Origin of the sequence: Micromonospora sp. NPDC049204 (assembly GCF_040647935.1) — a bacterium.
In the GTDB taxonomy this organism is placed as follows: Bacteria; Actinomycetota; Actinomycetes; order Mycobacteriales; family Micromonosporaceae; genus Micromonospora.
Genome location: NZ_JBEZDC010000032.1, coordinates 1 through 45448, shown reverse-complemented (window position 1 = coordinate 45448; position 45448 = coordinate 1). Strand labels below are relative to the sequence as shown.

Here is a 45448-nt window from a genome sequence, read left to right as displayed (position 1 = left end):
TGGCGCCAGCTCAGGCCGAACCCGTCCCCCGCAGTCACCGTTAACCGGGGTCGGCGTAGATGCGTTTCGGTCGCTGTCTGGATCGGCCGCGGATGTCCTTGATCGGCGGGATCTTGTCGACCAGGGCAGTAGTTGGGTGACGTCGTGACGGTTGCCGCCATCAGGGACACGACGAGTGGGATGCCACCCCCGTCGGTGATGGCGTCAATAAGGAAGTCTGAGCCCGTCACCGGGTCAGGACGCCATGGCGATCTCCGGCTACGAAAATCTTGCCGGAGCCAACTTCATGCAGAGGCAGATACGCCAGATGTGCAGAGGTTCCGCCGGCCAGGCGCTGGGGACGGCACGACGACGGCGGATCGGCCACCCACGTCCGCCAACAATGAGTAACTGGTGGACGTGAGATGGCAGCACCCGGATCGCGGCTACTTGTTTCATTGACCTGCGACCGTGGCCCGGCCAGGCTTCGGTCGAGGCGCCCGGGCTGTCGCTCTCATTGCGGCTGCCCACGCTGGTCGTGTGGCTCTCATTTGGCCTGCGCAGCCCGGGCGTCGCCCCAGGGCGGGGAGAGGCTCAAGAGGGGTTTGCTCGGCTCGAAGTAGCGTTGCCCTCCCGGCTCGACAACTGCTGATCGAGCATCGGAGGACCCGTTGAGTGCCACGTCAGATCGTGTGGTCATTGGGATGGACCCGCACAAGGCCGCGCTACGGCGGTTCTCGGGCGCTGCGGTCGCGCTGATTGTGTCGGATCGGCTTTACCACGACATCGTCCGCCAGTACCAGGATCTTCGGCCTGAGCACTTCCAGCAGGTGACGGCGCGACTACCTGAGAAGCACTTCGAGGCCACGCCTGGATCTACGTTCCGGGCGAGAGTATTTCCACCACCAACGAGCCTCCTGGTCCTCCCGTTTCCGCCTCTGATCAACCGAGCGACGGTGGGAGCGTCGAACGCCGAGACGGCCGGTCTCGCCCTCAGCCGGCCGGTGGTGGGCAGGTGTTCCAGGACATCCGGTCGCGGGGAATTGGCGCGATCGGCAACGGCAATTCGATCTCCGTCTCGGGCGGCCCAGAAGACCTCGACTCGTGGGGTTTACCTCGATGAGCGACACGACCCCTGATGGAGACCCGTCGCCGCCCAGTACATCCTCCGGAGAGGTGGAGATGGGTGGACGGGGGCGTCGCGCAGCGGGTCCGGTCGATTGGCGTAGCTCGGTCCGTAAACAAGCATGGATCGACCTGTCTGACCTGACCGACGCCGAGTGGGAGATCATTGAGGCGATGCTGCCCTCGCCGCAATGGATGGGCAGACCGGAGAAGCATTCGCGCGGGGTCGTCAACGCCATCCCGTACGTGGTGCGCACCGGCCGCACGTGGCGGTACCTGCCCGTTGACTTTGCAGCGGTTTCAGGTCACCGACACCCTCGGGCTCTTGGTCACCGTCTGGGTCCTGACCGCCTCGTGGCAAGACCCAGACGGCGCAAGGGGATCGCTTCCTACCCGGCGACCACCATCCGGCACGCCTTCGCCGACTCCGGCTTCGCCGGCCACCTCGTTGACTCGGCCCGCGACCCCCTCGCACCACCCATGAAGATCGTCCGTAAGCCGGCCGACCAGCAAGGCTTCGTTGTGCACCCGCGCCGCTGGTCGTCGAACGGACCCTGGCCTGGCTTACCGACCACCGCCCCCTGGCCCACGAGACTACGAAGCCCACCGAAAACCTCAGAAGCCATGATCCGGTGGGACGCCCTCGGCGGCATGCTCCGTCGCCTTACACCGAGGCGCACCCGCCACCGGCCACCGGCCACCGGCCACCGGCCACCGGCCACCGGCCACCGGCCACCGAAATCAGACCTGAACACACCCGACTATCGCAGAAGTGCAAGGTCCTGCGGTGCTGTTGCATCTGGGCACATCCAGGCGGTCCCACTTCAGTTGGTGACGACAGCGCCAGGCGGCAGAGGCAACTGGTAGGTCCTCGTGTCCGGTAGCTGCACCCGGACCTTGATCTGCCAGGGCTGCGCCGTTTGGACCATGACGACGGTGCCGTGGGGGTCGCCTGGCGTGGCGGACGTTCGGCCTTCCGCCGTGGTTACCTCGATCTGGCGGCCGGCCGGAACGGCCACAAGGACATAGGTTCCGCGCCCCGGAAGGTGGCGGACCACCACCACCCCCAAGCCTCCGGATCGCTCGGTGCCACAGACGGCGTCCTCGGCAACGCAGGCGAAGTCGTAGGAGATGTAATCCGACTTACGGTTAAAGGCCCCAGAATTGGTGGCTACCCACAGTTCGGCCGACTTGCCGCCGGCTGCCGCCTCCTCCGGCCGTGCGGACCGCTTCACCAGCACCAGGTCTTCATCCCCCGCCCGCCCGGCAGCCAGAACCTGTTGCGCGGTCACCACCGATTCGCTGTCCCGGCTCAGCCGCCGCGCGGTCTCATCCATGTCCTGTCCAGCCGGCGCGACTGGACTCGCGGTGGGCGCGCGCAGGCCGAGATCAGTTTCAGCGACCACTAGCCCTCCGGCTGCCACCGCGAGTAGAGACAGCCCCACCACCGTTCCTTGCCTCCGCCGACGTCGTGCCCGGCTGCCCCTTACGGCCCGGGCCGCCAAGTCGCCGGGCACCTCGTGTGCCTCGACGGCACGGTCCATGAGTGACCGCAAGTCAGAGTCGTTCATGGCGCTACCCCTCCACTAGTTCCGGCGGACACGACACGGGTGTGGACAACATTCCCCGCAGCCGGTCAAGGCCTCGCGACGACTGACTCTTGACCGCTCCAATTGAGCAGCCGAGCGCCTCTGCTGTCTCCTTCTCAGACCAGCCCGCCCAGTGCCGCATGACCACAACTGCACGCATGCGGGGTGGCAGCGAGCGAAGCGCCCGCAGTAGGAGGGCGCGGTCGTCTGCGCGCGCCATCTCGTCCCCCGCTACAGCCTTGTCCGGCACCTCTGCAACGCGCCGACGGACCCAGGGCGATCGCCACCGGCTGATAACACGGTTGACGATCGCGCGGCGTACGTAACGTTCGGGATCGCCGTCGCGCAGCCGACCCCACCGCGGATAGGTCTGCTCCAAGACCGTCTGCAGGACATCTTCGGCGTCCGTCGGATCGCCACACATCAAGATGGCGAACCTGAGGAGACGTTGGCCACTGCAGTGCACGAAGTCCTCGAAGTCCTGGATGCTCAAAGGTGGCTCCATGTCCTGATAACGCTGCAGCTACAGCAAAGGTTGAGTCACTCGAGCGGCTCGGCCGATTCGCCGAGCCGCTCGGAGGCGTACCGGCCATCGCCACAGGAGAAATCTCTGGGGCGATGACCGGCTCACGCGACGAGTGCTGAGACCATGATCCCGACGCAGAACGCTGCTCCAACCCAGCAGAGCAGGTAAATCCGCTTCTTCCGAGCGGAGAAGGCGGTCGCCCAGGAAGAGGCGCTGCCCGACGCCACTGACGACCAGACCATGATCACCCGACCGAACCCAAAGCTCACACCCAGCAGAGGTGCGAGCCACCACGGGGCCGCCAGTACGGCGACTCCGACGAGGACGTATGGCAGGTGACTTGGTACGTAGGTGCGCATACCAGAGCCCATCTCGAAGCCAAACTGCAGCGCACCCGCACCATCCGCTCGAACCAGGATGTCACTTGGAACCTGCCGGCCGTTCTGGGGTAGCCGAAACGGCACAATCTTGGCATCGCAGGCGATACAGAGCAATGTCAGCGCGGCGAGCAACAGCAGCCGTGCCGTCAACGGAAGTACCGTCTGCGCCAGCGCCGCAGGGAGTAGGGCCAACATGCCGGTCCCCGTAGCGCCCAACATTAAACCATAGCTGAAATATCGAACGTTCTTTGTTCCTCGCCAGACCGACGAGGTCAGCAAAGCTGCTGAGTTGTGGCTTCAAATGGAGCCCGACGTGGAAAAGCCAGCGACGACTCCGACCGAACAGGCCGCCAGAATCGCCCCGATAATGGGCGGTAGCCCAGCGCCAACAAAAGCGACGAGGCTACAGCCGACCACGACAGCCCACGTCGCCTCGAACGGTCTACTTAGGCGACCGGCCGCAGAGGCTGATGTACTTCCACCGCGCGGCATCACAAATCAGCCACCCGACCGCTTGCACGAGGTGGTGTACCACCAGTAGTCGCCTGTCGCGGTTTCCACGTCCTTGAACTTCCCGTCCCAGCACGAGACGCGGCCGCTCCCGCCATCCCAATACCACCCCGCGTAGCCCCCACAAGCGGGATCCCAGTAATGGTATCGTCGGGTCGCGCCATCGATTTTCACGGAATCGGTCCGGTGATACCCGTCCGAGGCGCACCACGACGACCCGATGTACTGCCTTCCCCAACATGGAACGTCACCATCGATCTTGACGTTCATGCAATGGTTTGGATGGCGCGATGTCCGCGTGATGGCCGCGTAGGCGGGAATGCGGTCACCTACCCAGCCGAGCATTGTCACGGCTAATGCTCCACCTCCGACGAGCGCCATCCGCAGAAAGCCGCGTCGCTCGTACGTGCTGGGCTGACGCGCGGTTGCGGAAACTTCGGGGTCAGGGCGGTTCGAGGCGAACTGACGAGATGATCCTGATTCGGGCAGGATCACAATTTCCGGAACTCGATCGAGTAGGCCGGGCATATTCCTCTCCTTTGCTCAGTGCTGGCTAGCTGGACACCACAGTATTGCTATTCATGACCTCGTAGCACCTCTTACGCAGAGCCACGGCCGATCCGACCGGTTCAGCGGAGAGTAATTCACCATTCGAATCAATGATGAGAAGGGCTGGCTGGTATGCGAGCAGGAACGGCGAGGTCAGCTCATCAGCGGTCTTCAGCTCAGTTCCTTCGGGTACAAGCCAATCCGTCGAGCCGTCGAGGCTGATCGTGACTGGCCGGTGCCCCATGCCTTTGAGGTCTCGCGCCACGCCACGCCATTCCTCGAAGGCCTCGGCGCAGGTGGGGCATGTTTTCGTGACAGCGAGAGCGACCGTGCTGAGCGATCGCTCCGGCGCAGCTAGCTCAGGATATAGCGTCCGGCTCGGGTGTGTCCCGCGAGACTGCAGCTCACGGATCTGGACGACGAGGCCGCCGTAGCCGAGGGCGAGGAGCGCGATCGCTAGCCAAGCCGTAACGACTGCGGCTGACAAAACAGTGAACATCTAGCCCCCTAACCTCAGTTCGACCACTGAATGTCGAGGGAGTCGAGCAGGTCTTCCAACGCTGCTTCGGTTACCCGCTCGTCACGGCTCCTGTCGTCGGGAATCAGCGCAACCGCGGAGTTATTTACATGCACGAACGTCTCACCGCGCTGAACCCCGTTCACATCAAGCGACTTCTTCCACACATGTCCGGTGCCGACTCGCAGGCCGTTCCCGTCCGGCACCAAGGCGCCAGCTTCCGTCAGTGGATAGAAGGTGACCGGGCCAGCACCCGGAATGTCAGTCGTTCCGGCCATGTTCCACAGCACGACACCGCTTCCAGCCAGCGGGCGGAGGACGAGCCCGGCAGGCGCGTCAGCGATGTCGATCAGGTCGAGAAGGGCGACCACCGCCGTCATGTCCGGCCCACTGTTAGCGCCCCCGAACATCAGGTCGTGATGGCGCCCCTTCCAACCGATAAACCAGCCATCGCGTTCAGCATTTACGGCGCGCAGAAGGGTGGACGATTTGTACGTGATCCGGTCGACGACTTGAAGTTTCTGACTCTCCAAGTTCTTGTCAATATAGCCGGGGCGTCCGATAGTGACACCGACCGAAACTGTCTTGCTTGTCAAGCGCATCTGCCAAAACCAGTCGTCCCGCAGTCCGTTTACCCTGCAGGAGAACGCAACTCGACGCCCATCTGGCGCCACAGTTTTGTAGGTCTTTACCGTCATGAGATCCCTCTCTTTACTGGACGACATACGACTCGCGCCACGTGCACCTGTGGGTAGAAATTCCCCGAGCGCCGACCTAATTGGTCAGTCTGGCCAATCCACCTACAACTCCGATGGAACTGCGGGTTGACCGCTCAGAGGGGACGTCTGATTTCGCGCCGACAGAGCTGCATGTTCGCGACCAGCGGAAAGGAATCCGGCCTGGGCGACCTTCCTCGACCCACAATACTGGGCAGGTCGCGCAACAATCGGCTTCGCATCAAGTAATCCCCCGTGTAAGAGCGCTCAGATCATCACTCCACGATGGATCTTATATTAGTGGGCCCCAATGTCAACCTCGTAGTCCGGCGGCCCGAGTGTGAACTCATGTCCAAGTTAGACACGTTGGGCCACTATTGGGACTTCGAACCGATTATGTCGGTTGTCGATGAACCATTCGGTGCGTGGTACCCGTGCGTCGAGTGGCGCCCTGATTGTCGAGGTACTCCAGCAGCGGCACGGCGACGCGGCGGCTGGTGCCCCAGGCGACGCGGGCCCGGCTGACGGTGAACGGCTGCTCGATACCCTCGAGTCGGCGCATCGCCTCGGCCGGCGCGTCGGGCAGCAGGTAGACGTCGTCGGCGACACGACAGAGCAGGCCCGCCCTGACCGCGCCACCCAGGTGCTGCCGCGACAACCGGTGTCGTACGAGTTCGTCGGCGCTGGGCGCGGCGAACGGGTCCTTACGGAGCCGCGCGCAAATCTCTTCGAGTACACGGCTCACTGGTTCGGGGAAGCAGATTCTGGCCTCCCTGTGATGCACGCCGCCGCTGCCGAGGACGAGCCCCGCCTCGGTGGCGAGCGCTCCGATCAGCCGGAGATCGGTGATGCCTGCCCTGCGTGCCGCCGCCTGCGGCGCGAGACGCGTTCGCCCACCGCTGGGACAGCGGGCTTGGTTCAGCGGCAGCAGCGAAGACGCCTTCAGCTTCGCCTGCGTTGTCTACATGAACCACATCAACTTCCGACGCCACCACAAACTAGGAGCCTGCCGGCAGACCCCTGTGACTTACGACGCAAGCCCTCGGCATCCGATGTGGACCCACCTGGTCCTGCCGCGTTATTGTCCACGGCGATCAATCGAATTCAGGGTTTGCACGGGGGAAGCATGTTGGACCATCGGGCCGCGTTGCAGGCGGTATTGGACGTAGATGTTCGCCCGCACGCGGCGGACATCGATCGATCGGGGCGATACCCTCGCTCCGCGATTGCCGCTCTCGGCAACGCTGGTTTGCTGGGCCTGACGAGTGCTCGCGAAGTGGGCGGCGCCGGTCTGGGGCTGGACGCGGCCGCTGAGGTAGTTGAGGCCCTGGCCGGGGTGTGCGGATCGACCGCGATGGTGACGTTGATGCACTACGCGGCGACCGCCGCCATCGAGCAGAGCGGGCCGGAGGTTGTCCGTCGTTCGATTGCTGCCGGCCGGCACGTTAGTACGCTCGCCTTCTCCGAACAGGGCTCACGCAGCCACTTCTGGGCGCCGCAATCGACCGCAACCAGTAGCGGCGACAAGGTGCTCCTCGACGCTCGCAAGAGCTGGGTGACGTCCGCTGGCGAAGCCGACAGCTACGTTTGGTCGAGCCTGCCACTGGCCGGAGACGGGATGACCCTGTGGCTGGTCCCGTCGGCAACGGCAGGGCTGGAGGTCGCCGGGCCGTTCGATGGTGTCGGCTTGCGGGGTAACGCTTCCCGGCCGATCACCGCGACCGACGCGGTGGTACCCGCCGACGCGCTGCTCGGCACAGACGGCGCTGGCCTCGACATCGCACTGGGAGTGGTGCTGCCGGTGTTCACCGTGCTCAGCGCCGCGTTCTCACTTGGCGTGTCGGAGCGCCTGGCCACGCTGGCAGCCGAACACCTCGACCGCGCCCGCCTCGACCACCTGGGGCAGTCCCTGGCCGAGCAGCCGATCCCTCGGGCCGCGTTCGCTCGGATTCGGACGAGCGTGGACACCACCCGCGCGTTCCTGGCTGCCACTCTGGCCGCGCTGGCCGCCGCAGACCCCGCCGCACAGTTGCGGGTTTTGCAGGTCAAGGCGGTCGCCGGGGAGACAGCCGTGTCGGTCGCCGACGAGGTGATGCGCTTGGCCGGTGGTTCGGCGTTCCGCAAGGAGTTGGGCATCGAACGGCACTTCCGGGACGCGCTGGCTGCCCGGGTGATGGCGCCGACCACCGAGGCGCTGTACGACTTCACGGGCCGGGCGGTCCTCGGTCTGCCGCTGTTCGATGCTCCGGTGTCAGCATGACCGTCTTCACTATGGGCGCGGTTGCCTACGACCCGAAGGTCGTGACCATCTGGGACGGCTTCCGGGCCTGGCTCACCGCTGCCGGGCTGCCGTTCGACTACGTCCTCTACTCCCATTACGAGCGGCAGGTCGAGGATCTGATTGACGGGCGTATCAACGCGGCCTGGAACTCCCCCCTCGCCTGGATCCGTGCCCGCCGGCTCGCCGAGACGCGGGGCCTGCCAATCCGAGCGCTAGTCATGCGGGACACGGACCGCAACCTTGCCACAGCGGTGGTGGTCCGCGTCGACAGCGACATCGCCTCGCTCGACAACCTCCGGGGACGGACGGTCGCGACCGGGGCAATCGACTCACCCCAGGCGACGCTGCTGCCGCTGGAGCACCTTCGCCGTTACGGCTTGCAGCCCGGCACGGACTTCACAGTCCGCCGTTTCGACGTCGGGGTCGGCTTGCATGGCGACCACGTCGGCGGGGAACGTGACGCCGCTCGGGCACTGATCGCCGGCGAGGTCGACGCCGCCTGCGTGCTCGACGGCAACCACCTGCTCTTCACCAAGGAGGGCGTGCTGCCCGCCGGGAGCACCCGGCTGCTCACCACCACTGATCTCTACGACCACTGCAACATGACGGTCACCGGGACCGCCGACCCTTCCCTGTTGGCGCGGTTTGAGGAGCTGCTGCTGTCGATGTCGTACGCCGACCCGGCCATGCGCCCGCTGCTGGATCTGGAGGGACTTACCTCCTGGGAGCCTGGGCGTACCAACGGATACAACCTACTGGAATCGGCGGTCACCGCATCCGGCTTCTACGACGGGACGGGAAGGGTAACCGCCGACGAGTACCGGCCGTGAATTTGGACCTGGCCGGCCTGGCCTTCGACACCGGCGGCCGTCTGCTGGTACAGAAAACTCTGGCCGGTTTGCCGCCGGGTAGCACGATCACGGTCACTGGCCGCGACCCCTTCCTGACCCTGCACCTGCGGGCCTGGTGCCGGACGGCCGGCCACGGCGCGACCACCGACGACGGCCGAGTCCAAGTCGTCAAGGGCCGCCAAGACGCCGATCGCTGGGCGCGCGCCGAACGGGCCGGCGAACCCGGCACGGTAACGCGCCGCCCGCCTGGGCACTGGGGGCTGGCCGCCCGCGGCGCGCTACTCGAAGCAGGTGGGCCTGAGCCGGCCTACGACCTGGCCGACCGGGACGTCGTCTGGGCCGACTTGGCACCCCGGCTCTACGCTCACGCGGCCGCCGCGCAGTGGGACCCGGCGACCGCAGTCCCGTGGGACTCGCCGTTCACCCTGCCGGCGGACATCGAGGCTGCGGTCGTGCAGATCATGACCTACCTGGTGGAAAACGAGCAGGCGGCCCTGGTGATCCCGGCTCGGCTTCTGACCCGCATCCACCCGCACTTCCATGAGGTGGTCGGGCTGCTCGCGGTTCAGGCCGCCGACGAGGCCCGGCACGTCGACGTCTTCACCCGCCGGGCGCTGTACACCGGTGGTCGGATGGGCACCTCCTCGGCCGGCGGCCGGGCGTCCCTGGCTTCACTGTTGGCCGAGCCGGACTTCACCCTGGCCTCGTTCCTGCTGTCGGTACTTGGCGAGGGCACTTTTGTCTACCTGCTCACCTTCCTCGATCGATACGCCCCCGACCCTGTCACCCAGACGGTCACCCGATTGGCCCGCGCCGACGAGGCCCGGCACGTGGCGTTCGGGGTGGCGCACCTCGAACACCAGTCGACATCGGACCCGACAATGCTCGGCCGGCTGCGTGGCGCCATCGAACGGCGCCACGACGTGCTCATCGACACCGCCGGCCTCAATCAGGATGTGTTCGACGCCCTGCTCCTGCTCGCAGCAGGCGATTGGACCCCCGAGGCACTCACTCGCGGCCATCTCGCAGTGCAGCAGTTGCAAGCCGACATGGATACCGGGCGCAGACGCCACCTCTCCCGGCTCGGCTTCCCTGACGACGAAGCCGCCGAACTGTCCGCGCTGCATACCCGCAACTTCATGTGAGGCTCATACTGCGATGGGGTTTCTAAGGGACGTCTCGTAACTTGTCGAAGGCGTTGCCCTGTGCGGGGCTGGTGGTCAGCCTGCGATGATGACGTTGTGGAGGTTGGCGATGCCGGATGCGGCGTCGGCCAATGTCCGGGCGGCGCGACGGTAGCCCCGCAGGATTTTGAAACACTTCATCCTGGCCAGAGCATGTTCGACGCCTGCTCGGACGGTGCGGTGTTCGACGTTGAAGTCTTGCTTCCAGGCGGGCAGTTCGGTGCTGTCGGAGGGCTTGCGGTACGGCATGATCACCTGCGGGTTGCCGCGGTAGCCGCCGTCGGCCATCACCGGACGCCCGTCGAGCTTCTCGGCGATGCCGCTGGTGCGGTAGACGATCGTGTCGTTGCGGTTGCCGGGCTGCGGGTCGCCGACGGCGATGACCAGGCGGGTGCTCCGACGGTTCGCGGCCCGGGCCACCGCGTTCTGGCGCGCCGACATCGGGGTAGCGACGATGACATACGACGGGATGCTGTTCCACGCGGAGTTCGACCGGCTCCGCGGAACACGCGGCCTGTTCGCACATACCGTGGCAACGACCGATCCCACCATCACCGGCCAAGTGTTCCTGCTGCCACACGCCGGGGCACCGGTGACGCTGTCCCCATGGCTCGTCGCCGTACGCGCGCCAAGCTCCGGTGCGTACCACTGCTTCCAGTTCGACGGCTCGGACACACGCCCCAACACCAACTCGCCGCTTCGGTACGCCAACGCGGGCGACCCGTCCGACCCACCCCCGCCTCCCTCCACTGCGACCTGGCGTACGGCCGAACCATGGGTGCAGTAAGTGCCGGATCCTGCCGGCGGCTGGCGCCCGAGTCGACGCGTTGATGACGCCTTCGGGTCCGCCGAAGAGGTCTTCAGCCTGAAGGGCCTGGTCAGGGCGTTACCCGTGGGATCGGTGTCTCGAATGACGGAACTGCGGCGGACTCCAGCAAGCTCACCCGCAACGCTCCACATCGATCTGCAACACGCCTCGGACGTGGCCTTGGGCAAACCGAGACGCCGACCGGCGCCAGCCATCCCGGGAGCAGCAACGCCTGACCACTTCGGCCTCTACTGGGAGGTCACGCCACACCGCTCCACCGCATCGCCACAGGTCAAAGCCCTCGTCTCTATTCGGCGTCGGTGAGCACTTCGGCCGCAGAGACCACTTCGCCAACCTGCACCCACTCTGCTCCCAGTAGCAAGGTCGGGCCAACCAACGGCTCCTTACTGCCTTGACCTGCGCACACTCCCCCGCCAGGCGACATAGATAGTTGCCGACTGCCGCGCAGAACCGGGGAGCACTCCGGTGTGAAACAGGACGCCTCAGCGACTCTGAGCTGCGAAAACGTGGAGCCGCAGGCAGGGGTGGGTGCAGTTGCGGGCCGTCGGGTGCAATTCAATGCAGTTGAAGGCCGTTCAGTGCACCCAGATGCTCCCCACCTGCTCCCCCAGTCCCCGGCTCGTAATCGGGCTGCAGCGGTCGACCGGCGGTGGATAGTCCCGCAGTCGTTCCTCGCCAGATCGCGAACGCTGGCCCGAGGCACGGCCATCGGAGCAGCCCCCGTAGCTACGGGCCCACCGGATGGGGGAGCAGGTACAACCGGCGAGGTATACGAACTTCCCCTCCAGGGCTTGACGCACTAACCTCGCAGGCCGGCCTGCCCAACGTGCGGCGCCGGTACCGCACGTCACTGACCCAGGGATGGCAGCACCGTTCGAGCCGGGCCAGTATCCGGGGAGCCCGCTCATCGTGAGCGGGCTCCCGAAACGGCTCAGCCGAGGCCCAACAGCTCAGCTGCAGGCGCGCGGATCGCGGCAGATCAATGCGTCTCGTCGGCGCCGTTGAGGTGGAGCGGCAGGACTGCGGCGGTCGTCACGGCCAGGTCGCGGTCGAGAAGCTCATCCCGCGGGACGAACACCATCGCGCGGCCCTCGCCGACCACCACATCTTGTTGACGAGCATCGGTCCGGCCGCGGAAAACGTGACAGTCACCGTGTGCGGGAAGCCGGCCTCGTACGGGCGTGGGCCGCTCCACAACGCACGCAACTCACCCGTCCTCAGGCCCGTCTCCTTCAACAACTCCCGGTGCGCTGCCTGTTCAGGCGTCTCACCCGGCTCGACACGACCACCCGGCAGGCTCCACTGGTTCGGAGAAGCCAAAGTTATCGGTGGATTGCGGGTGCAACCCTGATCGGATGAAGGAGTTTCTGTCTGCTCTCGCCGGTGGTGTTTTCGCCTTGCTCGGCTCGTACTTTGCATCTCGCTGGCAAAGCAAGCATCAGCGATCGAACCTACTTCACGAAGCGCGCATCAACCTGTACGTGGACCTGATCGCTGAGTGCCGTCGGCGTGAGGAGTGGCTCGACGCCTTGTGTGACTCATACCAGGTGATGCAGCGGTTAGGAAAGGGCTACGAGCCCGCAGTGCCCTTGAATGCGCGGATCGAGCTGTTGGCCCTCAAGGACACCCGGACCGCTTGGGAGACGCTGGAGCCGGCGCATGAGCGACTTCGGTTGGCGGTCAATGAGAGCGGCTTCCCCACTCACGAGGAAGACTTCTTGTTGCCCCGGATGCCGGAGGTGGTGGCGTTGAGGCAGCGGCTCGCGGGGCTGCGAGACGCGATCCACCAGGACTTGTTGGAGGGGTGAACCTGCCTAATACTCCAGCCGCACTTGTCTGGTCTGGAGTATTAGTACGGCAGCCGCCTTTCGTGAGGTGACCTCGGATCCCCGCGCGGGAACGAGGACGGCCACCGCATGATCGTCCGTGTGTTGTGGACACGGCATCAGACCTTGCGATGGCCGACTGCCACAGCGTAGAGCCTGTCCGGTGGCGATTGGCCGACTGAGTGCGACCAGCCAGTTGGATCTTGATGCGGCGTCGGTACGCCACTCGCCGAAGACCGAGATCCCCAAGATCACGATTGGGAGTTGGGTCCGGCAGGGCCGTTGACCCTCCGGCGCTTCTCCCGAGTGCTGTGCGCGGGCAGCACGCCCGAACCGAGGGAGCACGACAATGGAATCCACGGTGCCGGAACCCGCGCCCGTTAGGCCGTCGGGATCACGCCGACGTCGGGGATGGATTGCGGTCGCGCTGGCCGGGCTGCTGCTCGCCGGGGCCGCCGGAGTGACGGCCTGGCGGACAAGCGCAGCCCGCTCACCGGGTTCCGCCGACGTCCCCGCCCCGGGCTCGGCCCAACGGCGCCTTCGTTTGCGTACGCGCTCAACTCGACCCGAACGAAAGCCATATCGACTGTCGGTGCCTTGTGGATCGGCTCGCTCGAGGTTCCTGGGACCAGGTCAGGGGGAGCTGCGCCATCTGCAGCCCAACCTCGTGCCGCACCCGCCCGCCGACGTTCGGGGGCCATCGCAGATACCCTGGCCCCGATCGGTCGAGATTCCGGGCAGCTGACCAGCCGGGCAGGCGAGTTCCCGAGCTCTCGAACCATCTGCTCACAAGCGGCGAGAGCCCAAAGGGTCCTACTCTGCGAATACCCTGCTGCTTGTGCCAAGAGAAGCCGTCGACTCCACTGTTCTTGCAGAGCTCGACCCTGCCGTCGCAACTCCGCCCGCTGGCTCCGATCAATCCCTTCCGGACAATAGGACCGTGCCGCTGCGGCGCGGTCTGACTCTGCGGGACGGGTATCCGCACCTGGTTGCGATGATTCACGCGGACCTCAATCCCGCACTTGACCTGGCAACCCTGTCAGCCGGCAACGGACGGAAACTGTGGTGGAAGTGCCCCGAAGGACCTGACCACGAGTGGCAGGCCGTCGTTGGGAACATGACAAGGCCGGGTGCAGGGTGCCCGTTCTGCGCCGGACAACGAGTCTCGGTGACGAACTCCCTTGCGGCCCGGTACCCAGCCGTTGCCGCCCAGTGGCATCCCACTCAGAACTGCGACCTGACGCCGGACACCGTCGTGTTCGGCAGCAATCGGACGGCTTGGTGGTGGTGCGACTTGGGGCCTGATCACGAGTGGCAGGCGCAGATCTCTTCGCGTACGACCGGGGGGAATGGCTGCCCCTTTTGTGCCAACAAACGGGTATCCGTTACGAACTCACTCGCGGCCCGCTACCCAGCTGTCGCCGCGCAGTGGCATCCCACGAAGAACGGTGAGCTGACCCCCGACACCGTCGTGTTCGGCAGCGGCACGGTGGTGTGGTGGCTGTGCGACAGGGGCCCGGACCATGAGTGGCGGGTTCGGATTGTGCAGCGCACCACCATGGGCACCAACTGCCCGTGCTGCGCTAACCAGAAGGTGTCGGTCACCAACTCCCTCGCCGTCCTGTTTCCTGACGTCGCGGCGCAGTTGGACCCGGCCCGCAACGAAGGGATTACCGCCGACCAGGTGATTGCCGGCAGCAACAAGCCGCTGTGGTGGATCTGCGGCAAGGGGCCGGACCACACCTGGCGGGTCTCGCCGAACAGCCGTACCTTCGACAAGACCGGTTGCCCCGCATGCGCGAGCAATCAGGTGTCGTCGACTAACTGCCTAGCCACGCTGTTTCCGGCGGTCGCTGCGCAGTGGCACCCCGACCGGAACGGGACGCTTTGTCCTGAGCAGGTGACCGCGCAGAGCAACAAGCTCGTGTGGTGGCAGTGCGCAGTCGACTCACGCCACGACTGGAAAGCTAGCCCCAACTCCCGCACCCGCGCTCGGACCGGTTGCCCGTACTGCGCCAACAAGAAGGTGTCCCCTACCAACTCGCTCGCTGCCCGGTTTCCGGAGATTGCGGCACAGTTCGATCCGGCGTTGAACGGCGGTCTCACCGCCGATCAAATCGTTGCTGGCAGTGCGACCCCAGCCGTCTGGCGGTGCGATGCCGGTCCCGACCATGTGTGGTCGACCCCGGTGTGCGGGCGCACCACCCGAGACGCTGGCTGCCCGGCGTGCGGTGGACGGCAGCTGTCGAAGACGAACTCGCTCGCGACCCGATACCCGGACGTCGCCGCGCAGTGGCATCCCAGTAGGAACGGCACCCGCACTCCGGCCGATGTGATCGGTACAAGCAGCGTGGTACGAGTCTGGTGGCTCTGCCGCGAAGGCCCGGACCATGAGTGGGAGACGATCATCCGAACCCGGACTGTCGCCGGTGCCGGGTGCCCATGCTGCGCGGGGCTACGCCTATCAGTGACGAACTCCCTCCAGGCCCGGCGCCCAGACATTGCCGCCCAGTGGCACCCCACCCGGAACGGTGATCGAACTCCCGATCAAATCGTCGCTGGGAGCGGTGAGGCAGTGTGGTGGAAGTGCCCGGAGGGCCCCGATCATGAGTGGAGGGTGTCGGTAGACAAACGCACGTGTGCCGGGACCGGCTGTCCGGCCTGCGCCGGGTGGCAAGTATCAATCACGAACTCGCTCGCAAGCCTCTTCCCAGGGGTCGCCGCCCAGCTCGACCCCGCCCTCAACGACGGGCTCACCGCGGAGAAAGTCGTCGGCCGCAGCAACCGTACCCTCGTCTGGCGATGCTCAGCTGGGCCGGACCACATTTGGCCCGCCAAGGTGTACTCCCGCACGATCAATGGACAGTGCTGCCCCTGCTGCGCCGGCATGCGCCTGTCGCGCACCAACTCGCTCGCCGCCCGGTTCCCCGAGGTCGCCGCCGAGCTCGACCCAGCCCTCAACGATGGCCGCACCCCTGATCAGATCCTCGCTGGCACCCACAAGCGCTTCACCTGGCGATGCCGCACCGACCCAGCCCACCTCTGGACCACCTCAGTGGCGAATCGGACAGCCGGCACCGGACATGGATGCCCCACGTGCGCCGTCACCGGGTTCCGCCCCACCCTGCCCGCGTACCTGTACCTGCTTCGCCGCACCTACGAAGGACAGCAGCAGCGGAAGATCGGGATCACGAATGTGCCGGCAGCACGGCTGAAGAAGCTACGCCGGTTCGGCTGGAAGCTGATTGAGATCAGCGACGAGATCGACGGCGGACGCGCATACGAACTGGAGCAAGCGTTCCTCCGCGGTCTCCTCAGCCGTGGGCTCCGCCGCACCCGATCATCGCTCGTGGTCCATCGGCAGGACGGGTACACCGAGGCGTGGGAATACAGCGAGCTTCCCATCGACTCGCTCGACGACGCGTTCCGCGAAATCGCGCCGTCACTGCACGAGGACCGGGCATGTGAAGATGCTGGCGCCAGAACTGGTAGCGGTGCGTAGCATCAACCGTCCTTGCGGCCTGCGCCTGCGCCGAGCAGGCAGCGTTAGTAGTACTCACGGATGTAGCCGAGGGCACGCTCGTAAACGTCGTTGTCGCGGATCTTGAACTTGGTCCAGAGCGTCTTGCGGAGGGACTGCTGGACCAGTCGGTCGCCCTCACGGGTGTCCTGCCAGCCCGTGAACCGCACCGCCCGAACGACCTCGTCGACCTCGTCGACCTCGTCGACGATCTTCTCGGCGATGATCGGGGTGCCGTTGCCCTTGAGGGACTGGAACAGCTCGGTAAGCGCCGCCTTGCCTCGGTCCTCGCGGGCACCTCGGCGGCAGCCTTCTCCGCGGCCACGGTGTCCCGCCCGAGGGCGAACAGCTCCTTGAGGAAGTCCAGGCTGGCCTGCTGGGAGTGGGCGTACTTCTCCCGCAGCGCCGTGAGCCGCTTGCCGAGTTCGATGAAGAGGGGATTGCCGAGGTGCTTGGCGATCCGGGCGGTAATCCACTATTAGACCTCGACCGGGTCGACGTCCTTCCGCCGGCCCGTCATGAGGTCTTCGATCACCTGGGCGTCCAGGACGATCATGTCGAGGTCGGTACGGGGCACCCTTAGACATAAGCGGAGCGGTCCGACTAACGACCGGGAGCAAACTGGCTGACTCTTCGGATTCGCCGAAGAGGTCACTGTTCAGGAAGCCCTACTCAAAGGGCTCGCCGGTGGGATCTGGGTCTCAGCTCGCGGGATCCGTACCGACGCCACCGCGACGACAGCCAGAGCCACGCATCGATGCGGGCTGGCCTCGTGATCGGCGCCGGCAGGCCCCAGTTCAACAGCCGGCACCAGCCAGTCGGGAGGCTGGAGGCTTGACCTCTTCGGTTTCCACTGGGAGGTCACACCGCACCGCTCGACCTCCATCACCGCAGGTCATGACCCCTCGTCTCTGTCCGGCGTCGGTGAGCACTTCGGACGCGGAGACCACTTCGCCAACCTGCACCCAATCTGCTCCCAGCTGCAAGGCCGGACCAACCAACGGCTCCTTACCGCCTTGACCTGCGCACACTCCCCTACCAGGCTACATAGAGCGCTATCGACTGACCCGCAGATCCACGGAGCACTGCGCGGTGAAACAGGACGCCGCACAGACTCTGACCTGCTGAAACGTGGAACCGCAGGCAGCGGTGGGTGCAGTTGAGCGCCGTTCGATGCTGTTGGAGGCAGTTCAAGGCCGTTCAGGTCACCCCGCTGCTCCCAATTTGCTCCCCCAAACCGGGCTCGCACCGGGCCGCCGACCGATCGTGAGCTGCCGGGCCCAGTGCTCTGGTTGGGACTAGCACTGGCCCCCGCAGCCGCATCGGTCGATCGGAAAGCACGTCCACGATCACAGGGCGTTATCAGTGTCAGATGAGTTCGCCGCTATGCCGTCGCGTTGAAGACTTGGTACAGGATCCATAGAGACTGGAGGGCATTGTGCCAGTTCGGCTAGTCGACGTCCTGCCAGCCTGACACCTCACGCTGATCAATCATCGTCCTCGTCAGCTTCGGCAAGAAGCTGTTCGGCATGGGTAGCCGCCAACAACTCGGCAGCGATGAGAGCTGCTTTGAGGTCCGGATCTGTCTCAGTGGCCGCTGCCTGCGCGGCGGCCGCGCGAGCCTTGTTGAGCTCGTCGGACACGCCGTTCGAGAAGCCCCACGAGTGGAGCGTCATTGCGCCCGAGATGTCGGCGAGCACGCGCCTTGCCAGGTTACCGTTCAACAGGCGCGCCCTGACGAGTATGTTCCTGGCCAGGTCGGAGTGGCGCAGCGGCCATGTGCCGACGTCTCGGAGCGCCGACACCGTGTCCTCGAGCGCGGCACCGTCGAGCTCATCGACGGCTGCGGCGAGATGTTGGGCCTGAGCGGTCGTCATGCCACTCCCCATGGCGATCGAGACGACTATCGATGCGTTCGCGGCTTCGCCGTGATGAGCGCAGTCGACCATCCAGTGCGCGAGCGCCTCGGCGTTTCGGTCGAAGGCGTCCGCGAAGCCATCGACGTCTGTCGGCAAGCGGCCGCCGTCGCCGTGCAGGTTTTGGAGATGGTCAAGGACCAGGCGTGGGTAAGTGAGTGCTATGCCGGCGGCGATCTGCTGGACGGTGTAGTCGTCCCAGCCTGCGTGGTTGATCAAGTTGAGGATCGCTGAGGCATCTTCGTTGCTCTGGGTCTGGCCCCAGCTGAGCCCGTCGTAGCCGCATGCGCTCTCCAGTGCATTTGTCAGCGCGTGCGGTGAAGCTTGTTCGCTGAGCAGAAGGCGGGCCGTCGCGGCGGGCGCGGTGGCGAGCAACTTGTGGCTGCCCATGATGAAACGGTTGCGTAGTTCGGGCTCGGCTTCCGCTATGCCCTCGCGGTGGATCTGCTCAAAGGGTGCCCCCCGGTCCGTCCAGGCATACGTTGCGAAGGCGTTGCCGATGGCTAGACGCACGTCGATGCGGTAGCTCGAAGCGTCAGCCAGCCAAGCGAGTAGACCGGTCGCGTCGTAGTCGGCCCAGGCATCCAGCAGCTGATGCAGACTTTGGTCGAGGACAGACGCAGGTCCGTCGGCGATCTCCCGAACCACGTAAGGGATGAGATCGGATCTCTGCTTGGCGAACTCCCGCCAGACGCCCCACAGCGTAGGTGGCCTAGGTGCGGCCAGCTCGACCTCTACCGCGGAGGTGCGGAGCGTTCGCACCAGCTCAGGGATGCTGTCGGACGTAAGCCGCGTGACGACCTGCGCGACTGCGCGCTCCTGCATCGCCGTCCGCTCCTCGATCCTGACTCGGCCCTGCTCGCTGTGATCTGCATCGATCTCGTCCTGCGGCATGCCGGCTTCACGGGTGGCTCGCGCTGCTTCCGCTGCCCGTAGCTCATCGAGCGTTGCAACCGTCGCTCCGCGCCGGGTCGCGAAGCCTCGGAACGTGCTCAGAAGGACCTCCGCCAGGTCGTCGTCCCGGTTGTCGAGCGACGTCACGAGACTCAGAGCAGCGTGGCGAACACGTACCGATCGAGCGTGCCCGGCTGTCCAACCGATCTCGTGGCGGATCAGTCGGCGGGTCACGGCGCTGCCGGTGGAAACAGCCGCCGCTTCCAGAGTCGTCAACGTGGCGAGATCGTCCTCTTCCCAACCGAGAACCTCGTCCATGGTCACTTCCCGGTTGGCCGGACCTGCCGGTTGACGGACCGCTGTGCCGAGGAGGCGAACGGCCTCCCCGGCTCGGCGCAGGTCGGTCCCGCTCGCTTGCCGGAGAAGCGTTGATCGGATCGCGTCTCGGATCGGGCGTGCCCATGTCGCCGACACGGCGTACGGGCGGAGTGAAATGCGTCGGCGGGTTTCCGCGACGGTCCGGGTGCCATCCTTCGCGAGCAGGGGACGTAGCGCGAACATCGGCGTCGCGTGCCGCGGGTCGGTCGCCTGGGCGAGCTGCTTGTCGACCCACGCCACGATCCGGGGAGGAAACGACGGGTCCAGCATGTCGCCGATGCTCGCGAGCCGGTCGTCGATGATCCGGACAGCGTGGCCCGGTTGCTGGTTCGGTGGCCGTGAGTCATCGCGGTACAGCGACCACAGCGCGTCGAGGACCGTCTCGAGCGTCTCTGGGGCGCTGGCGGCGCACTGCCCGTACAGCTCGGGCATGAGCCCGAGAACGTCCCTTGAGCTCTCAGCTCGGTAGAAGAACGGGTGCGCGGCTGCAGCATCGTCGACTGTTCGGTCATGTTCCTGCAGTCGGACCCGCAGTTCCTCGAGCACTGTAAGGAACGGACCTGGCAGGGTAGTCGCCAAGCTGCGAAGCCCACGAAGCGCTCGATGCAACTCGACGGGTTCCGCACCGCGTAGCCGGTCCGCCACCGACTCCCAAATCGGCCCGATGACCGATGGCCCGTGCCGTCGAACGAGCCGCCAGTCGAGTTCCGCGAGCGTGGTCACGAGCCGGTCGTCGGAAGGGCTACCGAAGGCCTCCCACAGCTGCTGAGCGAAGCCGGTCGCGTGGCGCCCGACCGCAGCCTCGGTCTCCAAGATCTCGTCCGCGAGCACGTCGGGGACTACGCGGGTCAGCCCGCTGCGCGTCACTAGGACACCGCGTTCTCGCAAGCTCTGACAGAGGCGCAGCAGGTCGCCCATGTTCAAGTCGACGAATCGGGCGATGTCTGTGCGCAGTGCGTCGTCGGTGTCATCAATCGGGCCGAGAGCCGCGAAGATGGCGAGTGCTCGTCGCACTTTGCGGTTCGGTACGCCTTCCAGCTCGCCGGTGGCAACCTCCTGGTACCGGGCGAGAACCTGCTGGCGAAGGGCGTCGTCGGCCTTCAGGGGCGCTGTCAACCGGCCGCTACGGATCAGGTTGACGCCGATGACCGCCACGTGCGGCGAGTCAACGGCTTGGCCGGCGAAGTACTCCTGCGCCGCCAGGGTCAGGTCGAGGCCGTCGGCGATGCTGGTGACCAGCTTGCGTGCGTCCCGCCGGCTCAGCTCCTCGACCGGGATTGTCTCGACCTGAGCCGGCGCAAACCGGGCGTTGATGATCTCGGCCTGCACGGCGGCGACGCCGGACGTCCGGGAGCCGAGGACAACCTGGGTGCCCTCCGTCAGGCGCGCGTAGGTGAGCAGCGCTGCGAGGGCGGCCGGGTCGCGGTGTGCGTCGTCCACCAGCACGACGGCCGGTGTGTGCGGGAGTTCGTCGATTGCTGTTTGGTCAAGGCTGCGTCCGGGCGAAAGGCAAACGACCGAAACTTGAGGGCTGGCCTGCTCGAACTCTGCCAATGCTTCAATGAGCAAGCGCGTCTTGCCGCGGCCTCCGGGGCCGGCAACAACGACGACCGTCGGGAAGTCCGCTGATCGGTCGAGTGCAGTCCCTAGCGCGGCGAGCTCGGCGTCGCGGCCGATGCGGGGTCCACGGTCGTTGAGCGGCGCGTCTTCCTTCATGCGATCTGCGACAAAGGTGTCGAGACTGAGAAATGCGTCGGTTCCGGGAACACCAAGAAGAAACTGACGGGTCGGCCGGTCCCACGTCGCATCAAGGACGTTCCGTCGCTTATGCAAGGGGAGATCGTCCAACAAGCGTCCGAGGGCACGCTGATCAAGTAGCTGCCACTTGGGGTGCTTCTTGATCTCCTTTCTGGCGTCGCGCGATGCCTCGCCGGAGAACACCAGGTAGTACTGGTCAGCCTGGAAGGTGCAGACGCGCACGACTTCCCGGACGTCTGCCGGCGTCAGCTTGTCGTATCGCTTGCACTGCCAAGCGGCGGTCGTTCCGTCGCTGTAGTCACCTTCGAAGTCGACGCCGTCCTGAGAGTCGCCGCGCCGGCCCCAACGCTCCACTCGTTTCACCCGACGAGCCGACCCCGGGCAGAATCTACTCGCACTGAGCAGGCGCTCGGTAAAGTCCTCGAACGCGTACTCCGAGAGGCTGGGTGTCGGGGGCAACCGCGGATTCTTCCCCGGCAGCGGGCCATCCGCGGGCATCGGCGCCCACCTCCACTTTGCGTGCATAATTCTCGGACAAGACCGCTAACTCGGGCCCCAAGCAGGATATCCCTCATCGCCAGCGCTGCGCCGCACTCGGTGGGGGCCAGGTTCTTCCGACAATCGGGCGGTCCTGGCCGCCGGGCTGGGCGGCACGGTGCTTGGCGCGGCGCTGCAATGGGCGCAGGCCGCGGGGCAGGCGCGGCGAGAGCGCAGGCGGGATTAGCAGGGCAGGACACGCGAGGACCGGCGACTCTGGGCCGAGAAGCGCCAGACGATGCACCTGGAGACGATCGACTGCGCGCTTCGGCAGCTTATGTCCCTGAAGAGCGAGACGGCCTACCCCTACTCGAACCTCCTCGGGGCGCTAGCAGACTCGCTGCCAGTCACCTCGCTCATGCGGGCATGCGCGCCCGCCTCGGACAGCCTGGAGTCGCACGCCGGGGATGCGGGCAGACTGGAATCGGCTGCTGGCCGAAGTCGAGTTCCACGGCTCCGACGAGGTTCGCGCTCATCGATCCTCGCGCTGGCCCGATGCCGGCACCCGGAGGCCCTTCGCACCACCCCTAGACCGTCCTAGGAGGATCGGTCCCAAGCTGGGGGCCAGCACTGCACCTGGCATGCCGCCCGCGCTGCTAGGCGGTGTTGCTGCGGTCCATGCGCCACCCTGAACTGATCGCTCCCGCAGTGGCCCTCAGCTCGATCGCTCCACGTCTGTTGTCTCACCCGCGGAGCCGTTCTCGGCCTGGGCCTCCATGAGCATGCCGTAGTAGGGCAGGACCACCAGCCGCAGGCACAGCCACCACGCGTAGACCGCTCCGACACTCCACGACTGGGGGTCGTTGAGCAGCCCGTGCGCCAGGTCGTTACGCAGGTTTGGGCCGAGCTGCTCGCACAGCAGGGCACGCAGTTCTAGTGTGAGATCAGGCCCCAACAGCTGAGACGACTCCGGCATCTCAAGCAGTGTGTTGAGCCCCTTCTCGGTCTCGACGCCGTTCTCGTCCACGAAGAGCGTGAAGATCCCGTGGGCCTTCAGGTAGCCGCGCACCATCTGCTCCACTTGTGGCACGAGCACGGAGATAGCCGATGGGAAGTCACCGGAAAGTCCATGCCACAACCCGCGAGCCCACAGACCGGCATGTCCCGCAGGGACGACCGGCGATTCGTAGCAGATGCCTGTGAGGAATCCGGTGTTGAAGCGGTGTTCGAGCATCAGCACCTCGAGAGCAGGGTAGATGAGTGCCTTGACCTGGAGGTCGATCCTCAACGTGAACGACCGGACCACCTCGGCGAAGACGGCCTCGTCAGGCGGCTGACCCACACCGAGTCCCGCCCGAGCAGCGACCTTGCGTGCGTCCGCGCTGAGCGTCGAGATTCCGAACAGACCGGACAGGCTCCCCTGCATGCGCTTTCGTTCGTCGGCCATCGCCTTCGTGGCATCGATCAGCGGCACGATTCCTGCGAGACTCACGAGCGCTTCGAGTGCCTCTTTCCCGGACACCACCTTGCGCGCGTCCTCCACATACTGGCTGATGTCGATCGGGTCCGACTGGATGAGCATCATCTCCTCCAGCGAAAGCTCTCGGATGTCAGCGAGCCGGTCACGCAGCTGCCGGAGTCGCCCGTCGAGACCTCGCGCCGAGCGGTACTTCCGGGGAAGACCGCGTATGGTCGCGATGGCCTTCTCGATAAATGTGCCGACAACGAGCGCGGGCCTGTCCTGCGCTAGTCGCTCGTCCGCCTCGTCGAGGTACGTCTGGCCGACACGCTCGATGCACTCATTGGCAAGGTCTGTTTCGCCCGCCCGCGAGAACCAGGTACAGGCGTGGCGCTCGTACGCGCGCCTGAGCCGATGGTTCCCCGCGACAGCAGCGGCAAGCGACACGAAGCGGTTGGCCAGATCCCGGGCGCCCGCCTGATCAACGGACCTGGCATCGCGCAGCAGGTCCGAAATCTGAGTCAGCATGAATCCCGCCGAGCCATCCTTGGCGAGCAGAAACTCGGCCAGCTCGGTCGTCATCTCCATGACGGTCTGACGGCCGGCATTGCCCCGACGCAGCGAGAGCTCAATCGCCCGTCGCCAGCCGTCACGACCTGCACGAAGCCAGGCGTCCCGCTCCAGCGGCACGGAACGGTAAGCGTTCACCGCAGCGGACAGCAGGCCCATGTTGCGCCGGTCACCGTAGGCCCATGCGATGTCAGCGACCCTGGCCTTCAGGACCGGCTCCTCGATGAGGGGCACGAGGCGGGCCAGCAGCTCGAGCTCCGGCTCGCTCAAGTCGTCGGGGACGGCCGATCGACGATTCCCGATTTGCATGGCGGGCACGTACGGGTCCGTCCAGTTGTCGGGAACCAGCATGGGGGACGCGGCCTTCGCCAGCACGTCCAGCACGCGTGTCCTGAGGCTGTCCTCTCCTGCATCTACCTGCGCTTCAGCCCTCAGGCGGGCGAGGTCGAGCGAAAGCACCTCGGGGCATTCGGTCCCGCGTGAGACGCCGTTCCCATCTACTAGTGCGGGAGCCCACCACGAGGGGTCAATTGGATCCTCCGCCGCCCCTCTATTCGAGGCTGCACTCGTCACCTGTGTCTCCTCCATGCTCTCGCCTGGGCGGGTCGCTGCGCGGCGTGCCCGAGCACGATCCTCCAGCAGCAGTGGCCATAGCCGCGCGCGACGAACCCGTGGACGGCCCGCGACGGCCCAAGGATTAGTCGACCTTGCTCTCGGGGTCGGCGATGAATGCTAGGAACTCGGTACCGAGCGGAGTGGTTGCCGGCACCCACAGTCCGTTCTCCGTCATCACCGCGGTGAGCGACTGGTTGATCAGGCCAGCGGTGGAGAGTGCCCCGGCGTACCGGTCGATCAGATCGCGACGGCCGGAAAGCTCCGGCATGCCTGCCTCGATGATGCCGATCTTCGGGCCCATGTAGATGTTCGGCCGAGCGATACCGTGGCGGTCGAACCAGCCAGGCGGATCGGAGAGCAGCTGCAGCATTCGCATGTGAGTCGGGGTGAACCGGTCGATCATGCCGAAAAAAAGCTGCTGCGTGTCGACGTCCGGCGCGTCGGGCATCACGGAGTTGACGACTGCATTGCGCAGTTTCTCGAGCTTCTCGGCCCGTGAGGTCCGGTCGGCGATCTGCGCGGCCGTGGTCAGCGCGTCCATGAACGCGTCTTCGCCGGTGAGCCGTGCGAAGTCACCAACCTGCTCCTCGAGCTCGTGCACCTTCGCGGCGAGGTCGTTCAGCCATCGCGTGCGTCGGTCGGCAAGGCGCCGGCCAGCGAGTTCGTTGAAGGCGACCTGGAGGGCGCTGCCCGCGACTGGCACGAACGAAATGGCCATCTCGGCCGACTTCGCAAGCCCTTGCTTTCGGTCGCTGTCCTCGGGGTACGGTTCCACGCTGGACATGGTGCCCCACCGCTGCAACCTTGGGTCGATAGGTGGGCGCGCTCGTTTGCCGGCCCGATGCCAGTGCCGCACGCTGGTCGATGACGCCCCGAGCGGGCGGCGGGTGACCCGCCGCCCGTTTCTGTCGGGGCCTCGCTACCCGACGGGTGAACCCGTGGTCAACGCATCGACGCCGAGAAGCTTCCCGACGATCCGCCGCACCGGCTCGTGGTGCCGACGCGTCGCGTGCACGTAGACGTTCATCGTCGTGGTCACGCTCGCGCGCCCGGCCATCGCAACGCCGCCAGGTCGACGCCTTCGGCCGCCAGCAGTGAATGCCGCAGCCCGTGCATCGTCATCCGGCGCGGCAGGCCCTTCCTCCGAGCCAGGTCGCGGATCTTCACCCACCGGTCCGTGTAGAAGTCCTCGTACCGCCAGTGGTTGCCGCGCGGCGCCACGAACACGAACTGCCGTCCCGGCTTCCGGGTGGCCGGAAGCTCAGCGCAGCAAGCCGCTGTCTCGGGTCTAGAGCAGGCCGGCCAGGACCTTCTCATAGCGTCGCTGATCCTTGTCAGACGTCTGCGCAGCTGCATACTTGAGCACTACCATCCGGCCTGGTGCACCCCGATCGCCGGTGACTCGGAATACTTCTGCGCCGCTGCCGCGTCGGGGAACACCTACACGGAAATCGCGTCGGCAGCGAGCAGCTGAGTGCAGCCGAGCGCTGCGCAGTTCCCGGAATTGTCGCGAGCGTTGAGCACGGGCAAGCTCCGCCTCGCCGAACGCTGCCACCCACCCGATCGGCAGTTGGACCCTCGGACTCAGGCTTCGCAGCTGAGCTCGCCCCAGGAGCAGTCGGAGTGGCCTGCTTTGCAGCAGGCGCCTGGGTAGCGGTTGTGTCGGAGGAGCAGCCGGCCGCGGCGAGCATGACAACGGCGGCCATGGGCAGCACCAGTGAAGATCGGATAGTCACTGCTGGCAGGGTGTACCACGCCTGCCACCAGTAGCGCAGCGGGCGGGACAAGCTGCCACAGATCGGCGTGACCTCTTCGGGCACGCCGGAGAGGTCATCAGCCTGAAGGGCCTGGCGAGGGCGGGACGTTGAAGGCTGCGTTGTTTGGCTCCGTGCGACCGGAGATGCCGGCTGGCTCAGCGCTTGCAGGTCTTCGGGCTCGCGAAGGGTGACCGCGTCTTGCATGCTGTTTGACATGCGGTCACCAGACGACCACCGCTCCCGATCGAGGATCAGACGCGACGAGCGTGGACGAATCATCACCGACTCCTGGACCCACCCTCTCCCTGTGGCGCTCCTGACCGGACTCTGTCTGTGGATTCTGCTTATGCTGGCACGTCTGACTCTCGCCGGACGTGCCGCCTCGGTAGTGACCGGCCTGCTGGCGGTGGTCGTCTACTGGGCCCTGCCCTACGCCTTTCTCGGACGAGAGCATTCCCTTCGTGAGGACAGCCACCTGGTAGGGAAGGTACGGATACATGACGCGTTGAGCGTCGGGGACGTTCCGACCCACCCGTGGTGGTGGAAGGAGAGTGGCGAGCCCGGCCGACGGATGATCCGCCTGGCCGTGCTGGCGACCGTGCCGGTGAGCATCGCATCCGTGGCCTTGCAGGGCTGGGTGATCAGCACGGTCACGATGATCCTTCCGGACCACTATCCGTATCTCCCCGTTGAAGACGGCGACCTGCCCACGCTGCTGTGGGGCGTGGGGTGGCTCGCGTCCTTCGGCGCACTGTTTTGGGCCCGCTCGACGCGGCGCAAAGCCTTCCGGGACGCCGTTGACGCCCTAGTGGAGCGGGAAAACCTCGATCCTCACCTGTCGGAACGAAACCACCTCCACCGGGAGACCACAGAGTTGAACCGCCAACGAACGGAACTCGGCAGCATCCTGGAGAGCCTGCGGGAGGACGACGACGCAGCGCGTTCCGAAGGGGTGCCGCCAGGCCTCAGAATCACCCTGGAACGTCTTGCGCGGCTCACCGAAACGGCCCTTAGCAGCACCGAGGCAATTCTGAAACGAGACCAGGAAACCATCGAACGAGCTGATGCCGAGAGGCGGCAGAGCATCCGCCGCGAGCGGTGGATGCTGGTCCTCGGAGCCCTCGCCGGTCTGCTCCTCGCTATCCTCAGCCACCAACTGGGGCTTACCTAAGGCGCGCGAACCTGCTGTGACGTAGCCGCCGGAGACCCAGAAGTAGATTTCACTGGGGATTGCTATCACTGTCGTGCAAGACCGCGCACTGGCCGAACCAGCTTCTCCGGGCGAGCGGGTTGTGTGCCTCGACGTGCAGCCGGGTCAGCTTGGTGCGCCCACGTGCTCGATCGCGCCGCCGAACAGGGCACGGGCCAGGTTGCGCTCGGATTGGGGCAGCGCGGCCGGCTCGCCGTTCAGGGCGCGCCACATGTCGTTGCACCACAGCAGGGTCCAGTCGGCGGCGAACACCGCGATGGGGAGATCACCCAGCCGCGCCGCTAGTCGGACTGCTCGGCGGTCCGGCACGCCTCGACGTACCGGGCGTGCTCGACGAAGTCCGTCACGTCGGCGGCCGTCACCTCGTGGAGCAGCCAGCACTCGCGGTCCACGGCGACGTGTCCGCCGTCCGGGGTGGGCACATTTGCGGCGATCTCCCGCCCGCACTGGTCGCAGTGGATCCGCAGCCGAAACCGGGGTGCCCGGCCGAAGACGGACACCGGCTTCGCGACGGTCCGCGTCATCGGCCGCGCGGTCATCGCCAACGTCGCCGTATCGATGGTCAGGTCGTGATAGCACCGCAGGCAGGTCCACCGGGCCTGCCGGACGCTGTCGCCGCTGGTGACGTCGAACGGCACACCGCATTGGGGGCACTCCAGCCGGCACTGCCACGGGGCGGACGTCCCGTCCCCCGCGCGGGGAGCCGGCAGGAACGGCAGGGCCGTGCCGACGCCGACGACCGACTCCGGTGGGGTGTCCGGGGTGCCGTCACCGTTGCCGTCGATGAGCCTGCGGCGGACGTTACGCCACCCCGGCTCGTCGACCGGCTGGCCGGCGAGTTGCCGCTCGGCGAGGTCCCGCAACACGGCCCGCCGCTCGTCGTCCGGATACGCGTCCCACAGTCGAACCCACAGCGGTGCGAACGCGTCGGGTGTCTCGTCCGACAGCAACGCCAGGGACACCTGCCAGCCGTGGTCATCCGGGGCGACCGACAGCAGCCTGCGCCACACGATCCGCCACCCCGGGGTGGCGTCGACGGCGGCCAGCAGCCGGCGCATCGGTCCGGCCTCGTCGGGTCGGGTCCGCAGCAGCTCCTCCAGGTCGTCGGCGAAGCCGTACACGCTGTGCAACGGGATCCTGCCGGTCAGGACCGCGCGCAGCGGTTCGAGGTCGGCGGGGTCGGCGGCGACCAGGCTGAGGGTGATCGGGCGCCACGCGGCGGTGCCGCCACCACGGGCCAGCCAGCCGACCGCCACCGCGCGGAACGACGGGTCGCGGACCAGCGCGGCGCACGGCCCCTCCTCGACAGCGACCCGCCACAGCGGACCCGCCGCGAAGGCGGTCGACGCCGCCGTGGCGAACCAGGCGCGGACCACCGTGGTCAGCTGCGCCACGTCGAGCTGGTCGACGGTCGCGAAGAACACCCGGAGCCAGCCCCGGTCGTCGGCCGATCGCAGCAGCCAGGACAGCGCGAGCGCGCTGCTCCGGTCGACGTCGAGCAACGGCCGGGCGGCCGCGTAGGTGCGGGCCCAGCCCGGTCGCGGTGCCGACAGCCACTCCTCGACGCATTCCAGCAGTCGCCGCCGCACGGCCGGAGACGTCTCCGCCGCCAGGCTGGCGGAGAGCACCTGCCCGGCCGCCCCGTCGTCAGGGTGGTCCCATACCCAGGTCACGAAGACGTCGACGACCTCGTCGGCGTCGTCGGGTGGCACCGCACGCAAGATCTGGCCCGCCAGCAGCCACCAGGCCGCAGTCAGGCCCGGCCGGTCCCGCAGCCATCGAAACGTGTCGCGCGCCGCGCCCAGGCGCCCCGGTGCCGCCGTGACCTGGAGCAGCCAGTAGTGGGTGTTAACGCAACTGTGCTCCTCCCCGCACCGAGCCAGGTGGCCCGCGCCGAGCCGGCGCAGCTCGTCGTCCGGCTCGCCGGTGCTGCGGCACAGGTGGGTGTACACCCAGTGCCACGCCGCTGGCGGTCGCTGCCCCCGCAGCCAGGCCAGCGCCGCGGCCCGCACCTGCGGGTCCCGCACCCAGGTCTCGGGCAGCAGCGTGAACAGCCGCGCCCAGCCCCGACCGTCGTGCGACAGCAGGTGGCGCACCTTCCCGGCCAGGCGGGGGTCCACGTCGTCGCACCGCTCCAGGTGGGCGTGCAGCAGGTCACGCCGGCCCTCGTCGTCCAGCCACGACCAGTTCAGCCACTGCGCGAGGGCGACACCCGCGAGGCGTTCGGCCGGGAAGGCCAGGACCCACGCCTCCAGGGCGCGCCGCAGCATCGGCGGCACCGGCCCGGCGAGGACCTCCTCGTAAACCACCCGGTGCTCGGGGCGAGGGTCGGCCGCCAACCAGTCCTGGACCAGCCCCCGGTGGATCGGCGCGGCGAGCGGGCCACGCCCCCGCATCCGGTTGCGGTCGCGCCGGTACAGGGCCGCGACCACCGGGGCCAGCGGCGCGTCGACGGTGAGCTCGCCGGTGACCAGCCGGTGCGCGAGTCGGACGAGGGGGCCGTTGTCGGCGGCGGTCTCCAGCGCGTCCGCGAGCAGCATGGCCGCCGCGGGCTGCCGCGCCAGGGTGGACTCGACAACCGGGGCGAGCAGGTCGACGTCGCGGGAGCGCGCCCTACGCCGGACGAGCGGGCCCGCGACCGTCAGCCAGCCCTCCCACTCCAGGTGCCGTTGCAGGTACGCCCACACCTCGGCGTCGACGCCCGGGTTGTCGAGGTCGACCAGTGCCCGCAGCAACTCGTCCATGCCCCGGTCCAGCGGCCCGGCGAGCCGGGCGATGGCGCACTCCCGGGGACGCCGGTCGGAGCGGGACGGCCACACCTGGTGCTCGATGCGGATCCATTCTGCAAGCACCGGGCTGGCGAGGTCGGTGAGGCCGGGACCGAGCCGGTCGACCACCTCCGCCAGCGCCGACCGCACCGCGGCCTCCCGGGTCCGGACGGCGGCGATCGCGTCGCGCTCCCCCGACCCGCCACCCGCCGCGGCGCGCAGCCGGCGTAGCAGCGGTACGGCGGCCCAGCCCCGGGGTACGGCCGCGATCACCTCGAGCAGCGCGTCTCGCAGGTGCGCGGTCCGCTCCGCGTCGCGACGGCCGGGTGGGAACCACACCTCGTACATCAGGTCGGCGACGTGGGGATGGGCGAACCAGTAGCCGGGCCGGCCGTCCTCGCCGGAGAGCTGGACGTGCATGTCCTCCCGGTAGGCGGCGAACGCCTGCCGGGTCTCCTCCGCCAACGCGTCGACGGCCTCCTGCGGGTAGCCGACGTAGAGCCGATTGACGGCGAGCAGGTGGGCGAAGAAGTCGGAGAGTTCGGCCAGTCCCTGGCCGGTGATGCGGCGCTGGAACCGCTCGGCGTACTCCTCAATGCCCTCCCCGCTGCGCCACTCGAGGAACAGCTGGGCCGGCAGCGGCACACCCCGTGGCGGAGCCGGTGGCGGCGCCATGCCGGTACGGTCGGTGTACCAGCGACGCAGTTGCTCGGTGAACTCCGGCCGGTACGGGTCCAGCGCCATCCCGCCGACGAGCACCTGCCGGCGGTACTCGGCCACGAACTCGCCCCGGTGTTCAGTGGGGGCGCAGCAGACGAAGACCGGGAGTTCCCGCGTGGACCCGGTCTGCCGCCGGTGGGCGAGAGCCTGGAACACCTCGGGCCATGCCGCCCGCCCGTCGTCCTCCGTCCAGGACAGCGGGTCGTCGACTCCGACGACGACGTGCCGCGCCTGACTCAGCTCGCCGGCCCACCGGGTGGCCCGGCTCAGTCGCGTACCGGCGGGTGGGAGCAGCACCGAGACCCCGGCGCGCGTGTTGAGCCGCGCCAGGAGTTGCAGCAGCAGGACACTCTTGCCCGCCCCGGACGGCCCGGTGATCCAAAACATCGGCACGATGGCCCGGCCCGCGCGCGCCGACTCCACGACCGCCTGCTCGTACCACGACCAGTACGCCCGCTCGAACTCGTCGAGGACGTTGGTGGCGGCGAAGTACCCGTGCTCCAGGTGGTACAGGGTCGGTTGCCGGTTGACCAGGTAGCCGTGGTCGTCCCGGGTCACCGTGGCCGGCTGGCGGTGCGCCGCCGTCAGCACGGTCACCTCCGCCGGTGTGCCGCGGGTGAGGATCCGCGCCAGCCCGGCCTCCAGGTCCGCGGCGTCGGCGCCCCGGGTAACGATCTCCCGCACCAGCCGCTCCGCGGTCCTTGCCGGCGCCTCCAAACCGTCGTTGTTGAGCAGGGCGATCAGCTCGCCGGCTGGGTCCCGGTCGAACACCGGCGGGTCGAGGCGATCGCGCATCCCGCGCACGGTCTCCTCGACGTCGTACGGGTGGTCGCCGGCGTCGGCGACCCGCGCCGCCAGCCACCGGTCGATCTCGGCCACCGGATCGGCGAGGAGCGTCCCCGGAGCCTCGATCCGGTACCGCGGGCGCCGGACGTGAGTGGGCAACACGGCCGCCGCCGCGTGTACCCGGGCCAGCCGGTCGAGCATCGACCGGAGCGAGCCGGCGGTGAGTGGAGCGGGTGCGGCCAGCCGGTACAGCGGCTCGTCGGCGGAGCACCGGTGCGTCTGCCGCCGGATCCGGTCGGCCAGCCGCCCCGGGTCGCTCGCGTGGCCGCCAGTGGCCGCGTCGGCTAGCAGGGCGTACGCCTGCACAGCGACCGTCTCCGGCCGGCTCAGCTCGCATGGCAGGTCGGGGTCCTCGGCCAGTTCGTCGAGCAGCCGCCGCAGGTCCTCGCGCCAGCCGGACGGCGCCGGGACCGGACGGTCGAGCCCGAGGTAATCGAGGACGTCTCCGACCGGCACCGCGTAGAGCACGTTGCTCGCCCGCCGGACCCCGGGTGCCGTGGTGCGCTCGCGGACCTGCTCGACCAGCACGGCCACCGCCGCGCCGTCCACCGTGACGGCCGCGCCCGAGTAGCCCTGGTACTCGCCCAGTGCCTCTGCCACCGCCAGTTGCAGCACGCCCAGCTCGTGCCCCCGGGCGTTCCTCACACGGTGGTCGACCGCCGACACGGTGCCGGTCAGCTGGACGGAAGCGGGTTCCGGACGCGCGGTCACCCGCCAGGCGGCGCCGGGTGCCGCGTGCCAGCCGAGGGGCACCGGCGGGTCCGGTGCCGGCTCGGCCAGGATCAGTACGGCCGCGTCGATCTCCGGCGCCGACCGGACGTCCACCACGCCGTACCGGTGGCCGGTCTCCGTGACGAACGCGAGCTCGTCCACCCGCCGGTCCCGGACCACATGCGCGGCGGTGAGGACCATTCGCCCGGTCAGGAGGAAACCGCAGCCCCGCGCCTTCGCGCCGGCGAGGACGCGCCCGTCGCTCATGTCCGGCTGAAGGTGACCGTCACCTCGAAGGTCGCCTCGGCACCGGCCCGCGACAACAGGACTCCTGCGTCGGCAGTAAGCGTGACGCCGAACGTCGCGGAGAGCTCGCTCACCCGCCAGTTGGGTCGTTCGGGCAGCTGGTCGAGGTCGGCGTTTATCACCTGCGCGCCGGCCACGACGGCGGCGCGCAGCTCGTCGAGCCGGTCCCGGAGCCGTTCGGTGACGTTCGCGCCCCAGGCGATTTCCCGCCCAGCGTCGGTCTCGACGACCTGCACGAGCACGTTTTCCGGAACGGCCGACTTCGACAACGCGCGCACCCCTCGGTCACCACTGTGAAGGACTCAGCGTACTGATCACGCGACAGACGGGGACTCCCCCCGGCTGTCGGGTGCCCGACCGATCGGGTGCTTCGCAGCCGTCGGCGAGAGTGGCTCTTCCCTTCCGTGGCGAATCCGTCACGCCTACCCCAAACCACCAAAGGTTCTCGGCATTGAAGATGCTAGATGGGGAAGCGGTGGACCGGCCTGCTCGCCGCAGTGCTGCTGACACTCGGCGTTCTACTGCCGGCAGCGCCTGCGGCGGTATCGCCGGGATCGAGGCCTACCTCGAGGACGTTGACTGGATGCGACCGCGGGTTAGGGACGCAGATGGCGAGGTATCGATGGGTGTAGCGCGAGTGGTTGGCGAAAAAGTCAGCGGCAAAGGAAGCTGCTGAGCTTGTCGGCGACGGTGCTGTAGCCATCCCGCCGCCGGGGCGTATGCCTCCTGTCGGCGAACTTGATTGATGCGTACCGAGGCGAGGCGGCCTGAGCGAAGGTGTCGTGCTGACACGTTCGGCTACTCCGAAGAGGTCTCCAGACTGAAGGGCCTGGTCACGGCGCTGCCCGTGGGATCGGCATCTCAGATGACGGAACCGTGACAGACTCGATCAGGCCCGCCCGCAATGCTCCACATCGACCCACAGCAGACCTACAGGCATGGCATTAGGCAACCTAAGACGCCGGCCGGCGACAGCCATCCTGGAGCAACAGGCTGACCACTTCGACCTCTACTGGAAGGTCACACCGCACCGCTCCACCGCATCACCACAGGTCAAAGACCTCGTCTCCACCCGGCTCTGTGAGCACATCGGGCGCGAAGACCCCTTCGCCAACCTGCACCCAATCTGCTCCCATCTGCAAGGCCAGGCCCACCAACGGCTCCTTACCGCCTTGACCTGCGCACACCACTCCCCCAACAGACGACATAGAGAAGTGTTGACTGCTGGGCAGAACCGCAGAGCACTCTGCGGGAAACAGGCAGGGGTGGGGGCAGTTGAGCGCCGTTCGATGCCGTTGGACGCAGTTCAAGGCCGTTCAGGGCACCCCTCTGCTCCCAACCTGCTCCCCCTAAACCAGGCTTTCACCGCGCCGCCGACCGCCGACCGATCGAGAGCTGCTGGCCCAGTGCATTGGTTGGCACCAGCGCCGGATCGGGCAGCCGCATCGGTCGATTCGGGAGCACGCTCACGATCCCCGCGCCTTGTCACCGGCAGGATGGCAGGCGGATCGTGGTGCAACGACCACGAGTAAGGTACCCGAGTTGGCTGAGGACGCCGGGGGGACGCCGTGAGTTGGGATGTTCTTATCTTCGACGCCCCGGCCGACGCCAGGTCGGTTGACCAGCTTCCGCAGGACTTCAGTCCGCCGCCATTGGGGACCGGGCCGGATGCCAGGCGGTGGTTACGTGAAAGCCTCCGGGACCTCGACCTGTCGGATCCTGAGTGGGGGCGCATGGACGGCCCGACTTGGCACATCGAGCTCAGCATCGGGTCGCACGACCCCGTTGATTCGATCATGTTGTACGTGCGTGGAGGCGGCGACGACGTTCTGGCCGTTATCGCGCGGATCGTCGCCTCGGTTGGTGGTCGCGCTCTCGACATCTCGACCGGCGAGTTCCTGACCGGCGAGCCCACTCGGACCGCTGGCTGGCACGGCTTCCAGCAGTACCGGGACCAGATTTTGCGCGGCAGCTGACGCCCGCAAGTCTGGCTGGCGATGCGCCCGGTCAGATGCTCATGGTCACGACGGCGGTAACGCTTCGTGGCGCCCGGATCGCGGCTAGATCAGCACACGCGAGGGTGGCTCGTCAGCGCTCGGCAAGAGTGCGACAGTGGTGGAATACTTGCTTCCTCATATTGTCGCCCATGTCGACTGAAGCCGCTTCCTGCCATTTTCGCGCACCGTTGACGTTGTCGCCTACACCTTGCAGCCACCCGCACACGAGCGGTCACAATGAAGACCCACCCGAACCGTCAGGCTCCGCCTCCGACACGGCCTGGTCCCGTTCCGGTGCTTCCTCCGCACGACCGGCGGAACCGTAGACGATCTTCACTTTTAGCGAGGCCTCCCCGGACGCGCCCGCCACGATCACGTCGCCCTTCGCCGACACCTTCACCCCGAACTCCACCTCGACCAGTTCCGGACTACCGACCCGCCGCCCGATCCGCCCCACCGTCCGCGCCGTCGATACCGCGATCTCCTCCACCGTCGACAGCGCCCGCTCGAACGCATCTGCCACATAGTCCGTCGCCCGCCCTGCCGCCGACGTCTGCTGCGAACCCGCCACCGACACAACCTCGAGCAGGACCTCAACATCGCCCACCCGAACTGGAACCGTCTGCGTCACCCGAACCCCCTCGCTTAAACCGAACCGGCATCATGGCAGCCTTCAATAAGTCGGAACAAGTGACCAAAAGAATGCTCCATGAGCCCTTTTCATCCTGCGTAGCGGTTGGCTTCGACGTGGTGCAGGACGAGGATGGCCTGCACGATCGCGGTGGCTCGCCGCGGGCAGCATCGCAGCTTGTCCGGTCTCGGGACCTGCGTGACACGTCGGTATCAGGACCTGCGTGACACTCCGCCGAGTGTTGGTGGAGATGAGCGTGATGGAACAGCGGTATCGAGCCGTCCAGGATGTGCTTGCCGGATCCACGGTCACGGACGTCGCCGAGCGATTCGGGGTCTCCCGCCAGGCGGTGCATCGCTGGCTGGCCTGGTATGAGGACGAGGGCTTGGAGGGGCTGGCCGATCGGTCCAGTCGGCCGCGCTCCTCACCGGGGCAGACGTCGCCGGAGGTGGAGGCTCTGATCTGTGAGCTGCGCCGGAACCATCCCCGTTGGGGCGCCCGTCGCCTCGTCTATGAGCTCGACCGGTGCGGCTGTCCCGGCCCGGTGCCGTCGCGGATCACGGTGCATCGGGTGCTAATTCGACACGGCCTGGTCGACCCGACACCCCGTCGTCGACGGCGGGAGGACTATCGGCGGTGGGAGCGGGGCCGGCCTATGGAGTTGTGGCAGCTGGACATCGTCGGTGGCATCCTGCTGGCTGACGGTGGTGAGGCGAAGGTCGTGACCGGCGTTGACGACCATTCCCGGTTCTGCGTCATCGCTGCCGTGGTCCGGCGGGCCACCGGCCGGGCTGTGTGTCTCGCCTTCGCCGAGGCCCTGCAACGGTTCGGGGTGCCCGAGGAGGTGCTCACGGATAATGGCAAGCAGTTCACCGCCCGGTTCGGCCGCGGTGGCGGCGAGGTGATGTTCGACCGGATCTGCCGGGAGAACGGCATAACCCACCGGCTGACCAAGCCCCGCTCACCCACCACCACTGGCAAGGTCGAGCGGTTCCACCAGACCCTGCGACGCGAACTCCTCGACGACGTCGAAGTCTGGGCCGACCCGCAGGAAGCCCAAGCAGCGATCGAAGTCTTCCGCCGCGAATACAACAACGAACGACCCCACCAGTCCCTCGGGATGGCGTTCCCAGCCGATCGGTTCACCGCCCAGCCCGCCCAGGAGCAAATCCCCCTGCGGCTGCCGCCAACGCTGGCCACCACCATCCCCGCACCCCGAAAGCCGCTGCCTGCACCACCGCCGGCGTCTCCGTCAGCCGCCGGCTCGGCCAACGCCGCAGCAGCACCATCGGCGACTGGCGACGACGTCGGCCTGGCCGTGGAGGTCACCCGCCTCGTTCCCGCCTCGGGCAACCTCACCGTCTGCGGGCAACAGTTCTGGCTCAGCCCCACCCGAGCCGGACTGCCGGTCACCCTCTGGGCTGACACCACCGTCGTTCACCTGCTCATCGACGGCGTCCGACTCAAGACCGTCCCGTCCCGGCTCACCCCCACCCACCTGCGCGAAGTCCTCGCCGCCGATGGCCAACCCGCCGGGCCACCACCGATCACCACCGGAGTCGTCCAAGCCGGCGCTCCGATCGAGGTCGAACGGCTCGTCAACGCCACCGGCCTGATCAGCCTCGCCGGCCGGCAACACCCCGTCGGCTACCACTTCGCCGGCAGGCGGGTCACCGTCCGACTCGACCGCGGCCTCCTGCAGATCACCGCCGACGGCGTCCTGCTGCGCAGCCTGCCCAACCCCCTGACACCGGCCGAGGCCGCCGGCATCCGCGACGCCCGCCCCGCTGGACCACCACCCACCCCGGGTTCCGAACCGGTGCGGGTCGAACGGCGCGTCAGCTGCCGAGGAGCCCTGGTCATTGCCGGTCAACGCATCCATGTTGGCATCGCCCACGCTGGCCGAACGCTCACTGTCGAAGCCGCCGACACCACCTTCCGCGTCCATGACGGCGACCAGCTCCTCGCCGAAGTGCCGCGCACACCGTCAAACCGATCGCCCGCTTCAAGGTCCGTAAGCCGGAGCCCTCACGGCACAAAGCGGGCGGTCAGGTCGAGTCGGAGTACGCGAGGTGACTGCCGCAGTGTCGGCAGCGGAAGAGGTAGGCGGTGACCGGGCCGTCCTTGCTCAGCGCTTGGAGATACCAATCCTTGTCATCGGCCGACCAGCCAGACCCGGCCAACTCCAGCCGCAGGTGTTCCAGTGCGTCCGGAAAGTCAGCCAACTCGTTCGCCCCGACCGAGCCATGGAACTCCGCCGCGTCGCGGCAATGGTGCAGCCACTGCTCCTGCTGCCACCCCAGAAAGCCGGGCGTTCGGCGGAGAACCATCTCGGTCACGTCGTCAGGCACGTCGTCCGGAACCCGCCAGCTCGTGTCGGTGAACTGCGCGTCGAACATCGCTGCCGCCTGGCCGTCCGCGATGCACCACGGGCACAGCGCCCTGGCCAACTCTTCCACCGCATAGACCGGGCCGACATACGCGAACGGCCGCCGCCGCCTGCAACACACGCACACCACTTCAGCGGCCACGATCGAACCCGTCCCCACCGGATCCGGGTGATAAGCGAACTGCGGAAGACGTTCCTCGTCAGCCTGCACCCGCCGATCCTAGGGCGTCACGAGCGGCCACCTGAGCCCCAAACAGCTACCCTGAAACGAAGATCGTCTAGCCGGACGTGTCACCCACGTCCCGAGACTGATCTGTCACGGAGGTCCTGAGACCCGACAGGCAGCATCGCAGCTTGGCCAGGATCTTCCAGGCCTTGAGCGTGGCGGTCGCTCGCTCACCCCGGGCGCGGAGCTTCGCGTGCGCTCGGTTGACTGCCATCTGCCGGCGTGACAGCTTCGGCCGGAAACGGCGTCGTTCGAACGGGGTGCGGAGGCTGCCGCGGGCGCCCTGGTAGCCCTTGTCCGGAAGGTCATCACGTTGGCGCTGGCCAGAGCGTCGATGATGCCGTGGGTGCGGGCGGCGGTCAGGTCATGCGTAGAGCCGGGCAGCGCGGCTGAGGCCCAGACGAGACGCCCGGCCACGTCCACGATGACCTGCACGTTCACGCCGTTACGTTTGTGCTTGCCGGAGTAGTACGGCTTCTGGTCGGCGACCCGGTCGATGGGGATCAGCGTGCCGTCCAGGATCGCGTAGGCCAGGAGCTGGATGCGACGCATGGCGGTGGCGAAGCCCTCGGCAGCAGCGTTGAGCAGGGCGATCGCTTCTTGAACATAGCGCCAGGCGGTCGCGACGTTCATTTCGAAAACCGGCGGCAAGGCGGGTGTAGGTGTCGCCGTTGCGCAAGTGGGCCAGAGTGAGTAGTGCCTGGTGGCCGGGGCTCAGTCGCCTCCACCGGGATTTGCGCTGCTGGCGGTGGCGGCGGATGCGGTCGGCGAGGTGGTTCAGGGTCCGACTGGACAGGTGATCGTGGCAGGGTAGGACAGCATGGCGAAGCTCTCGGTCGGGGCATCGGATTTTGGTCGGTTTGCTGTCCTACTTGGAGCCTCTCCCTCATCGGTCACCGGCCCCCAAGCAACCCGGGCTGACCTGCAAGATTAGGTTGGAAAAGGCTCAATGCTTTGGCACATACGACGCTGCCGACCTTTACCTGCCGGCCCTGCCGCTCGCCGTGGCTCAGCTCTGCTTGCAGTGCAACCCCGGCGTGCAAGCCGTCGACCATGAGCTGACCCGCTGGCGGTGGTCGCCGTGGGTTTGCGCCACCCGGGCGCTGCTCTGCGTCGCCATCACCGCCGGCATCCTGAAGTGGCAGTTCAGCGGGCTTGGCGTTCCCATGCCACCGCTGATCGCGTTGCGTGCACTCATCGGCGCGGCGATGACCTTGGCCTACCTGCACGTGTGTAGTCACCTGAAAGCTCCTCCGATGCGCCGCTGTGCAGCATGTCTCCCGGACGTTAGACACGGGCAACCGAGCACCGAAGGTTGAACCGGAACCGCATGATTTTCGACCCTCACCCGTTCGGGGCCCAAGACCATTCGCCTGGGAATGCCGGTGAGCCTTGCACGCCCCGCCCTGCAGCGGCGCCGTACCCTGCTCAAGCTGCGGATCCTTCCGCCGTCGTCCGCGTCGACGACACCCGGGCACGGGTGAGGCTATTCACCCCTGCGCTTCTGTGACATGTTCGTGCCCATGACGGTTCGCCGCGCCGAGAGCTCTACCGGCCGAGTGCTCGATCTGGAAGGCCGGACGCTCGGCACGTGCTTCCAGGTGGCGCCGGGCATCCTGGTCACCGCCCTGCATGTGGTCGCCGGGTCGCCCGGCTCATCGGTCCAGGTGGAAGGGGTCAACGGCCGGTCGGGCCGGGTCGCGGCGCGCGTTCTACGGGTGGACCCGGGGGCCGACCTCGCGGTGCTCGAACGGGCCGAGCCGCTCCCCGAATCGATCCCCGGCTTCGCGGCCGCCGATTCGACCCCGCGAGGGGCCGAGGTGGTGGTGACCGGCGTCAGCGACGAGCGGGACGGGCCAGGGCCGGGATGGGTTGAGGTGTCCGGCATCTGGCCCGCCGGCGCCACGCGAGACGCTCGCGTTCCGCTGGGCCGGCTCACGTCGGACGCGGTCACGCCACTCATGAGCGGGGCGCCCGTGGTGCGGGTCGCCGACGGGCTCGTGGTTGGCCTGGTCACCTCGCGGTACAACTCCTCGGACGGGTGGCTGAAGGATTCTGTCTGGATCTCCCGGACCGAGTCGATCGAGCAGTTGCTCGACGGTATCGTCCCCGCGACGGAGAGGCGGCAGAACACGGTCGAGGTGACGCTGTCCGTCTCCGATGCGGAGGTTCGCGTCGGGGACGCGACCGCCCGGCACGACGGCCCGGACCGCGTGCTGATGCGGCTGCTCGACGATTTCTGGCGGGCCCGCGTCCGCGGGCGTCCAATGGAGGCCGACGGCCGGCTCGGCCGGATCGGCGAGATCATGGCCCGATGCTTCCTGCCGCCGCCGGTTGCTGCGGCGCTCGCCGAGGCGCTGGACGGGGCCGCGGTGCTCCGCGCGCTATCCGACGCCCGCACGTCCGGGTCGGTGCGCTTGGCGGTGGACGCCTCATCCTTGGCGGAACTGCCCTGGGAGGCGATGACCGATCCGGCGAGCGGCCAGCCGCTCGCGCTGCGGCCGGATGTGACGGTGTTCCGGCACGTTGCCGCGCCCCGCCGGGAGCCTGCCGCGGGACCGCTGCGAATCGTGGTGGCGATCGCCTCGCCCGAGGACGACGAGTCCGGTCGCGTGGACTACGAGGCCGAGCTGCGAGAAATCCTTGCCGCCGTGCGCCCTGCCCGCCGGCTCGGCGCCGCCGTGCGCATCCTGCCGTTCGCGACCGTCCGATCGATCCGCGCCGCGATCGAGGACGATGCGCCACACATCCTGCACCTCGTTTGCGGGGGCGCCGGGTCCGAGGTCGTGCTGGAGGACGGCGACGGCCAGGCCGTCCGGTTGTCGCCGGCCGCGGTGATCCGCGGGACCGCCACGCCTCCGTCGTTCGTCCTGTCCGGTCCAGAGCGGGCGGGTGATCTTCTCTTCCGGGAGCTCGTCGAGGCGGGCGCGCCCTGCGTGATCGCCGTCGACGGGTCGGCGAGCAGTCTCTACGCGACGGAGCTGCACACCCGGGTGTACGCCGGCCTCGCCCAGACCCGGATACCCGATGTCCTGCCGATCGTCGCCGAGGCCCGGCGCGTCGTGCACCAGCAGCTGCGCGACTCCTACAACACGCCCGATCAGGACGTCGCCCGTCGCGAGGAGTGGAGCGTGGTGCGGCTCTTCGCGGCCGCGGCGTCCGTGCCGGCCTACGGTCCCGCCCGGCCCGCTCCGCCCCCGAAGCCGCCGATCGTCCCGCCGGTCGGCCTGCCGCCCAGGCCTGCCGCCCGGTTCGTCGGGCGCCGGCACGAGCTGCGTCTGCTCTCGCGCCTGCTTGACCCCGGATCGCCGGTGCCCGGCGTGCTCCTTCACGGTCTCGGCGGGGTCGGCAAGACGACCCTGGCGTCGGAGCTCGTTCGGCGCGCGATCGAGCGGGAGCCGGGCCGACCGGTCTTGTCTGTCGCCGGGTCCACCTCGGCCGACGGCGTGCTCGCTGCGGTGGCCGCCGCGTTGCGGAAGAACGCGACGGGCCCGGCGGCCGAGGCGTTGCGGGCATGCGAGCAGCCCGAGCTGCCGTGGCTCGACCGGTTTGAGCTCCTCAGCAACTTCATCCTCGGCGACCACCCGGTGCTGATCGTGCTCGACAACTTCGAGGACAACCTCGTAGAGGCCGACGGCTGGCAAGTCGCCGACTCCTCGCTCGCCGGCTTGCTCGCCACTTGGCTCGCCCGGCCGGGCCTCAGTCGGTTCGTCGTGACGTCCCGCTTTCCGTTCGCGCTTGACGGCCGGCAGCGCCTGCGTGAGCACCGGGTCGGGCCGCTTTCGCTGGCCGAGACGCTCACCCTAATCTGGTCGCTACCGCACCTCGACCGGCTCGGCGAGCCCGACATCGAGCGGGTCTGGCGCATGGTCGGCGGCCACCCGCGGACTCTGGAGTATCTCGACGCGCTGCTTGCCGGCGGGGTTGGTCAATTCGACGACATCACCGCGCGCCTCGCCCGAATCGTCGACCGCCTCGGCGCGCCCCGGGACGAGTGGATGGGCGCCGACCGTGACGTTGATGCCGCCCTCGCCGACTCGCTCGCGGTGATGGCCGAGGACGTTCTCATCGACGAGCACCTCGCCCGTCTCGCCGCGATCCCCGGCGCGATCCGTCTACTCGTCGGGGCCGGGGTGTACCGGGAGCCCGTCGACCGTGCGGCCTTGCTGTTCCAGGTCGGCGGGGATGACGAGGGCGCCGGCGACGAGTCCGAGCGCCGGGCCCTCGCCGAAGAGACCGGGGCGATCCTGGGCGAGCGGGATATCGGCACCGTCCTCGCGGACGAGCAGCTGCCGCGGCCCGAGCGCGACCGGCTTCTGGAGCTACTCGAGCGGTATCGCCGGCCCCCACGCCCGCCGATCACCACCGACTTCGACATCGAATCCATGCTGAAGGTGCTGCTCGACACGAACCTGGTGCACGTCGAACCCGATTCGCGGGACGTGTTCGTGCACCGGTGGACGGCGGCGGAGATCGAGCGGCGTCTCCCCACACACGAGCTCGCGGACGTCCACCGCCGGGCGGCCCGCTACTGGCTCTGGCGGGTCGCCACGTGGCCGCAGGACAAACAGGCCGACGTCCACGATCTTCTGGAGGCGCGGCACCATCTCACGCAGGCGGGCGATTTCGAGGGGGCCGGCCGTGCAACAGAGGCAATCTGTGCCCGGCTGGACGACTGGGGAGCTTGGGATCGCGAGCGCGATCTGATCCAGGACACCCTCCGGACGCTGCCCGAGGATTCCCCGCGCCGGATGGCGTGGATCCACCAACTGGGCCTGCTCGCCCATCGCCGCGGCGACTACGCCCAGGCCGAGCGCCACTACCGGGAAGCCCTCGCCCTGGCCGAACGGCTGGGCGAAGATCGCTACGGCGCGATCGCCCTTCATCAGCTCGGCATCCTGTCCCAGAGTCGTGGCGACTACGCCGAGGCAGCCCACAGTTACCGGCTCGCCGCGGACCGGAACCTGGAGCTCGGCAATCATTCCGACCTCAGCCGCACCTATCACCAGCTAGGCATACTGGCGCAGTTGCAAGGGGACTACACCGAGGCCGAACGGTGGTACCAGCGGTCCCTCACGACAAAGGAGAAGACGGGTGATCTCGCCGGCCTGGCCCGTAGCCACCACCAGCTCGGTTTGTTGGCCCAGGAGCGAGGCGATTACGGGGAGGCGCTCCGGCGCTTCCACCAGGCGCTGAGCTTCTCGGAAAGCATCGGCGATCAGGCCGCCACGGCCACAACCTACCACCAGCTTGGAACCGTCGCCCAGGTCACAGGGGACTACGATGCCGCGGAGCAGCGCTACCGCCAGGCCCTGGCGATAGGCGATCGGCTCGGCGATGAGGTCGCGCTGGCCCGCGGCTATCACGAGCTCGGCGTGCTGTTCCAACTGCGTGGACGGCTCGACGAGGCCGAGCGCTCGTATCGGCAGAGCCTGGTGATCAGCGAGCGCCTCGGTGACCGATCCGGCATGGCTGCCACGCTCGGCCAACTCGGATCGCTTTCCAGGACGGCCCACCGATTCGACGAAGCGGAGAACTACTACCAGCAGTCCTTGACGATCAGCGAGGAACTCGGCGATCGGTCTGCCGTTGGGCGTCTCCTCAACCAGCTGGGAACCGTGGCCCATATGCGCGGCGACTACCCGGGGGCCGAGACGCTCTACCGGCGGGCCCTGACTGTCGGCGAGGAACTGGGCGACCGGGCATCCATCGCCAGCGCTAACCATCAGTTGGGAGTCCTCGCATGGGACGACGGTCAGGGCGTCCGGGCGGCCGTACCGCCGTTTCTCTCCGCGCTGGTCACCGGCCTCCAGATCGAATCGCCGCAGGCGGTGGCCGGGTCGGCGCGGGAGCTCTCGCGGATCCGCGCGGAGGTCGGCGACGCGGCGTTCCGGGAGGCCGTAGCGGCGGTGCTCGACGACGAGTCGCTCGACAACCTTAACGGGGTGCTCGACTCGCTGAGCGAGGACGACTCATGACCGCGAGACGCCGATGACCGACTTCGAGTGCCCGCCCTTCGTCGGGGCGCTCCTGATCGACGGAGCGCTCATCGGTACGGCCTTCATCTGCGTCTCCCCGCACATCGTGGTGACCTGCGCCCATTCGTTGCAGGACGAGATGCATGAGCTGGTCTGGCGCAGCGCTGACGGCAACGCGGTCGTCCTGGAGAACTGGAAGGTCCTGGTCTGTGATACGGATCTCGACATCGCCGTCATTACCTCCGCCGTGCCGGTCCTAGGGCACGCGCACGTCGCCGACCGGCCGCGGCACGTCGCCCAGCGCGGTGTGAAGGTCTTCTTCAACGCCGTGAGCGAGTACGTCGAGGCCGACGGGGTCGAGTTTCCGTTCAGCTCAGGGGACGGCGAGGTCGTAGGCGAGCACCGGCGCAACGGCTTGGTGCGGGCCAAGCTCAAGAGCAGCGACGTCACCCCCGGCTGCTCCGGCGCGCCGGTGCTGCACTTCGGCGAGCTGGGGCTGACGGTCGTCGGCATGATCTCGGGGCGGTACAACTCCGCCGACGGCTGGAACAAGGACACGGCCTGGATGGTGCTCGCCGACCACCTTCACTCCGCCGTCGCCGAGGCCGAACACAAGCTGATGGTGACTGGCGTCTTCCTGGACCTGATCAACGGAGTCGACGGCCTGGTGGGCGCCGAGGAGATCCGGGCGCGCATGCACCGGATGGCCACCGATCCGCAGGTGCGCGGCCGGGCCAGCCGGTTCGTCGATCTTCCCTTCCAGAACAACGCGACATCCGACGACTTCATCTCGGGTCTTCAGTCGTGGGGACCGAAGCCTGAGGCCTCGATGTTCATGGAGATCCTGCCGGAGGCACCGGATGAGCCGGCTGGGTAGAAAACATTGACACGTTCGCCATTTCACCAAGGTCCGATGCGACCTTGAAGAAGAAATCGCCGAAGAGGTCTCCACCCCGAAGCGTCTGGTCAGGTCGTTGCCCGTGGGATCGGAGCCTCAAATGACGGAACAACGGCCGCCCCCAGAAAGCCCCCCACAACGCTTCACATCGACCTACAGCACACCTCCAGGTGTGACGTTAGGCAACCCGAGACACCGGCCGGCGCCCGCCATCCCAACAGCAGGACGCCTGACCCACTTCGACCTCTACTGGGAGGTCACACCGCACCGCTCCACCGGATTAGCTCACCGAAGAGTTGCGGACTTCCGCGCAGCGGTCGCAGTTGTCGGCACCGACAGTCGGTCCTAGTGGCCCGCACGGCGGGCGCAGGATCCGCCGACCGAAGCGGGGGTTACGGTGGATAATTAACAATCCGACGATGAGGCTGCAAATGATCAATGTCCAGGAGTTCGCGCGACGGCTGAGCACTCTCGGAGCTGATGCGTTCACCAGCGACGACGTCGTGGACCTGGCGACCGCGGCCGATGTTCGCATCAGCGCAGACGTCGAGATCGACGCCAC

At 67.5% G+C, this 45448-nt stretch carries 28 protein-coding genes and 7 pseudogenes; 13 read left to right on the top strand and 22 right to left on the bottom strand.

Annotated elements, in window-relative coordinates:
* Positions 1-49 precede the first annotated feature (49 nt).
* Positions 50-159 (bottom strand): annotated as a pseudogene (locus AB0A90_RS34330) (IS5/IS1182 family transposase); the annotation flags it as partial.
* Between the two features lie 939 nt (positions 160-1098).
* On the opposite strand from AB0A90_RS34330, the gene AB0A90_RS34325 reads away from it, so the two are divergent.
* Positions 1099-1971, top strand: a complete 873-nt coding sequence (locus tag AB0A90_RS34325; protein ID WP_357256071.1) for a transposase — start codon at positions 1099-1101, stop codon at positions 1969-1971.
* Here the strand turns inward: AB0A90_RS34325 and AB0A90_RS34320 are convergent.
* The 6 genes and pseudogenes from AB0A90_RS34320 to AB0A90_RS34295 all read right to left on the bottom strand — a co-directional run bounded on the left by AB0A90_RS34320 (position 1929) and on the right by AB0A90_RS34295 (position 6636).
* Positions 1929-2675 (bottom strand): hypothetical protein, encoded by a 747-nt coding sequence (locus AB0A90_RS34320; protein ID WP_357256069.1) that lies wholly within the window; start codon positions 2673-2675, stop codon positions 1929-1931. The two genes, AB0A90_RS34325 and AB0A90_RS34320, sit on opposite strands and share 43 nt — an antisense overlap.
* A pseudogene (locus tag AB0A90_RS34315) lies at positions 2672-3198 on the bottom strand (SigE family RNA polymerase sigma factor). The gene AB0A90_RS34320 and the pseudogene AB0A90_RS34315 overlap by 4 nt, the downstream one beginning before the upstream one ends.
* A 122-nt stretch (positions 3199-3320) precedes the next feature.
* Positions 3321-3794, bottom strand: coding sequence for a hypothetical protein (locus AB0A90_RS34310; RefSeq protein ID WP_357256067.1), 474 nt, complete (start codon positions 3792-3794; stop codon positions 3321-3323).
* Between the two features lie 868 nt (positions 3795-4662).
* Entirely contained in the window at positions 4663-5157 is a 495-nt protein-coding gene (locus AB0A90_RS34305) for a hypothetical protein (RefSeq protein WP_357256066.1), read from the bottom strand.
* Between the two features lie 14 nt (positions 5158-5171).
* Positions 5172-5873, bottom strand: coding sequence for a hypothetical protein (locus tag AB0A90_RS34300; RefSeq protein ID WP_357256064.1), 702 nt, complete (start codon positions 5871-5873; stop codon positions 5172-5174).
* 412 nt (positions 5874-6285) lie between these two features.
* On the bottom strand, positions 6286-6636 hold the full coding sequence (locus AB0A90_RS34295) for a SelB C-terminal domain-containing protein (RefSeq protein WP_357256062.1): 351 nt from the start codon (positions 6634-6636) through the stop codon (positions 6286-6288).
* A gap of 336 nt (positions 6637-6972) precedes the next feature.
* Between AB0A90_RS34295 and AB0A90_RS34290 the strand changes: the two genes are divergently transcribed.
* From AB0A90_RS34290 to AB0A90_RS34280, 3 genes are read left to right on the top strand one after another with little or no spacing between them, the layout of a single operon-like run.
* A complete protein-coding gene (locus AB0A90_RS34290; protein ID WP_357256060.1) occupies positions 6973-8151 on the top strand; it encodes an acyl-CoA dehydrogenase family protein in 1179 nt (392 codons plus the stop codon).
* On the top strand, positions 8148-9002 hold the full coding sequence (locus AB0A90_RS34285; RefSeq protein ID WP_357256058.1) for a PhnD/SsuA/transferrin family substrate-binding protein: 855 nt from the start codon (positions 8148-8150) through the stop codon (positions 9000-9002). Before AB0A90_RS34290 ends, AB0A90_RS34285 begins: the two co-directional genes overlap by 4 nt.
* Positions 8999-10168 carry a ferritin-like domain-containing protein gene (locus AB0A90_RS34280; protein WP_357256056.1) on the top strand — a complete coding sequence of 390 codons (1170 nt, stop codon included), beginning with the start codon at positions 8999-9001 and terminating at the stop codon, positions 10166-10168. The genes AB0A90_RS34285 and AB0A90_RS34280 overlap by 4 nt, the downstream gene beginning before the upstream one ends.
* Positions 10169-10243: 75 nt before the next feature.
* On the opposite strand, the pseudogene AB0A90_RS34275 reads toward AB0A90_RS34280, so the two are convergent.
* From AB0A90_RS34275 to AB0A90_RS34265, 3 genes and pseudogenes are all read right to left on the bottom strand, one after another.
* Positions 10244-10600, bottom strand: a pseudogene (locus tag AB0A90_RS34275) (transposase family protein); the annotation flags it as partial.
* A 1415-nt stretch (positions 10601-12015) separates the two neighbouring features.
* Positions 12016-12138 (bottom strand): hypothetical protein, encoded by a 123-nt coding sequence (locus AB0A90_RS34270; protein ID WP_357256076.1) that lies wholly within the window; start codon positions 12136-12138, stop codon positions 12016-12018.
* Between the two features lie 92 nt (positions 12139-12230).
* Positions 12231-12455, bottom strand: a pseudogene (locus AB0A90_RS34265) (NUDIX domain-containing protein); the annotation flags it as partial.
* Between AB0A90_RS34265 and AB0A90_RS34260 the strand changes: the two are divergent.
* The 3 genes and pseudogenes from AB0A90_RS34260 to AB0A90_RS34250 all read left to right on the top strand — a co-directional run bounded on the left by AB0A90_RS34260 (position 12392) and on the right by AB0A90_RS34250 (position 16364).
* On the top strand, positions 12392-12844 hold the full coding sequence (locus AB0A90_RS34260; protein ID WP_357256074.1) for a hypothetical protein: 453 nt from the start codon (positions 12392-12394) through the stop codon (positions 12842-12844). The pseudogene AB0A90_RS34265 and the gene AB0A90_RS34260 sit on opposite strands and share 64 nt — an antisense overlap.
* Before the next feature lie 856 nt (positions 12845-13700).
* A pseudogene (locus AB0A90_RS34255) lies at positions 13701-14000 on the top strand (zinc-ribbon domain-containing protein); the annotation flags it as partial.
* A gap of 30 nt (positions 14001-14030) precedes the next feature.
* On the top strand, positions 14031-16364 hold the full coding sequence (locus tag AB0A90_RS34250; RefSeq protein WP_357256072.1) for a zinc-ribbon domain-containing protein: 2334 nt from the start codon (positions 14031-14033) through the stop codon (positions 16362-16364).
* A gap of 44 nt (positions 16365-16408) precedes the next feature.
* Here the strand turns inward: AB0A90_RS34250 and AB0A90_RS34245 are convergent, their stop codons facing one another.
* The 5 genes from AB0A90_RS34245 to AB0A90_RS34225 all read right to left on the bottom strand — a co-directional run bounded on the left by AB0A90_RS34245 (position 16409) and on the right by AB0A90_RS34225 (position 25676).
* Positions 16409-16552, bottom strand: coding sequence for a hypothetical protein (locus AB0A90_RS34245; RefSeq protein WP_357256054.1), 144 nt, complete (start codon positions 16550-16552; stop codon positions 16409-16411).
* Between the two features lie 1317 nt (positions 16553-17869).
* Positions 17870-21826, bottom strand: coding sequence for a restriction endonuclease (locus AB0A90_RS34240; RefSeq protein ID WP_357256052.1), 3957 nt, complete (start codon positions 21824-21826; stop codon positions 17870-17872).
* Between the two features lie 694 nt (positions 21827-22520).
* Positions 22521-24218, bottom strand: a complete 1698-nt coding sequence (locus AB0A90_RS34235; RefSeq protein WP_357256050.1) for a DUF4209 domain-containing protein — start codon at positions 24216-24218, stop codon at positions 22521-22523.
* 313 nt (positions 24219-24531) lie between these two features.
* Complete coding sequence (locus AB0A90_RS34230; RefSeq protein ID WP_357256048.1) at positions 24532-25224, bottom strand: hypothetical protein; 693 nt, start codon at positions 25222-25224, stop codon at positions 24532-24534.
* A 260-nt stretch (positions 25225-25484) separates the two neighbouring features.
* Positions 25485-25676, bottom strand: a complete 192-nt coding sequence (locus AB0A90_RS34225; protein ID WP_357256047.1) for a hypothetical protein — start codon at positions 25674-25676, stop codon at positions 25485-25487.
* A gap of 837 nt (positions 25677-26513) precedes the next feature.
* On the opposite strand from AB0A90_RS34225, the gene AB0A90_RS34220 reads away from it, so the two are divergent.
* A complete protein-coding gene (locus AB0A90_RS34220) occupies positions 26514-27377 on the top strand; it encodes a hypothetical protein (protein ID WP_357256045.1) in 864 nt (287 codons plus the stop codon).
* Between the two features lie 144 nt (positions 27378-27521).
* Here AB0A90_RS34220 and AB0A90_RS34215 read toward each other — a convergent pair whose 3' ends face one another.
* From AB0A90_RS34215 to AB0A90_RS34205, 3 genes are read right to left on the bottom strand one after another with little or no spacing between them, the layout of a single operon-like run.
* Positions 27522-27725: a hypothetical protein gene (locus AB0A90_RS34215; RefSeq protein ID WP_357256044.1), complete on the bottom strand. Its 204-nt coding sequence runs from the start codon at positions 27723-27725 to the stop codon at positions 27522-27524.
* The gene (locus tag AB0A90_RS34210) at positions 27698-32728 is read right to left on the bottom strand and encodes a serine protease (RefSeq protein ID WP_357256042.1); all 5031 of its coding nucleotides are present in this window, start codon (positions 32726-32728) and stop codon (positions 27698-27700) included. Before AB0A90_RS34210 ends, AB0A90_RS34215 begins: the two co-directional genes overlap by 28 nt.
* The gene (locus tag AB0A90_RS34205) at positions 32725-33036 is read right to left on the bottom strand and encodes a CU044_2847 family protein (RefSeq protein WP_141722515.1); all 312 of its coding nucleotides are present in this window, start codon (positions 33034-33036) and stop codon (positions 32725-32727) included. The genes AB0A90_RS34210 and AB0A90_RS34205 overlap by 4 nt, the downstream gene beginning before the upstream one ends.
* Positions 33037-34335: 1299 nt before the next feature.
* On the opposite strand from AB0A90_RS34205, the gene AB0A90_RS34200 reads away from it, so the two are divergent.
* Positions 34336-34743 carry a hypothetical protein gene (locus AB0A90_RS34200; RefSeq protein WP_357256040.1) on the top strand — a complete coding sequence of 136 codons (408 nt, stop codon included), beginning with the start codon at positions 34336-34338 and terminating at the stop codon, positions 34741-34743.
* A gap of 253 nt (positions 34744-34996) precedes the next feature.
* On the opposite strand, the gene AB0A90_RS34195 is transcribed toward AB0A90_RS34200, so the two are convergent.
* Both AB0A90_RS34195 and AB0A90_RS34190 read right to left on the bottom strand, forming a co-directional pair.
* Positions 34997-35395 (bottom strand): CU044_2847 family protein, encoded by a 399-nt coding sequence (locus AB0A90_RS34195; RefSeq protein ID WP_357256038.1) that lies wholly within the window; start codon positions 35393-35395, stop codon positions 34997-34999.
* A gap of 89 nt (positions 35396-35484) precedes the next feature.
* Positions 35485-35574: pseudogene (locus tag AB0A90_RS34190) on the bottom strand (IS5/IS1182 family transposase); the annotation flags it as partial.
* 44 nt (positions 35575-35618) lie between these two features.
* On the opposite strand from AB0A90_RS34190, the gene AB0A90_RS34185 reads away from it, so the two are divergent.
* Positions 35619-37508, top strand: a complete 1890-nt coding sequence (locus AB0A90_RS34185; protein WP_357256036.1) for an IS481 family transposase — start codon at positions 35619-35621, stop codon at positions 37506-37508.
* On the opposite strand, the gene AB0A90_RS34180 is transcribed toward AB0A90_RS34185, so the two are convergent.
* Both AB0A90_RS34180 and AB0A90_RS34175 read right to left on the bottom strand, forming a co-directional pair.
* Positions 37444-37995 (bottom strand): CbrC family protein, encoded by a 552-nt coding sequence (locus tag AB0A90_RS34180; RefSeq protein WP_357256034.1) that lies wholly within the window; start codon positions 37993-37995, stop codon positions 37444-37446. The genes AB0A90_RS34185 and AB0A90_RS34180 overlap by 65 nt on opposite strands.
* Positions 37996-38125: 130 nt before the next feature.
* Positions 38126-38832 (bottom strand): annotated as a pseudogene (locus AB0A90_RS34175) (transposase family protein); the annotation flags it as partial.
* A 113-nt stretch (positions 38833-38945) separates the two neighbouring features.
* Between AB0A90_RS34175 and AB0A90_RS34170 the strand changes: the two are divergent.
* The 3 genes from AB0A90_RS34170 (at position 38946) to AB0A90_RS34160 (ending at position 44865) form a co-directional block, all read left to right on the top strand.
* Positions 38946-39329: a hypothetical protein gene (locus AB0A90_RS34170; RefSeq protein WP_357256033.1), complete on the top strand. Its 384-nt coding sequence runs from the start codon at positions 38946-38948 to the stop codon at positions 39327-39329.
* A gap of 192 nt (positions 39330-39521) precedes the next feature.
* Positions 39522-43988: a tetratricopeptide repeat protein gene (locus tag AB0A90_RS34165; RefSeq protein ID WP_357256031.1), complete on the top strand. Its 4467-nt coding sequence runs from the start codon at positions 39522-39524 to the stop codon at positions 43986-43988.
* 13 nt (positions 43989-44001) lie between these two features.
* Complete coding sequence (locus tag AB0A90_RS34160) at positions 44002-44865, top strand: hypothetical protein (protein WP_357256029.1); 864 nt, start codon at positions 44002-44004, stop codon at positions 44863-44865.
* The last annotated feature ends 583 nt before the right edge of the window (positions 44866-45448 follow it).

Bases quoted from the DNA above. Each gene is read 5' to 3' on its own strand.
- AB0A90_RS34285 (WP_357256058.1), top strand. From the start codon at position 8,148: ATGACCGTCTTCACTATGGGCGCGGTTGCCTACGACCCGAAGGTCGTG.
- AB0A90_RS34305 (WP_357256066.1), bottom strand. From the start codon at position 5,157: ATGTTCACTGTTTTGTCAGCCGCAGTCGTTACGGCTTGGCTAGCGATC.
- AB0A90_RS34165 (WP_357256031.1), top strand. From the start codon at position 39,522: ATGTTCGTGCCCATGACGGTTCGCCGCGCCGAGAGCTCTACCGGCCGA.
- AB0A90_RS34320 (WP_357256069.1), bottom strand. From the start codon at position 2,675: ATGAACGACTCTGACTTGCGGTCACTCATGGACCGTGCCGTCGAGGCA.
- AB0A90_RS34210 (WP_357256042.1), bottom strand. From the start codon at position 32,728: ATGAGCGACGGGCGCGTCCTCGCCGGCGCGAAGGCGCGGGGCTGCGGT.
- AB0A90_RS34300 (WP_357256064.1), bottom strand. From the start codon at position 5,873: ATGACGGTAAAGACCTACAAAACTGTGGCGCCAGATGGGCGTCGAGTT.
- AB0A90_RS34310 (WP_357256067.1), bottom strand. From the start codon at position 3,794: ATGTTGGCCCTACTCCCTGCGGCGCTGGCGCAGACGGTACTTCCGTTG.
- AB0A90_RS34325 (WP_357256071.1), top strand. From the start codon at position 1,099: ATGAGCGACACGACCCCTGATGGAGACCCGTCGCCGCCCAGTACATCC.
- AB0A90_RS34260 (WP_357256074.1), top strand. From the start codon at position 12,392: ATGAAGGAGTTTCTGTCTGCTCTCGCCGGTGGTGTTTTCGCCTTGCTC.
- AB0A90_RS34240 (WP_357256052.1), bottom strand. From the start codon at position 21,826: ATGCCCGCGGATGGCCCGCTGCCGGGGAAGAATCCGCGGTTGCCCCCG.
- AB0A90_RS34160 (WP_357256029.1), top strand. From the start codon at position 44,002: ATGACCGACTTCGAGTGCCCGCCCTTCGTCGGGGCGCTCCTGATCGAC.